58 protein-coding genes and 1 tRNA gene (1 of these 59 running past the window's edge) are annotated in these 55,331 nt (G+C 69.7%); 23 read left to right on the forward strand and 36 right to left on the reverse strand.

Features of this window, described 5'->3' with window-relative positions:
• Positions 1–1,322 (reverse strand): ABC-F family ATP-binding cassette domain-containing protein (locus B2W79_RS13485; RefSeq protein ID WP_292790220.1); only part of this gene is annotated, 1,322 nt, incomplete at its 3' end.
• 166 nt (positions 1,323–1,488) lie between these two features.
• On the opposite strand from B2W79_RS13485, the gene B2W79_RS13490 reads away from it, so the two are divergent.
• The 4 genes from B2W79_RS13490 to B2W79_RS13505 all read left to right on the forward strand — a co-directional run bounded on the left by B2W79_RS13490 (position 1,489) and on the right by B2W79_RS13505 (position 5,455).
• Positions 1,489–2,106, forward strand: a complete 618-nt coding sequence (locus B2W79_RS13490; RefSeq protein ID WP_292790221.1) for a DedA family protein — start codon at positions 1,489–1,491, stop codon at positions 2,104–2,106.
• Positions 2,107–2,111: 5 nt separating this feature from the next.
• Positions 2,112–3,380, forward strand: a complete 1,269-nt coding sequence (locus tag B2W79_RS13495; RefSeq protein ID WP_292790222.1) for a sensor histidine kinase — start codon at positions 2,112–2,114, stop codon at positions 3,378–3,380.
• The gene (locus tag B2W79_RS13500; RefSeq protein WP_292790223.1) at positions 3,377–4,048 is read left to right on the forward strand and encodes a response regulator; all 672 of its coding nucleotides are present in this window, start codon (positions 3,377–3,379) and stop codon (positions 4,046–4,048) included. Before B2W79_RS13495 ends, B2W79_RS13500 begins: the two co-directional genes overlap by 4 nt.
• Positions 4,049–4,144: 96 nt before the next feature.
• On the forward strand, positions 4,145–5,455 hold the full coding sequence (locus B2W79_RS13505; protein WP_292790224.1) for an acyltransferase family protein: 1,311 nt from the start codon (positions 4,145–4,147) through the stop codon (positions 5,453–5,455).
• 3 nt (positions 5,456–5,458) lie between these two features.
• Here the strand turns inward: B2W79_RS13505 and B2W79_RS13510 are convergent, their stop codons facing one another.
• Together B2W79_RS13510 and B2W79_RS13515 are read right to left on the reverse strand one after the other, a co-directional pair.
• The gene (locus tag B2W79_RS13510; protein WP_071329607.1) at positions 5,459–6,052 is read right to left on the reverse strand and encodes an energy-coupling factor transporter transmembrane component T; all 594 of its coding nucleotides are present in this window, start codon (positions 6,050–6,052) and stop codon (positions 5,459–5,461) included.
• Positions 6,049–6,762 (reverse strand): energy-coupling factor ABC transporter ATP-binding protein, encoded by a 714-nt coding sequence (locus B2W79_RS13515; protein WP_292790225.1) that lies wholly within the window; start codon positions 6,760–6,762, stop codon positions 6,049–6,051. Before B2W79_RS13515 ends, B2W79_RS13510 begins: the two co-directional genes overlap by 4 nt.
• A 50-nt stretch (positions 6,763–6,812) precedes the next feature.
• On the opposite strand from B2W79_RS13515, the gene B2W79_RS13520 reads away from it, so the two are divergent.
• The gene (locus B2W79_RS13520; protein WP_071329476.1) at positions 6,813–7,397 is read left to right on the forward strand and encodes a TetR family transcriptional regulator; all 585 of its coding nucleotides are present in this window, start codon (positions 6,813–6,815) and stop codon (positions 7,395–7,397) included.
• Here B2W79_RS13520 and B2W79_RS13525 read toward each other — a convergent pair.
• The 7 genes from B2W79_RS13525 to sufB form a co-directional block, all read right to left on the reverse strand.
• Entirely contained in the window at positions 7,360–8,730 is a 1,371-nt protein-coding gene (locus B2W79_RS13525; RefSeq protein WP_292790226.1) for an MFS transporter, read from the reverse strand. The two genes, B2W79_RS13520 and B2W79_RS13525, sit on opposite strands and share 38 nt — an antisense overlap.
• Positions 8,727–9,881 (reverse strand): MalY/PatB family protein, encoded by a 1,155-nt coding sequence (locus B2W79_RS13530; RefSeq protein WP_292790227.1) that lies wholly within the window; start codon positions 9,879–9,881, stop codon positions 8,727–8,729. Before B2W79_RS13530 ends, B2W79_RS13525 begins: the two co-directional genes overlap by 4 nt.
• Positions 9,882–9,974: 93 nt before the next feature.
• A complete protein-coding gene (locus B2W79_RS13535) occupies positions 9,975–10,304 on the reverse strand; it encodes a metal-sulfur cluster assembly factor (protein ID WP_017202280.1) in 330 nt (109 codons plus the stop codon).
• Between the two features lie 9 nt (positions 10,305–10,313).
• Positions 10,314–11,084, reverse strand: coding sequence for a Fe-S cluster assembly ATPase SufC (sufC, locus tag B2W79_RS13540; protein WP_025103648.1), 771 nt, complete (start codon positions 11,082–11,084; stop codon positions 10,314–10,316).
• Positions 11,085–11,087: 3 nt separating this feature from the next.
• Entirely contained in the window at positions 11,088–11,414 is a 327-nt protein-coding gene (locus B2W79_RS13545; protein WP_071329480.1) for a non-heme iron oxygenase ferredoxin subunit, read from the reverse strand.
• Positions 11,411–12,616, reverse strand: a complete 1,206-nt coding sequence (sufD, locus tag B2W79_RS13550; protein ID WP_292790228.1) for a Fe-S cluster assembly protein SufD — start codon at positions 12,614–12,616, stop codon at positions 11,411–11,413. Before sufD ends, B2W79_RS13545 begins: the two co-directional genes overlap by 4 nt.
• A complete protein-coding gene (gene sufB / locus B2W79_RS13555; RefSeq protein WP_025103651.1) occupies positions 12,617–14,035 on the reverse strand; it encodes a Fe-S cluster assembly protein SufB in 1,419 nt (472 codons plus the stop codon). It lies immediately after the preceding gene.
• 232 nt (positions 14,036–14,267) lie between these two features.
• Here sufB and B2W79_RS13560 point away from each other — a divergent pair, with 232 nt between their 5' ends.
• Positions 14,268–15,389, forward strand: coding sequence for a COX15/CtaA family protein (locus B2W79_RS13560; protein ID WP_292790229.1), 1,122 nt, complete (start codon positions 14,268–14,270; stop codon positions 15,387–15,389).
• A gap of 54 nt (positions 15,390–15,443) precedes the next feature.
• On the opposite strand, the gene B2W79_RS13565 is transcribed toward B2W79_RS13560, so the two are convergent.
• The 4 genes from B2W79_RS13565 to B2W79_RS13580 form a co-directional block, all read right to left on the reverse strand.
• A complete protein-coding gene (locus B2W79_RS13565) occupies positions 15,444–15,809 on the reverse strand; it encodes a hypothetical protein (protein ID WP_292790230.1) in 366 nt (121 codons plus the stop codon).
• 50 nt (positions 15,810–15,859) lie between these two features.
• Positions 15,860–16,150: a hypothetical protein gene (locus tag B2W79_RS13570; protein WP_292790231.1), complete on the reverse strand. Its 291-nt coding sequence runs from the start codon at positions 16,148–16,150 to the stop codon at positions 15,860–15,862.
• Positions 16,147–16,851 (reverse strand): hypothetical protein, encoded by a 705-nt coding sequence (locus B2W79_RS13575; protein WP_292790232.1) that lies wholly within the window; start codon positions 16,849–16,851, stop codon positions 16,147–16,149. The genes B2W79_RS13570 and B2W79_RS13575 overlap by 4 nt, the downstream gene beginning before the upstream one ends.
• 109 nt (positions 16,852–16,960) lie before the next feature.
• The gene (locus B2W79_RS13580; protein ID WP_292790233.1) at positions 16,961–17,257 is read right to left on the reverse strand and encodes a hypothetical protein; all 297 of its coding nucleotides are present in this window, start codon (positions 17,255–17,257) and stop codon (positions 16,961–16,963) included.
• 237 nt (positions 17,258–17,494) lie between these two features.
• Here B2W79_RS13580 and B2W79_RS13585 point away from each other — a divergent pair, with 237 nt between their 5' ends.
• Positions 17,495–17,980: a hypothetical protein gene (locus B2W79_RS13585; RefSeq protein ID WP_025103653.1), complete on the forward strand. Its 486-nt coding sequence runs from the start codon at positions 17,495–17,497 to the stop codon at positions 17,978–17,980.
• Here B2W79_RS13585 and B2W79_RS13590 read toward each other — a convergent pair.
• A complete protein-coding gene (locus tag B2W79_RS13590; RefSeq protein ID WP_029989291.1) occupies positions 17,926–18,831 on the reverse strand; it encodes a heme o synthase in 906 nt (301 codons plus the stop codon). The two genes, B2W79_RS13585 and B2W79_RS13590, sit on opposite strands and share 55 nt — an antisense overlap.
• Before the next feature lie 250 nt (positions 18,832–19,081).
• Here B2W79_RS13590 and tkt point away from each other — a divergent pair, with 250 nt between their 5' ends.
• The 6 genes from tkt to pgl are packed head-to-tail and all read left to right on the forward strand — an operon-like array spanning position 19,082 to position 27,179.
• On the forward strand, positions 19,082–21,178 hold the full coding sequence (gene tkt / locus B2W79_RS13595; RefSeq protein WP_292790311.1) for a transketolase: 2,097 nt from the start codon (positions 19,082–19,084) through the stop codon (positions 21,176–21,178).
• Complete coding sequence (gene tal, locus B2W79_RS13600; protein WP_292790234.1) at positions 21,175–22,287, forward strand: transaldolase; 1,113 nt, start codon at positions 21,175–21,177, stop codon at positions 22,285–22,287. The genes tkt and tal overlap by 4 nt, the downstream gene beginning before the upstream one ends.
• Complete coding sequence (locus B2W79_RS13605; RefSeq protein ID WP_292790236.1) at positions 22,284–23,891, forward strand: glucose-6-phosphate isomerase; 1,608 nt, start codon at positions 22,284–22,286, stop codon at positions 23,889–23,891. Before tal ends, B2W79_RS13605 begins: the two co-directional genes overlap by 4 nt.
• A 20-nt stretch (positions 23,892–23,911) precedes the next feature.
• Positions 23,912–25,462 (forward strand): glucose-6-phosphate dehydrogenase, encoded by a 1,551-nt coding sequence (gene zwf / locus B2W79_RS13610; RefSeq protein ID WP_071329489.1) that lies wholly within the window; start codon positions 23,912–23,914, stop codon positions 25,460–25,462.
• A complete protein-coding gene (locus B2W79_RS13615) occupies positions 25,459–26,394 on the forward strand; it encodes a glucose-6-phosphate dehydrogenase assembly protein OpcA (RefSeq protein ID WP_060921903.1) in 936 nt (311 codons plus the stop codon). The genes zwf and B2W79_RS13615 overlap by 4 nt, the downstream gene beginning before the upstream one ends.
• 5 nt (positions 26,395–26,399) lie before the next feature.
• Positions 26,400–27,179 (forward strand): 6-phosphogluconolactonase, encoded by a 780-nt coding sequence (gene pgl, locus B2W79_RS13620; protein WP_071329609.1) that lies wholly within the window; start codon positions 26,400–26,402, stop codon positions 27,177–27,179.
• Here the strand turns inward: pgl and B2W79_RS13625 are convergent.
• Positions 27,173–28,213 carry a DMT family transporter gene (locus B2W79_RS13625; protein WP_292790313.1) on the reverse strand — a complete coding sequence of 347 codons (1,041 nt, stop codon included), beginning with the start codon at positions 28,211–28,213 and terminating at the stop codon, positions 27,173–27,175. The genes pgl and B2W79_RS13625 overlap by 7 nt on opposite strands.
• Before the next feature lie 61 nt (positions 28,214–28,274).
• On the opposite strand from B2W79_RS13625, the gene def reads away from it, so the two are divergent.
• Positions 28,275–28,841 (forward strand): peptide deformylase, encoded by a 567-nt coding sequence (def, locus tag B2W79_RS13630; protein WP_083391788.1) that lies wholly within the window; start codon positions 28,275–28,277, stop codon positions 28,839–28,841.
• 116 nt (positions 28,842–28,957) lie between these two features.
• Complete coding sequence (locus B2W79_RS13635) at positions 28,958–29,473, forward strand: hypothetical protein (RefSeq protein WP_071329492.1); 516 nt, start codon at positions 28,958–28,960, stop codon at positions 29,471–29,473.
• A gap of 64 nt (positions 29,474–29,537) precedes the next feature.
• Here B2W79_RS13635 and B2W79_RS13640 read toward each other — a convergent pair whose 3' ends face one another.
• Entirely contained in the window at positions 29,538–30,950 is a 1,413-nt protein-coding gene (locus B2W79_RS13640) for a PucR family transcriptional regulator (RefSeq protein WP_292790240.1), read from the reverse strand.
• A gap of 114 nt (positions 30,951–31,064) precedes the next feature.
• On the opposite strand from B2W79_RS13640, the gene B2W79_RS13645 reads away from it, so the two are divergent.
• Together B2W79_RS13645 and B2W79_RS13650 are read left to right on the forward strand one after the other, a co-directional pair.
• On the forward strand, positions 31,065–32,162 hold the full coding sequence (locus B2W79_RS13645) for a Zn-dependent alcohol dehydrogenase (protein ID WP_292790242.1): 1,098 nt from the start codon (positions 31,065–31,067) through the stop codon (positions 32,160–32,162).
• 44 nt (positions 32,163–32,206) lie between these two features.
• A complete protein-coding gene (locus tag B2W79_RS13650; RefSeq protein WP_292790244.1) occupies positions 32,207–33,643 on the forward strand; it encodes an APC family permease in 1,437 nt (478 codons plus the stop codon).
• Between the two features lie 118 nt (positions 33,644–33,761).
• Here the strand turns inward: B2W79_RS13650 and B2W79_RS13655 are convergent.
• From B2W79_RS13655 to dusB, 5 genes are all read right to left on the reverse strand, one after another.
• Positions 33,762–33,837, reverse strand: a tRNA-Asn gene (locus B2W79_RS13655).
• A gap of 97 nt (positions 33,838–33,934) precedes the next feature.
• The gene (locus B2W79_RS13660) at positions 33,935–34,708 is read right to left on the reverse strand and encodes an ATP-binding cassette domain-containing protein (protein WP_025103667.1); all 774 of its coding nucleotides are present in this window, start codon (positions 34,706–34,708) and stop codon (positions 33,935–33,937) included.
• A gap of 36 nt (positions 34,709–34,744) precedes the next feature.
• Positions 34,745–36,613, reverse strand: coding sequence for a DNA primase (gene dnaG, locus B2W79_RS13665; RefSeq protein ID WP_071329495.1), 1,869 nt, complete (start codon positions 36,611–36,613; stop codon positions 34,745–34,747).
• Positions 36,613–37,998, reverse strand: coding sequence for a deoxyguanosinetriphosphate triphosphohydrolase (locus B2W79_RS13670; protein WP_292790247.1), 1,386 nt, complete (start codon positions 37,996–37,998; stop codon positions 36,613–36,615). Before B2W79_RS13670 ends, dnaG begins: the two co-directional genes overlap by 1 nt.
• Positions 37,988–39,142 (reverse strand): tRNA dihydrouridine synthase DusB, encoded by a 1,155-nt coding sequence (gene dusB / locus B2W79_RS13675; RefSeq protein WP_071329497.1) that lies wholly within the window; start codon positions 39,140–39,142, stop codon positions 37,988–37,990. Before dusB ends, B2W79_RS13670 begins: the two co-directional genes overlap by 11 nt.
• 59 nt (positions 39,143–39,201) lie before the next feature.
• On the opposite strand from dusB, the gene B2W79_RS13680 reads away from it, so the two are divergent.
• A complete protein-coding gene (locus tag B2W79_RS13680; protein WP_071329498.1) occupies positions 39,202–39,696 on the forward strand; it encodes a glutathione peroxidase in 495 nt (164 codons plus the stop codon).
• Between the two features lie 143 nt (positions 39,697–39,839).
• Positions 39,840–41,036, forward strand: coding sequence for a metallophosphoesterase family protein (locus tag B2W79_RS13685; protein WP_071329499.1), 1,197 nt, complete (start codon positions 39,840–39,842; stop codon positions 41,034–41,036).
• 64 nt (positions 41,037–41,100) lie between these two features.
• Here B2W79_RS13685 and B2W79_RS13690 read toward each other — a convergent pair whose 3' ends face one another.
• On the reverse strand, positions 41,101–41,775 hold the full coding sequence (locus B2W79_RS13690; RefSeq protein ID WP_292790249.1) for a DsbA family oxidoreductase: 675 nt from the start codon (positions 41,773–41,775) through the stop codon (positions 41,101–41,103).
• 52 nt (positions 41,776–41,827) lie between these two features.
• On the opposite strand from B2W79_RS13690, the gene B2W79_RS13695 reads away from it, so the two are divergent.
• Positions 41,828–42,436: an AAA family ATPase gene (locus B2W79_RS13695; protein WP_292790251.1), complete on the forward strand. Its 609-nt coding sequence runs from the start codon at positions 41,828–41,830 to the stop codon at positions 42,434–42,436.
• Here the strand turns inward: B2W79_RS13695 and B2W79_RS13700 are convergent.
• Complete coding sequence (locus B2W79_RS13700) at positions 42,379–43,179, reverse strand: isoprenyl transferase (protein ID WP_071329502.1); 801 nt, start codon at positions 43,177–43,179, stop codon at positions 42,379–42,381. The genes B2W79_RS13695 and B2W79_RS13700 overlap by 58 nt on opposite strands.
• Positions 43,176–43,919 carry a DNA repair protein RecO gene (gene recO, locus B2W79_RS13705; protein ID WP_292790257.1) on the reverse strand — a complete coding sequence of 248 codons (744 nt, stop codon included), beginning with the start codon at positions 43,917–43,919 and terminating at the stop codon, positions 43,176–43,178. The genes B2W79_RS13700 and recO overlap by 4 nt, the downstream gene beginning before the upstream one ends.
• 34 nt (positions 43,920–43,953) lie before the next feature.
• Here recO and B2W79_RS13710 point away from each other — a divergent pair, with 34 nt between their 5' ends.
• Positions 43,954–44,646 (forward strand): trimeric intracellular cation channel family protein, encoded by a 693-nt coding sequence (locus B2W79_RS13710; protein WP_071329503.1) that lies wholly within the window; start codon positions 43,954–43,956, stop codon positions 44,644–44,646.
• A 66-nt stretch (positions 44,647–44,712) separates the two neighbouring features.
• On the opposite strand, the gene B2W79_RS13715 is transcribed toward B2W79_RS13710, so the two are convergent.
• Positions 44,713–45,426 (reverse strand): TetR/AcrR family transcriptional regulator C-terminal domain-containing protein, encoded by a 714-nt coding sequence (locus tag B2W79_RS13715; RefSeq protein ID WP_071329504.1) that lies wholly within the window; start codon positions 45,424–45,426, stop codon positions 44,713–44,715.
• A 66-nt stretch (positions 45,427–45,492) separates the two neighbouring features.
• Between B2W79_RS13715 and B2W79_RS13720 the strand changes: the two genes are divergently transcribed.
• Positions 45,493–45,873: a VOC family protein gene (locus B2W79_RS13720; protein ID WP_292790260.1), complete on the forward strand. Its 381-nt coding sequence runs from the start codon at positions 45,493–45,495 to the stop codon at positions 45,871–45,873.
• A gap of 73 nt (positions 45,874–45,946) precedes the next feature.
• On the opposite strand, the gene leuA is transcribed toward B2W79_RS13720, so the two are convergent.
• Positions 45,947–47,701: a 2-isopropylmalate synthase gene (gene leuA / locus B2W79_RS13725; RefSeq protein ID WP_292790261.1), complete on the reverse strand. Its 1,755-nt coding sequence runs from the start codon at positions 47,699–47,701 to the stop codon at positions 45,947–45,949.
• Between the two features lie 190 nt (positions 47,702–47,891).
• Here leuA and B2W79_RS13730 point away from each other — a divergent pair, with 190 nt between their 5' ends.
• Positions 47,892–48,542 (forward strand): hypothetical protein, encoded by a 651-nt coding sequence (locus B2W79_RS13730; protein WP_071329507.1) that lies wholly within the window; start codon positions 47,892–47,894, stop codon positions 48,540–48,542.
• Here the strand turns inward: B2W79_RS13730 and B2W79_RS13735 are convergent.
• The 9 genes in view from B2W79_RS13735 to B2W79_RS13775 are tightly spaced (at most 54 nt apart) and all read right to left on the reverse strand, a layout consistent with a single transcriptional unit that may run on beyond the window.
• A complete protein-coding gene (locus B2W79_RS13735; protein ID WP_292790263.1) occupies positions 48,539–49,480 on the reverse strand; it encodes a quinone oxidoreductase family protein in 942 nt (313 codons plus the stop codon). The genes B2W79_RS13730 and B2W79_RS13735 overlap by 4 nt on opposite strands.
• A 17-nt stretch (positions 49,481–49,497) precedes the next feature.
• Entirely contained in the window at positions 49,498–49,974 is a 477-nt protein-coding gene (locus B2W79_RS13740; protein WP_292790265.1) for a hypothetical protein, read from the reverse strand.
• The gene (locus B2W79_RS13745) at positions 49,971–50,951 is read right to left on the reverse strand and encodes a hypothetical protein (protein ID WP_292790267.1); all 981 of its coding nucleotides are present in this window, start codon (positions 50,949–50,951) and stop codon (positions 49,971–49,973) included. Before B2W79_RS13745 ends, B2W79_RS13740 begins: the two co-directional genes overlap by 4 nt.
• Entirely contained in the window at positions 50,951–51,472 is a 522-nt protein-coding gene (locus tag B2W79_RS13750) for an RNA polymerase sigma factor (RefSeq protein WP_292790269.1), read from the reverse strand. The genes B2W79_RS13745 and B2W79_RS13750 overlap by 1 nt, the downstream gene beginning before the upstream one ends.
• A gap of 54 nt (positions 51,473–51,526) precedes the next feature.
• The gene (gene era, locus B2W79_RS13755) at positions 51,527–52,423 is read right to left on the reverse strand and encodes a GTPase Era (protein ID WP_071329511.1); all 897 of its coding nucleotides are present in this window, start codon (positions 52,421–52,423) and stop codon (positions 51,527–51,529) included.
• Positions 52,416–53,708 (reverse strand): hemolysin family protein, encoded by a 1,293-nt coding sequence (locus tag B2W79_RS13760; RefSeq protein ID WP_071329512.1) that lies wholly within the window; start codon positions 53,706–53,708, stop codon positions 52,416–52,418. Before B2W79_RS13760 ends, era begins: the two co-directional genes overlap by 8 nt.
• A complete protein-coding gene (gene ybeY / locus B2W79_RS13765) occupies positions 53,705–54,166 on the reverse strand; it encodes an rRNA maturation RNase YbeY (protein ID WP_025103688.1) in 462 nt (153 codons plus the stop codon). Before ybeY ends, B2W79_RS13760 begins: the two co-directional genes overlap by 4 nt.
• Entirely contained in the window at positions 54,163–55,188 is a 1,026-nt protein-coding gene (locus B2W79_RS13770) for a PhoH family protein (protein WP_292790315.1), read from the reverse strand. Before B2W79_RS13770 ends, ybeY begins: the two co-directional genes overlap by 4 nt.
• Positions 55,189–55,234: 46 nt before the next feature.
• Positions 55,235–55,331, reverse strand: the end of a protein-coding gene (locus B2W79_RS13775; protein WP_071329514.1) for an HIT domain-containing protein. Its footprint extends 251 nt past the window's final position; 97 of the gene's 348 nt are visible here — the last part of the coding sequence; its start codon lies beyond the right edge, outside the window — the gene reads right to left on this strand; it ends in the stop codon at positions 55,235–55,237.

Consider the following 55,331-nt stretch of genomic DNA (forward strand, 5'->3'; position numbering starts at 1 on the left):
CCCGCCGGCTTGAGGACGTCGTCGCCGGTGAACAGGAAGGAGCCGAGGACCTTGCGGGCCTCCGTCTCCGTGATGTGCGGAGCGGCCGACACCATGTTCTCCAGGACCGAACGGCTGACGTCGAGGTTCTCGTGCTCCTGCGCGTAGTACCCGACCTTGAGGCCATGCCCGGGCTCGAGCTGACCGGTGTCCGGCTTGTCAACACCCGCGAGCATGCGCAGCAGCGTCGTCTTGCCCGCACCGTTCAGGCCGAGCACGACGACCTTGGAGCCGCGGTCGATCGCGAGGTCGACGTCGGTGAAGATCTCCAGCGAGCCGTACGACTTCGACAGCCCGGAGGCCATGAGCGGGGTCTTGCCGCAGGGGGCGGGCTTCGGGAACCGCAGCTTCGCGACGCGGTCCTCTTGACGCACGTCCTCCAGACCGGAGAGGAGCTTCTCGGCACGCGCGAGCATCTGGTGCGCTGCGGCCGCCTTCGACGCCTTCGCCCCGAAGCGCGCTGCCTGCTGCTGCAGGGTCGTCGCCTTCTTCTCGGCGTTGGCCCGCTCCTTCTTGCGACGCTCCTCGTCCGCGGCGCGCTGCCGCAGATAGTTCTTCCAGTTCATGTTGTAGATGTCGATGACCTGGCGGTTGGCATCGAGGTAGAACACCCGGTTGACGGTCTCGCCCACGAGCTCGACATCGTGGCTGATGACGATCAGCCCGCCCTTGTAGTTCTTGAGGAACTCGCGCAGCCACACCACGCTGTCCGCGTCGAGGTGGTTGGTCGGCTCGTCGAGGATCATCGTCTGCGCGTCGGAGAAGAGGATGCGCGCGAGCTCGATGCGACGACGCTGGCCTCCGGAGAGGGTCGACAGCGGCTGGTCGAGGATGCGATCCGGCAGCGAGAGATTGTGCGCGATCGAGGCTGCCTCGGCCTCGGCCGCGTAGCCACCCTGCGCCTCGAACTTCTCGGTGAGCGCCCCGTAGCGCTTCATCGCCTTGGCAGCGACCGCGGGGTCGTCGGACCCCATCGCGAGCGAGGCCTCCGTCATGCCGAGGTTGAGCTGGCCGAGGCCGCGGGCATCGAGGATCCGGGTACGGGCGAGGTCTTCCGGATTGCCCGAACGCGGGTCCTGCGGCAGGTAGCCGAGTTCTCCGGACCGGGTGACGGTGCCACCCGAGGGCAGCACGTCGCCGGCGAGCACCTTGGTGAGCGTGGTCTTGCCCGCACCGTTGCGTCCGACGAGGCCGATCTTGTCGCCGTCGGACACACGGAACGAGACGTTCTCCATCAGCAGGCGCGCGCCAACGCGGATCTCGAGGTCGTGCACGGCAAGCACAGCGGACGTCCGTTCGTTCGGGAGGAGGTGATGGCCGAGCGGCCAGCCAACCAGTATATGCCGCCCTGCCTGTGGCGACGCCCGGCACGGATATCCCTCTCCAGGGTGACCGAGGCGATACCGCGGAGTGATGCCCCTCTGCCTACCCCCTGCTTACGGTGCCGGGGTGGACATCCTCAACGACCTCATCCTGCAGGCGATCGCCTCCCCCTGGCTGTACGCCGTGCTGTTCGCGGTGACCGTGATCGACGGGTTCTTCCCGCCGGTCCCGAGCGAGACGGTCCTCGTCGCCGCGGCGGCGGTGGCCGCGTCCACCGGTGACGGCAACATCGTGCTGCTGGGTGCGGTCGCCGCCCTGGGCGCCGCGATCGGCGACAACATCGCGTTCCTCATCGGCCGCCGGCTGGGCACGACCAGGTTCGCCTGGATGCGGCGCCCCCGCGTCGCCGCGGCGTTCGCCTACGCGCAGCGTGCGCTCGACCGTCGCAGTGCCACACTGATCCTTGGCGCCCGCTATATCCCGATCGGACGCGTCGCGGTGAACATGTCCGCCGGAGCGCTCGGGTTCCCGTGGCGGCGGTTCCTCCCGCTGAGCCTCATCGCCGGTGTGAGCTGGAGCGTGTTCAGTCTCGCGATCGGGCTCCTCGCCGGCGCCTGGCTGCACGACCAGCCCGTGCTCAGCGCCGCCATCGGCGTCGTCATCGCCCTGATCGTCGGCGTCGTCATCGATCGGATCGCCGCGCTCCGCCGCCGCCGTACGCCGGTCGCGCACCTGGCAGGATGAGACGCATGGCACGCCGCCGAGAGCGCACCCCGCGCCCGTCACGGATCAGCCGTCGCACCGGCGCCCTCGTGGCGCTGACCGCGGCGGTCGTCGTGCTGTACGCGCTGCTGGTCCCGCTCCAGACGGTGCTTTCCGGCACGCCGCTGCCGCTGTCCTTCCTGCTCGGCGCCGCCGTGTGCGGCGCTCCCCTCCTGATCCCCTCCCGTCCGCGGACGGCGATCGTCGTCTTCACCGCCGGCGCCTTCCTGCTGCCTCTGCTCGTCGAGCCGGCGCGCGCGATCCAGTCGCCCTGGCCGTGGTCGGTACCGGCCCTGCTCGCGTTCGTCCTCTTCGTGGGCGTGATGTCCTTCGTGCAGGGAGCCCGACTCGGCGCCCTGACTCTCGTGATCGGTGCGCTCACCTCGCTGACGGCGCCCCTGCTGCGTCCGGACATGGTCGCCACGCCGGCGAGCTCCGGCAGCGCGACAGCCAACCTCATCGTGACGACGTCGGTCGCCGCCGCGATGTTCCTCATCGCCGTCCTCGTCGCCGGCCGCGTGCGGGTGGCGGCCGAGCTGACCAGGGAGAAGGAGCACAGCGCGCTGGAGGAATCCCGGCGTGCTCTCGTGGAGGAGCGCACCCGGATCGCCAGGGAGCTGCACGACGTCGTGGCGCACAGCATGTCGGTGATCCAGGTGCAGGCGTCGACCGCGCGCTACCGGATCGCAGGCCTCGATGCCGACGCCGCCGCCGAGTTCGACGACATCGCCGCCACCGCCCGGACCTCGCTCACCGAGATGCGGCGCATGCTGGGGGTGCTCCGCACGGAGGACCAGCATGCCGAGCTCGCACCGCAGCAGGGGCTGGACGACGTCCCCGCCCTCGTCGACACGATCCGCCGGGCCGGCGTGGAGGTCGGCCTCGTGCTCGAAGGGATCGAAGCCGCGTCCGCGGCTGGACCGGGCGTGCAGATCGCCGCCTTCCGCATCGTGCAGGAGGCCCTGAGCAACGCCGTCCGCCATGCCCCGGGTGCCCGTGTCACGGTCCGCCTCTATGCCGACGCCGACAGCCTGCACATCCGGGTGCGCAACGCCGCACCGGCACAGCCGACCGAGAGCCCCTCCGGCGGCTACGGCCTCCGGGGAATGCGCGAGCGCGCCGAAGTGCTCGGCGGAAACCTCGCCGCCGGGCCGTCCGACGACGGCGGCTGGACCGTCGAGGCCACCCTACCGCTGTCCGCGACAGCCGCACCGCCCGCCCCGACCGCCTCGGCGGAAGACAAGGAGAACCCGTGACCATCAGCGTGCTCATCGCCGACGACCAGGCGATGGTCCGCGCCGGTTTCGCCGCCCTGCTGGACGCGCACGAGGGGATCCGCGTGGTGGGCCAGGCGGCCGACGGCGCGGAGGTCGTGACACTCGCCGCGCGGCTCGATCCCGACGTCATCCTCATGGACGTCCGCATGCCGGAGCTCGACGGCATCGAGGCCACCCGCCGCATCCTCGGCCCGTCATACCCGGCCGCGCACGTGCCGCGGATCCTCATGCTCACCACGTTCGACATCGACGACTACGTCTACGACGCCCTCGCCGCCGGGGCCAGCGGCTTCCTCCTCAAAGACGCCCTGCCGGAGGAACTCGTCCATGCCGTCCGCGTGGTGGCAGGGGGCGATGCACTCCTCGCCCCCAGCGTGACCCGGCGCATGATCGAGCAGTTCGCCGGACGGCGGCCGGCGTCGCGCCGGTCTGCGACGGCCCTCGCCGATCTCACCGACCGCGAACGGGAGGTCCTCGTCCTCATCGGCAAGGGCCGGTCGAACACCGAGATCGCCGGTGACCTGTTCATCGCGGAGCAGACCGTGAAGACCCACGTCGGCAAGGTGCTCGCGAAGCTCGGCCTCCGGGACCGCGTGCACGCCGTCATCCTCGCCTACGACACCGGCCTGGTCGAGCCGTCGGCCTGAGTCACCCCTGCGTAGGGGGCAGGACGGCACCACGGAGTGATGTCCCGCCCACCACCGCCTCCATAACCTCCGAGGACACCGTTCCCAGGAGGACTCATGGTCATCGCCGCGGCTCCACGCCTCAGCACCCCCACCCCCGCTTCATCCGATCACGCGGGTCACCGCGACACCGGCATCGACGTCGTGCGCGCGCTCTGCGTGCTCGGCGTCGTCCTGCTGCACGCTGTCATGGTCGGGGTCACCGTGTCGGAGACCGGGCCGGTGTTCGAGAACGCGAGCGACGGCACGAGCTGGATCGCGCCGCTGAGCTGGCTGCTGCAGGTGATGCCGCTCTTCTTCGTGATCGGAGGGTTCTCGGGGCTCCTCGCATACCGCCGCCTCCGCGCCCGCGGCGGGAGCGCGGCCGCCTTCGTGGCCGGTCGGGTGCACCGGCTCCTGCGCCCGGCCCTGTTCGCGGTGGGCGCGGTCGGGGTCGCGCTCGCGGTGCTCACCGTCCTCGGTGTCGCGCCGAATCTCATCGCCGTCGCGGGCTTCCGATACGGGCAGCCTCTGTGGTTCCTCGGGGTCTTCTTGCTGTGTCAGGCGCTGCTCCCCGCGTTCGTCGCCCTGCACGAGCGCGCGCCCCTGCGCACGATAGCCTTCCTCGCCGGTGCGGCCGTGGCGGTCGATCTCCTGCGGGCCACGACCGGGAACGACGCCGTGGGGTTCCTCAACCTCGCCTTCGTGTGGTTGACGATGCAGCAGCTCGGATTCCTCCTCGCCGACGGCCGCGTGGACGCCCTGCGTCGCCGCGCCCGCGTCGTGATCGGCGCCGGCTCCCTCGCTCTCCTCATCGCCCTCTTCCTCGTCGGGGTCTACTCCCCCGACCTCATCGCCAACATCAACCCGCCGACGTCCGCCCTGCTGCTGGTCGGGCTGATCCACACGACCCTGTTCTCCCTCCACCGCGCGCGCATCGGGCGCTTCAGTCGTCGCATCCCGGTGGCCGCGTTCACCGCCTTCGTCACCCGGCGGACGATGACGATCTACCTCTGGCACATGCCGGTGCTCCTGGCGATGGCCGGAGCGACGGCCCTGGTCGCCCTGCTCGGCGGCGTGGCCCTTCCCGCCCTCGACAGTGCGGAGTGGTGGGCCGCCCGCCCGCTGTGGCTCCTGTCGGCTGTCGTCCTCACCGCGGTGGTCGCGGTGCGCGTCGACCGATTCGAGAACCACCCCTCGCCGGAGGCGACGGCGTCGCACCGCCGCCTGGCGCTGGGAACGCTGCTGGGTCTCGGCGGAGTGATGCTGCTCCTGGTGCTCGGCACGACGGTCGCCACCGCTGCGCTCGCCGTCCTGCTGCTGGTCGCCGCGCTGCGCCTGGCGGGACGCCCCGGCAGTGCCGTCCCCGGCACCGCCGTCGTGGCGTGACCGTCAGCCGACCCCGCGGGCGGCGAGGGCGTCGCCGACCTGATCCGCGTGGCGCAGCGTCAGCACGAGCAGCGGCACGACGCCGCGCACACCCAGGCGCACTCCTCGCGCGCGCTCCGCGTCCCGTACCCGCTGCGCGAATCCGGCGACGACGGGCACCATGGTCACCGTCAGAGACACCGCCATCGACACCGCCTCGGGATCGATCCCGACACGGCGCACGGGACGCAGGAGGCGCTGCAGCACGGCCAGGAGATCGGACATGCGCGTGGTCAGGGTGAGGAGCGCGGCGAGCAGCAGCAATGCAGCGACTCTCCCGGTGCTCACCCAGGCGGCGACGGGAGACACGAAGACGGCGAGGGCGACCGCGAGCACGACCAGGACCGCACGCAGCCGCCACAGCTCGGTCCCGGCGGCGGAGAGCGGCACACCGGCGATCGGGTAGAGCGCGATCACGGCCACGAGGCAGACGGCGATGCTGATCGGCCCCTGCGGCACCATCGTCAGCGCGAGCGCCGCGACGGCGAGCCCGGCGAGCTTCGGGCCGGCCGGCACCCGGTGCAGCAGTCCCGCACCGACCGGGGACGGCAGGATCATGCGCACAGCCGCCGGTAGCGCGCGACGACCGCGTCGGGATCCCCCTGATCGATGACGCGTCCGCCGTCGAAGAGGATGGCCGTGTCACAGCGGGCGGCGAGCTCGAGATCGTGGGTGACGACGAGCACCTGCGCTTCCTGCGACAGGAGGAGGTCTCCGATCCGTCGCGCGTTGCGCAGGTCGAGAAGCGTCGTCGGCTCATCCGCCACGATCAGCCTCGGCTCGGCGAGGAGCACTGCGGCGAGGGCGAGCATCTGCTTCTGTCCTCCCGAGAGCGAGGACGCCGGGACGTCGGCGTGGCCTCCGAGTCCGTGCCGGTCCAGCGTCTCCAACACCCGGCGGGCGATCTCGTCACGGGGTCGCCCTCGCAGAGACAGCGCGAGATCCTCGGCCGGGGTCGGCATCAGGATCTGGGCATCCGGATCGGTGAAGACGAAGCCCACCCGGCGGCGGACGGCGGTCCGCTCCCGGAGCGCGTCGAGGCCGTGGACGGTGACCGTTCCCGTGGTCGGCGTCATGAGGCCGTTCAGCAGCCGGGCGAACGTCGACTTCCCCGAGCCGTTCGCTCCGATCACGGCGATGCGCGGTGCGGTGAGCTCCAGCGTCACGTCGTCGAGGAGCACACGGTCGTCGATGGTCACGCTTACAGCGTCGAGACGCAGCGTTCCCGGCTCCGCGATCGTGGTCGCCTCCCGCTCCCGCCAGCGCATCCATCCTCCTGAACAGCGTTCACCTGAACGCCGTTCACTATAGTGGGGGCATGAGTCCCGAGACGAATCCCGCCCGTCACGATCGGGAGAGCGTCGCACGGACCGCCCTCGCCCTTCTCGACGAGGTGGGGTTGGCCGATCTCTCCATGCGCCGCATCGCGGCCCGGCTCGACGTACAGCCGAGCGCCCTCTACTGGCACGTGGCGAACAAGCAGGAGCTCCTCGCCGACCTCGCCGATCGGATCACCGCGACCGTCCCGGACGGAGCGGAAGGAGTGCTCGCGACCGCCCGTGCGCTCCGCGACGCCCTCTTCGCCTACCGGGATGGCGCCGAGCTCGTCCTCAGCACGTACGCGCTCCAGCTCGGCTCTGCACATGCACGCAACGCCCTGGTCGCCGCGCTCCGCACCGAGGGGGCGGCCGATGCCGAGGACCGCGGGGCGGCGCTCCTGCACTTCGTGCTCGGCCACGCCACCCTCGTCCAGCAGCGGATGCATGCCGACAGCCACGGCGCTCTCCCGACATCCGGCGAGGTCGACGTCACCGCGGGCCTGGACCGCGTGTTCGACCTGGGCGTCGTCGCGCTGGCCGGCGAGCTCAGCGCGCCCGTGACTCCGCGGCGTGCCCGAGCCTGAGCCCGGGGATCGCCGCGAGCAGCACCAGCACGGTGCCGAGCACGAAGACGACCGCGAACGCGTCAGCGCCGCCGCCGAGCGAGGCCACGGCCAGCCCGGCGAGGGCGATCGCCACCGCCGAGCCCGTAGCGTCCGAGATCGAGAGCGCCGACGAGTTGAACCCCTGGTTCGTCTCATCCGAGTAGGCGAGGGTCAGCACGGTGAGCCGCGGGTACAGCAGCCCCATGCCGCCCCCGGCGAACGCCCAGCCGATGATCACGAACACCGGGGAGACGTCGAACGCCGCCGCAGCCAGCACGCAGAGCATCGCCACCAGCAGTGCCCCCAGGCTGAGGGCCGTGATGCGGTGATTGCCCAGCCGCTCGCCGTAGCGACCCTGCGCGGCGGAGGCTCCGGCCCAGGCGAAGGCTGCCAGCATCAGCGCGATCCCGGCCCAGGTGGCGGAGAAGTCGAACTTCCGCATCAGCAGGTACGGGATGTAGGCCTCGGCGGCGAAGAACGCCCCGGCTGCGATCCCGCGCATGAGCACGACGCTGGGGAGCCCGGCGCCCGCGCGCAGCGTCCGCCGCGGCAGGAGTGGCAGCACCGCCACGCCGATCGCGAGCATGGCGCCCAGAGCCACCGGCCAGCCCATCCCCGGCTCCAGCTCGGCGGACAGTCCGATGGCCACCGCGAGCATCGCCACGACGACGGCGAGCGAGAGGCGCGAGAGCAGCGCACGACGGTCCTGCGGCTCGCCGCGTCCGAGATCGACACCCCGCAGTCGGATCGCGATCATCACGAACGCGATCGCGGTCAGAACCGCCACGCCCAGGAACGCCCACCGCCAATCGAGGTACTCCGCCACCGCTCCCGCGAGGAAGGGCCCGATCATCGACGGGACCACCCAGGCCGCGGCGAACGCCGCGAACACCCGCCCGTGCAGGTGCGGCGGATACAGCCGCGCGACCACGACGTACAGGGCGACCGTCTGGCCACCCGCGCCCAGCCCCTGCACCAGCCGACCGATCAGGAACTGGGGCATCGTCGTCGCGAACCCGGAGATCAGCAGACCCAGGATGAAGAGGGTGACCGCGGCGTACAGCGCGCCGCGCGGACCACGCGCATCCGACCAGGCTCCGGTGGCGACCATCCCGATCACGCTGGTCGCGAGCGTGCCCGCGAAGGCGACGGCATACAGCGACTGGCCGTCCAGGGCATCGCTCACGATCGGCATGACCGTCGTCACCGCGAGGGCCTCGATCGCGGCGAGGAAGATCAGGGCGACAGCACCCAGGGTCACCCAGACCCGGCTGCGGTCCCAGATCGTGGCGGTGGGCTCCGCCGTCGTCATCGCTCGACGAGCGCGGCGATGCGCTCGATCGCCTCGGTGAGGATCTCGGGGCTGGTGCCGAAGTTGAGCCGCACGTGCCCGGCCCCTTCCTCCCCGAAGGCCGGGCCGAAGTGCAGCGCGACCTTCGCCTCGCGGAGGATCTTCCGAGCGGGGTTGTCGCCCCAGCCGAGGGCGGAGAGGTCGATCCACGCGAGGTATCCCGCGTCCGGAAGACGGTAGCGGGCGGCGGGCAGGTGGCGCGCGAGGAGGTCCTCCAGCAGCACGCGGTTCTCGTCGAGGGTGCGCAGGAGGCCGTCCAGCCACGCGTCGCTCTCCTCGGAGAACGCGGCGACGGCCGCGAGCAGACCGAACTGCCCCGTCCGCCACTCCACCTCGACCGGCAGGTCGCGCACGACCGCGGACGTCTCCTCCGCGGCGGTGACCATGAGCGCGCACTTCAGTCCCGCGAGGTTGAAGGCCTTGCTCGCGCTCACGACGGCGTAGCCGACCCGGGCAGCCGCGTCGCTCGCGGCGAGGAAGGGCGTGAATCCCGTGCCCGGCTGGGCGAGCGGCGCATGGATCTCGTCCGAGACGACGGTCGCGCCGAACTCCTCGGCCAGTTCCGCCAACGCGGACAGCGCCTCTCGATCGTGCACGGTGCCGGTGGGGTTGTGCGGGTTGCAGAGGAGCATGGCCGTCGCACCGTCCTCGAACGCGGCGCGGATCCCGTCGAGGTCGAGCTCCCACCGCGCCCCTGTGTCGCGCAGCGGGACGCGCTGCACCTCGGCACCGGCCTCGGCGACGAGGTCGTAGAAAGGCGGGTAGACCGGAGGCGTCACGACGACGCGCTCCCCCGGCTGCGTGACGCGGCGGAGGACCTCGACGATGCCCATGCTCACGTCCGCCGTGCTGCGCATCCGCGCCGGGTCGGGACGCCAGCCGAAGCGGCGCTCCGCGAAGCCCGCATACGCCTCCGCCAGCGGTGTCCGCGAGGCGATGTATCCGGTGTCTCCCAGATCCAGCGCCCGCTGCAGTGCGGCGGTGATCGCCGGGGCGAGCGGGAAGTCCGTCTCCGCGACGAAGAGGGGCAGCACGTCTTCGGGATACTCCCGCCACTTCTCGCTGGTCCGCTCGCGCAGCTCCGACAGCGACAGAGCCTTCACCGACAGCATTCGTCCTCCGATTCTCTCCGCGCCGATGCGGAGACGTCGAAGCGGGCGTGCCCGGCACGCCCGCTTCGTCTGGTGGTCAGGTGACCGGAACGCTCAGATCGCGAACCCGAGCGCACGCATCATGTCGCGCCCGTCGTCCGTGATCCGCTCGGGTCCCCACGGCGGCATCCACACCCAGTTGATGCGGAAGCGGTCCACGACGTTGTCCAGGGCCTGCGCCGTCTGGTCTTCGAGGACGTCCGTGAGCGGGCAGCCCGCACTGGTCAGCGTCATGTGGATGACGAGAGCGTCGTTCTCGTCATCCCAGGCGAGGTCGTAGATGAGTCCGAGGTCGACGACGTTGATCCCGAGCTCAGGATCCATCACGTCCTTGAGAGCCTCGGTGACCGCGTCGTACTTCTCGTCCGTCAGGGTCGCTGTCATGCGATCAGCCTACGCCTCGATGGGAGCGGAGGGGTCGAGGAACCGGTCGTAGCCCTCGTTCTCCAGACGGTCGGCGAGCTCGGGGCCGCCCTCCTCGACGATCTTGCCCGCGACGACCACGTGCACGTAGTCGGGACGGATGTAGCGGAGGATCCGGGTGTAGTGCGTGATGAGCAGCACACCGAGACCGGTGGACTCCTTCGCACGGTTGACACCCTCGGAGACGATCTTCAGCGCGTCCACGTCGAGGCCGGAGTCGGTCTCGTCGAGCACGGCGAACTTCGGCTTGAGCACCTCGAGCTGGAGGATCTCGTGGCGCTTCTTCTCGCCGCCCGAGAAGCCCTCGTTGACGTTGCGCTGCGCGAACTTCGGGTCCATGCGGAGGTTGGCCATGGACTCCTTGACGTCCTTGGTCCACTGCCGGATCGAGGGCGCCTCGCCGTCGAGCGCGGTCTTCGCGGTGCGCAGGAAGTTCGTCACCGTCACGCCGGGGATCTCGACCGGGTACTGCATGGCGAGGAACAGACCGGCGCGGGCGCGCTCGTCGACGCTCATCGCCAGGACGTCCTCACCGTCGAACGTGATGGAGCCGGAGGTGACCGTGTACTTCGGGTGGCCGGCGATCGTGTAGGCCAGGGTGGACTTGCCGGAGCCGTTGGGGCCCATGATGGCGTGGGTCTCACCGGTGTTCATGGTGAGGGTGATTCCGTTGAGGATCGGGGTGGTCCCCGCCTCGGTCTCGACCGTCACATGCAGGTCGCGGATCTCGAGAACAGACATTCTTCAGACTTCCTTCGTCACAGCGGGATCGATGAGCACGTCGTCGCCGTCGATCTCGACGACGTAGACCGGGACGGGCTCATATGCGGGGAGATTCTGGGGCTTGCCGGTGATCAGGGAGAACGCGGAGCCATGGGCCCAGCACTCCACCGTGTCACCTTCCACGAAGCCCTCGGACAGCGAGATGTCGCCGTGGGTGCAGGTGTCGCCGATGGCGTGGATGACGCCCTCGCCGTCCTTGATGACCGTGATCGGCACGCCGTCCGGCTCGACGCGAAGCGGCGTGTCCTGCTCCAGCTCGGAGACGCCGCAGACGCGCTGCGCGCTCACGCGTCCACCTCGGCGAGCTCGGCCTCGATGGCGGCCAGCAGCTCCGACTCCAGGTCGGGGATGCCGAGGCGCAGCACGATGTCGGTGAGGAAGCCGAGCACCACCAGCCGACGGGCCTCGTCCTCCGGGATGCCGCGGGCCTGGAGATAGAAGAGCTGCTCGTCGTCGAAGCGGCCGGTGGCACTCGCGTGCCCGGCCCCGACGATGTCGCCCGTCTCGATCTCGAGGTTCGGGATGGAGTCGGCGCGTGCGCCCTCCGTGAGCACCAGGTTGCGGTTGGCCTCGTAGGAGTCGGTGCCGGTGGCGTCCGCCCCGATCAGCACGTCGCCGATCCACACGCTGTGGGCGCTCTCGCCCTGCAGCGCGCCCTTGTAGAGCACGTCGCCGGTCGTGTGCGGGCCCTTGTGGTGCAGGTACACCTGGCTCTCCAGGTGCTGACCGGAGTCGGCGTAGGACAGCCCGTAGAGGTAGCCCTCCGAGCCGGCACCGGCGAGCTCGACGCTCGGGTTCACGCGCACCACGCCGCCGCCGAAGCTGACGACGAAGTGCTTGAGGGTGGCGTCGGCCGCGACCCGCGCCTGGTGGGCGGCCGCGTGCACGGCGTCGTCGTCCCACTGCTGCACGGAGACGACGGTGAGCTTCGCCCCGTCACGGACGATGATCTCGACGTTCTGGGCGTACTGCGCCGAGCCCTTGTGCTGCAGCGCCACCGTGGCGGCGCTGTGCTCGAGGGCCTCGATCACGATGTGGGCGTCCGCCCGACGGTCGGCGCCGGTGCCCGTGAGCGACAGGAAGATCGGCGCGGCGACCTCCTCCTCGCGCGGGATGCGGATGTGCAGGGCCTCGGAGGCGCCCTGCCACGCGACGGCGGCGGTGATGTCCTCGGCGAGGAAGACCTCGCCGCGCGGAGCGGTTCCCGCCGCGAGCGGCGCGGCGACGTACTGCTCGCCGGACGTGAAGGAGTACTGCACGCCCTCGTCGCCCTCGGCCGTGCGGAACAGCGGCGTGAGCGCGGCCACCGGCGTGTGCTTCCAGTTCACCTCGCGACCGGTCGGCGTGCCGAAGTCGTCCGGGTCGAACGAGTGCGGACGCTCGGAGCGGGTCTGCACCGGGACGAATCCGGCGTCCGCCACCTGGGCGGCCGGGTCGATGTGCGCGTTCGTGTGCTGCGCCTCGCTGGGCGCTGTCGTCGAGGCCGCCATTTAGCCGACCGATCCTTCCATGCCCATCTCGATGAGCTTGTTCAGTTCCATCGCGTACTCCATCGGGAGCTCGCGCGCGATCGGCTCGATGAAGCCGCGCACGATCATCGCCATCGCCTCGTCCTCGGGCATGCCGCGAGACTGCAGGTAGAAGAGCTGCTCCTCGCTGACCTTGGAGACCGTGGCCTCATGGCCGAGCTGCACGTCGTCGACACGGATGTCGATCGCCGGGTAGGTGTCGGAACGGGACTTCGTGTCCACGAGGAGGGCGTCGCAGCGGACGGTGTTCGCCGAGTGATGGGCGGCAGCGTCGACACGCACCTCGCCGCGGTAGCCGGCACGGCCACCCCCGCGGGCGATCGACTTCGAGACGATCGACGACTGCGTGTACGGCGCCATGTGGATCATCTTCGCGCCGGCGTCCTGGTGCTGGCCGGGGCCGGCGAAGGCGACGGAGAGGGTCTCACCCTTGGCGTGCTCACCCATCAGGTAGATCGACGGGTACTTCATCGTCACCTTGGAGCCGATGTTGCCGTCGACCCATTCCATGGTCGCGCCCTCGTGCGCCACGGCGCGCTTGGTGACCAGGTTGTAGACGTTGTTCGACCAGTTCTGGATCGTCGTATAGCGCACGCGGGCGTTCTTCTTCACGATGATCTCGACGACGGCCGAGTGCAGGGAGTCCGACTTGTAGATCGGGGCCGTGCAGCCTTCGATGTAGTGGACGTAGCTGTCCTCGTCGGCGATGATCAGGGTCCGCTCGAACTGGCCCATGTTCTCGGTGTTGATGCGGAAATAGGCCTGCAGCGGGATCTCGACGTGCACGCCCTTGGGGACGTAGACGAACGAGCCGCCCGACCAGACGGCGGTGTTCAGCGCGGCGAACTTGTTGTCGCCGGCGGGGATGACCGTGCCGAAGTACTCCTCGAAGAACTCGGGGTGCTCGCGCAGGGCGGTGTCGGTGTCCATGAAGATGACGCCCTGGGCCTCCAGGTCCTCGCGGATCTGGTGGTAGACGACCTCGGACTCGTACTGCGCAGCCACACCGGCGACCAGGCGCTGACGCTCGGCCTCGGGGATGCCCAGGCGCTCGTACGTCTCGCGGATCTCCTCGGGGAGGTCTTCCCAGCTCTGCGCCTGCTTCTCGGTGGAGCGGACGAAGTACTTGATGTTGTCGAAGTCGATGTCGCTGAGGTCGGCGCCCCAGGTCGGCATCGGCTTGCGGCCGAAGAGCTGATAGCCCTTGAGACGGGTCTTCAGCATCCACTCCGGCTCGTTCTTGAGGGCCGAGATCCCGCGGACGACCTCTTCCGAGATCCCGCGTTTCGCGACGGCACCCGCGGCATCCTCATCGTGCCAGCCGAATTCGTACACCCCCAGACCATCGAGCTCCGGGCGGTCGATCAGCACATCCGACATGCAACACTCTCCTCACAGGTCCCAAACGGTGTCATCCGCCCCGACACACCTGATCCCCGTCGAGTCTGCGGGAGCGGGTGCCGTTGGTGGGGCCCTCATCACGGGCGCTTCCATCGCGCCTAAACTGTTGACGATGCTTCAGCGCTGTCAGCGCTCATCGCAACAATCCGATTCTACAGGTTCCGCCTGACGGACGGGCCGTGCGCCACGTCTTCGACGGGCCGGAGGACTTATGCCCGAGACGACCATCCCCGCCCCCTCGACGAACAGGGCGACCGCCTCCCCCCGCTCCGCGGTGTGGGGTCGTGCGCTCACCGTCTTCGCGTGGCTGTCGTTCCTCAGCGAGACGATCATCATCGGCACCGGCGGCGCCGTGCGGCTGACCGGATCCGGCCTCGGCTGCACCGAGTGGCCGCTGTGCACGCCCGAGTCGCTCGTCCCGATCGTCGAGGTGCAGGGCATCCACGGGATGATCGAGTTCGGCAACCGGCTGATGACCGGCGTCGTCGGGATCATCGCGATCGCCGTCGTCCTGCTCGTCCTGCACACCATCAGCGGCCGCCGGGCTCTCATCGACGCCCTGTGGTTCGCGGTCGGCGGTCTCGCCGGCGCGGCCGTCGCCTTCGTCCTGGTCTCGCTCACCGACTTCCCGGCGTTCCCCGTCGCCTCCGCCGTGCTCCTGATCGCGGTGATCGCGGCGGCGGTCCACTCGGTGCGCACGACGCCCGCCCGGCGGGACCTCGTCCTCCTCGCCTGGCTCGTGCTGATCGGCGTCGTCGCACAGGCCCTGGTCGGCGGCATCACCGTGCTCACCGGCCTGAACCCCTTCATCGTCGGGTTCCACTACACGTCGTCGCTCCTGCTCGTCTGCATCACCGCCGCGTTCCTCGTGCGGCTGGCGACTCCGGAAGGACCGCGAGAGCGGGCCGTCCCCACCTGGTTCGCGATCGTGACGCACGTCACCGGCCTCGCCCTGGCCGTGACCATCCTGTTCGGCGTGCTGACGACCGGATCCGGCCCGCACTCGGGCGACGCCGACGTGCTGCGCCGCGGCTTCGACGCCACGATCCTCGCCCATGTCCACTCCTGGCCGGGATACATCCTGGCCGCCCTCGTGCTCTTCCTGACGGTATCCGCCTGGGTCTTGCGCCTCGAGCCTCGCCGGTGGCTGCTCGTGCTCGTCATCGCGATCCTCGTGCAGGTGGCCGTCGGCGTCTGGCAGGCGCGGGAGGGGCTGCCGCCGGTGCTCGTGGGCATCCACATGGTCCTGGCATCGCTGTCGGCCGCGACCTACACGGTCGTCGTGCTGCACCTCAAGCGCACCGCGTCCGTCGTACCCACCGGCGGTTCATGATCCGCGACGACGACCGGGGCGCGGAACGGGGCGACGGCTTTCGTCGATTGCGCGCTACTCCGAAGCTTCATCCACGAGCCGGAACTCGATATCGAGGACATCATCCGGGTCATGGAAACGGATTGTGCCTGATCGGAACGGAACGTCGAAACTGGCGCGGCTGGCGTCCCAGTCGCCTTGCGATGCTTCCAGGAAGACGAGCGTGAGTTCGGCTTCGTCCGGAAAAACCCGCCAGGTGCCCGTGGCATTGAAGTCGTTGTCAGCGTCCCTGTCCTCGAGGGGGTTGAAGGACGCGTCAGTGATCGTGAAGGTGCCGTCAGAACGGATCGACAACACACCGTGGTCGTTGTCGACAGCGCCCCACTCGCCGACCGGTGAGGTGAGTTGCGGACCCGCGCACCCAGCGAGGACCAGTGCCACAGCTACGGTGACACTCGCGACCGGGAGGCTCTGACGACGGCATCGAGTGTTCACGGGTACACCGTTTCGGTCCAGACGATGGTTTGGTGATGCGTGGACCATAGCCCCTCTCTCGCATTTGCTTCCGACATCGCCTCAAACACCCCAGGGATGTGAGCACCCCCAGTGAGGGGAACACGGGTAGCAGAATCAATGGACGTGTCGTTGTTGATCACAAACGTCACCTCAACCCCGCGATCCGATCGCGGTTCCCCAGCCCGGACTTCGAGGTCAAAAGAGCCCAGGAAGGTTTCGGGCAGGTTCTGCCCACCGAGCACCACATCCGGGATCGCACCGGTCATCGTGCTAAACATAATGTTGACCCCGTCGGCGCCCAGCACCAACGGCTGATCACTGATCGATCGATCGTAAGAACGCGGAGCCAACGACGTGAGCTTTCCGCTTCGCAGCTCGTCGAGTACTTGCTCCCGGGTTGCGGTGATGTGGTACTGCGCATGAGGGTCTGCACGAAGATGTCGTTGTCGGTGAGGACGGCACCGCGTTCATCACCCGTCCGAAAATGCTCGAACAGATCCATCACCCGGTCATTCGTCGCGTCTCTTCGGGTTCCAGGAACCGGATCGGTGGTGCAATCCAGATCACCCCACCCGAGTGAGGCCGCCGTCGCAAGCGAAACCGCGAGGTCACTATCAGCCGCTTGACGGTCGACTGCGAGTTTTTTCAACGCTGTCGCGGCGGTGCTGGCCGCTGCGCGGGCTTCTTGTTCGGCGGCGAACCGGTCCCCGGGCTCGCCGCCGAAGGACGCATCGTTCATCACTCCGCTCAGGGCCGCCTGTGATGCTGCGAGTTCTTCTTTCAGAGGCTCGGCGAGTCGGGAGATTTCCACCACGGCATCTCGGTACGTGATGATCGATTTCCTCGCGGTTGTCATCGCATCAGTGGAGTCGTCAAGGCGGCTGTGGAATTCCTCGAGGCGTGTACGGAACGCGTCCGCAGCGCGGCCGCTCCACGCATCGTCAAGATCACGCAGAATCGTCGACACCACATCCTGTGCGTTGGCCAGTCCACAAGCTGAGCATCAGCCCAAGCAATGGCGGTGGCGAACGCGGCCGTGTCACCGGCCCCGGGATCGCGGTCCGTCCAATGCACTGTCATCGCTCCAACGCCCCGATGGACGTCGCGAGTGAGTCGAGATGGGCATGCTCCCCCGCCACAAAATCAGCCAACGCCCCATCCAGCCCACCAGCGAGCCGCCTACAGGCGAGCGAGAGAAAGCCGAGCGCATCCGACCACCCGCCAGCAAACACCTCTGCCGCAGACGCGACGAGATCACTCCCAGCGATCGAGAGATCAAGGCCCGACTCGTCCCCCGGTCCCACCTTGAAGTCGTGCAGCAACGTAGACGTCGCCTCTACAGCCACGAAATCGACGTGAATACGCCTGTCCATACAATCCCCCCGGATCATCGATTCGCCCAGCGAGCTTAGCGCCCGGTCCTCTGTAGGCGTGGCCGCACCGGGATAACACAGCTACAGCTCCCCCACAGCGACCCACCTGTTCAAGAGAGAGGTCGTGGCAGCAGTCGATGGCCCGTCGCTCGTGAACTGATCGTCGCTCTCTGCCGCACAGACGATCCATAGCGCGCGCACCGGGCGCTCATCACCGCATCGACCATCGTGGTCGACATGAACAAGACACTCACCCGCAGCGCCGGGTTCTGGCTCCTCATCGTCGTCTCCCTCGCCGCGGTCGGGGTCGGCGGCTGGATGATCGCCGGACAGGTCGGCACGATGACCACGACCCTGATGGACGGCACCGCCACCGGTGTCGAGGTGTACGTCGGTCAGTCGCTCGTCGTCGTCGGCGCGGTCGTCCTCGGTGCGGGCCTGGTGGGCCTGCTCCTGTCGCTCGGCCTCGTCGCCGCGCGCACGCTGGTTGCCACCCCCGTCACCGCCGCGCCGGTCGTCGAGCACGAGGCGCCGAGCATCCAGGACGAGACGATCGAGACGGTCTCAGTCCCGCGCGACGAGCCCGCTCTCCGGACCGCCGATGCCGAATTCGCAGAGCCGCAGGTCGATGCGGAGCCTCAGGCTGACGAGCCCCAGGCCGACGAGGATCAGAAGGGCAGCAGCGGGTCGATCGCCACGGCGACGAACAGCAGCGTCAGGTAAGTGATCGAGGCGTGGAAGACTCGCATCGGCCGCGCCTCGGTCCCCCGCACCGCCTGGTTGTACAGGCGGTGCGACTCATAGATGAACCAGCCGCCGAACACCAGGGCGGAGACGGTGTAGACGAGGCCCATGCCGGCGATCGGCACGAGCAGCAGCGAGCAGGCGACCGTGGCCCACGCGTACAGGATGACCTGCAGGCCGACCTGCGACGCGTTGCGGGTGACGCCGAGCATGGGCACGTCGACATCGTCGTAGTCGTCCTTGTACTTCATGGACAGCGGCCAGTAGTGCGGCGGCGTCCAGAGGAAGACGAGCAGGAAGAGGATGAAGGCCGGCCAGTCGAGAGAACCGGTGACGGCGGACCAGCCGATGAGGACCGGGAAGCACCCCGCGATGCCGCCCCAGATGATGTTCTGCTCGGTGCGGCGCTTGAGGATCATCGTGTAGATCACGACGTAGAAGAAGATCGCGGAGGCCGACAGGATCGCCGTGAGCGGGTTCGTGGTGAACCAGAGCCACACGGTCGACACGATCGCGAGCGTCCACGAGAAGATCAGGGCGCCGCGCGGGCTGACCTCGCCGGTCACGAGCGGCCGGTTCTCCGTGCGGTGCATGTGCGCGTCGATGTCGCGGTCGAGGTACATGTTGAACGCGCCGGCCGAACCGGCGCTCATCGACCCGCCGATGACCGTCGCGAGGACCAGCCAGAGATCGGGCAGTCCGCCCTGCGCGAGGAACATGACCGGAACGGTCGAGACGAGGAGGAGTTCGAGGACCCGGGGCTTCGTCAGAGTGACGTAGGCGCTCACCGTGCGACCGATGGACGACTTCCGTACGGTCTGATCAGACATCGTCGAGATCTCGATCGCCTCCTCCGCGCGCGTTACCGGACAACCTCTCCAGTGTATGACACGCCGTGACGCGTTCCGCGCCTTCCGACCCCCGGCCGCGGAGACCGTCCCCGCTATGCTGAGAGCACTCGCGCGCCCGGTGCTGCGCACAAAACCCGCCCGTCTCCCGGACGATGCGGGATGCGCCAGGGAAGTTGCGGATGCGCCAGGGAATACCGGCGCCCTCGAAACTGTCGGAAAGGGCATGAACGTGTCGGAATTGCAGTGGGACGAGATCGATCGACGCGCGGTGGACACCGCCCGGATCCTGGCGGCCGATGCGGTCGAGAAGGTCGGCAACGGTCATCCCGGCACGGCGATGAGTCTGGCTCCCGCCGCCTATCTGCTCTACCAGCGGGTGCTGCGGCATGACCCGACCGACACCGACTGGCTCGGCCGCGACCGCTTCATCCTGTCCGTCGGCCACTCGTCGCTGACGCAGTACGTGCAGCTCTACCTGGGCGGGTTCGGGCTCGAGCTCGACGACCTCAAGGCGCTCCGCACCTGGGGGTCGAAGACCCCCGGTCACCCCGAGTACGGCCACACCAAGGGCGTCGAGATCACCACGGGCCCACTGGGCCAGGGCCTCGCCTCGGCAGTCGGCTTCGCGTACGCCGCCCGGTACGAGCGCGGCCTCTTCGACCCCGAGGCCGCAGCGGGCACGAGCCCGTTCGACCACTTCGTCTACGTGATCGCGGGCGACGGCGATCTGCAGGAGGGCGTCACCAGCGAGGCCTCCTCGCTCGCCGGCCACCAGCAGCTCGGCAACCTCATCGCGATCTACGACTCCAACCAGATCTCCATCGAGGACGACACGAACGTCGCCTTCACCGAGGACGTCGCGGCTCGGTACGAGGCCTACGGCTGGCACGTGCAGACGGTGGATTGGAAGAAGACCGGCGAGTACGTGGAGGATGTCGCCGAGCTCCACGCCGCGATCGAGGCGGCCAAGGGCGAGACCGACAAGCCGTCGCTCATCATCCTCAAGACCACCATCGGCTGGCCTGCTCCCGGCAAGCAGAACACCGGGAAGATCCACGGATCGGCGCTCGGAGCCGACGAGCTCGCCGCCACCAAGAAGGTCCTCGGGTTCGACCCGGAGCAGACCTTCGTCGTCGCCGACGAGGTGCTGGAGCGCACGCGCGGCCTCGCGGAGCGCGCCGCCGAGGCCCGCGCCGCCTGGCAGGAGTCGTTCGATGCCTGGGCGGCCGCCAACCCCGAGCGCAAGGCCCTGCTCGACCGCGTCGAGGCCCACGAGCTCCCCGCCGACATCGCCGACGCACTCCCCGTCTTCGAGGCCGGCAAGGACGTCTCGACCCGCGCCGCGTCCGGCCAGGTCATCAACGCGCTGGCCGCGCAGCTCCCCGAGCTCTGGGGCGGCTCCGCCGACCTCGCCGAGTCGAACCTCACGACGATCAAGGACGCGCCGTCGTTCATCCCGGCTGAGTGGTCGACCCACGAGTGGTCGGGCACCCCGTACGGCCGGGTGCTGCACTTCGGCATCCGTGAGCACGCCATGGGTGCGATCGTCAACGGCATCGTGCTGCACGGGCCCACGCGCGCCTTCGGGGGCACGTTCCTCATCTTCAGCGACTACATGCGTCCGGCCGTGCGCCTGGCCGCGCTGATGAATGTGCCGAGCGTCTTCGTCTGGACGCACGACTCCGTCGCCCTCGGCGAGGACGGCCCGACGCACCAGCCGATCGAGCAGCTCGCGACGCTGCGCGCGATCCCGAACCTGGCCGTCGTCCGTCCCGCGGACGCCAACGAGACGGCCGCCGTGTGGCTCGAGATCCTCCGGCGCCACGAGGGCCCGGCCGGCATCGCACTGACCCGCCAGAACATCCCGGTGTTCCCGCGCGGCGAGGGCGAGGCCTCGGGCGACACCTTCGCCTCCGCCGCCCAGGCCGCCAAGGGCGCCTACGTCCTCGCCGAGGCGCCGAACGGCACGCCGGACGTCATCATCGTGGCGACCGGCTCCGAGGTGCAGCTCGCGGTGAACGCCCGCGAGGTGCTCGCCGGCGAGGGCGTGAACGCCCGCGTCGTCTCCGCCCCCTCGCTGGAGTGGTTCGCGGAGCAGGACGAGGCCTACCGCGAGAGCGTGCTGCCAGCGTCCGTCACCGCCCGCGTCTCGGTCGAGGCCGGTTCCGTGCTCACGTGGCGCGGCATCGTCGGCGACCGCGGACGATCGGTCGGCATCGACCACTTCGGCGCCTCCGCCGACTACAAGACCCTCTTCGAGAAGTTCGGCATCACCACCGAGGCCGTCGTCGCGGCCGCCCGCGAGACCATCAAGGAGAACGCATGAGCACCCCCACCGCCCAGCTCGCCGCCGCCGGCGTCAGCATCTGGCTCGACGACCTCTCGCGCACCCGCATCTCCTCCGGCAACCTCGCCGAGCTGATCGCGACGCGCAACGTCGTGGGCGTCACCACCAACCCGACCATCTTCGCGAACGCGATCACGGATAAGAACGACACGTCCTACGACGCGCAGGTCACCGAGCTCGCCGCGTCCGGAGCCTCGGCCGAGGACGCGGTGTTCGCCGCGACGACCCAGGACGTCCGTGCCGCGCTCGACGTCTTCCGCCCGGTGTGGGAGGAGTCCGGCCACGTCGACGGTCGCGTCTCGATCGAGGTCTCCCCCGACCTCGCCCACGACACCGACGGCACCGTGGCGCAGGCCAAGGAGCTGTGGGACCGGATCGACCGGCCCAACCTCCTCGTGAAGATCCCGGCGACCAAGGCCGGCCTCCCAGCCATCACCGAGGCGATCGCGAACGGCATCAGCGTCAACGTGACCCTCATCTTCAGCCTGGAGCGCTACGCCGAGGTCATCGAGGCGTACCTCACGGGCCTCGAGCGGGCCAAGGACGCGGGCATCGATCTGTCCACCATCCACTCCGTGGCCTCGTTCTTCGTCTCCCGGGTCGACACCGAGACGGACAAGCGCCTGACCGCGATCGGAACGGACGCCGCCGCCGCGCTGAAGAGCAAGGCGGGGCTCGCAAACGCCCGACTCGCCTACGAGCTCTTCGAGAAGACGTTCGCCGAGAAGCGCGCGCAGGATCTCCTCACCGCCGGCGCCAACGTCCAGCGCCCGCTGTGGGCCTCGACCGGCGTCAAGGACCCGAACCTCCCCGACACGCTGTACGTGACGGAACTGGTCGCCGACGGCGTCGTCAACACGATGCCGGAGAAGACCCTCGAGGCGACGTTCGACCACGCCGTCGTCACGGGAGACACCATCACCGGCGGCTACGAGGAGGCCCGCGAGGTCTTCGCCGGGCTCGCCGAGGTGGGCGTCGACTTCGACGCCGTGACCGAGGTGCTCGAGGAGGAGGGGGTCGCGAAGTTCATCGACTCCTGGCACGATCTGCTCGCACAGGTCACCGAGGCTCTGGAGGCCCAGCGATGACCTTCGCCATCCACGCATCGGGCGCGGCGCGCGTCGCCATCGAGGAGACCGTGCCCGCCCTGGTCCACGACCTCGTCGCCTCCCGCATCACCGGCGGCGACGCTACGCTCTGGGGTCCGGCCGCCGAGGCCGAGGCGTCGGTCCGCCTCGGCTGGGTCGAGGCCGTCTCGGTCTCCCGCCCGCTGGTCGCCGAGATCGTCGCGCTGCGCGAGGAGTTCGCAGCGAAGGGCGTCACGCGCGTGGTGCTGGCCGGAATGGGCGGCTCGTCGCTCGCTCCCGAGGTCATCGCGCAGACGTCCGGCGTCCCGCTCACGATCCTCGACTCCACCGCCCCGGGACAGGTGCTCGCCGCGCTCGACGAGGGTCTCGCCGAGACGGTCCTCGTCGTGTCCTCGAAGTCGGGCTCCACGGTCGAGACCGACTCGCAGCGCCGCACCTTCGAGGCCGCCTTCCGCGACCTCGGCATCGACCCCACCGAGCGGATCGTCGTGGTCACCGATCCCGGTTCGCCGCTCGACGCCTCCGCACGCGAGGCCGGCTACCGGGTCTTCAACGCCGACCCGAACGTGGGCGGCCGCTACTCGGCACTGACCGCCTTCGGCCTCGTCCCGTCGGGACTCTCCGGCGTCGACATCGACGAGCTCCTGGACGAGGCCGAGGCCTCGCTGCTCGAGGTGGCCGTGGACTCCGCCGACAACCCCGCACTCCGTCTCGGGGCCGCGATCGCCGCCACCAGCCCCCGCCGCGACAAGCTGGGTCTGATCACCGACGGCACGCACATCAAGGGGCTGCCGGACTGGATCGAGCAGCTGATCGCCGAGTCCACAGGCAAGGAGGGCACGGGCATCCTCCCGGTCGTCCTGCTCCCGGTCTCGCCGGAGCTCGACCCGGTCCCCGCCGACCTCCAGATCGTGCGTCTCGTCGACGACGCCAACGAGTTCCACCTGCACGAGCGGCACGAGGGCGAGATCCTCGTCAGCGGCACACTCGGCGCGCAGTTCATCGTCTGGGAGTACGCGACGGCCATCGCCGGGCACCTCCTCGGCATCAACCCGTTCGACCAGCCCGACGTCGAGTCGGCCAAGGTCGCCGCCCGGGGCCTGCTCGACGCCCGACCGGAGCCGACAGCTCCCGCATTCGTCGAGAACGGCGTCGAGGTCCGGGTCTCCGACCCCGCCCTCGCCGTGTCTGGCACCGTCGAAGGCGTGCTGGACGCCCTCTGGGCCCAGCTCCCCGCCGACGGCTACGTGTCGATCCAGGCGTACGTCAACCGCCTCGAGGTGCCGCAGCTCCAGGGCCTGCGCGAGCTCGTCGCCGCCGACTCCGGGCGCCCGACCACGTTCGGCTGGGGACCGCGCTTCCTGCACTCCACGGGTCAGTACCACAAGGGCGGCCCCGCTCAGGGCGTGTTCCTGCAGATCCTGGAGCGCACGGACGTGGACCTCGAGATCCCCGACCGGCCGTTCACGTTCGGACAGCTCATCCAGGCGCAGGCGGCCGGCGACGCGGGCGTGCTCGCGGAGCACGGACGACCCGTCGTCTCGCTGACGATCACCGAGTCCTCGGACGACGTGCTCGCCCTCTTCGAAGCCGCACAGAAGTAACCGCAGGAGAGCCCCCACCGATGTCTGTACCCATCTCGCGCGGGCACAACCCGCTGCGCGACCCCGACGATCGTCGTCTCAACAGGATCGCGGGGCCCAGCGCCCTCGTGATCTTCGGCGTGACGGGTGATCTGTCCCGCAAGAAGCTCATGCCGGCGGTCTACGATCTCGCGAACCGGGGGCTCCTGCCCCCGGGCTTCGCGCTCGTGGGCTTCGCCCGCCGCGACTGGGAGGACCAGGACTTCGCCCAGGTCGTCTACGACGCCGTGAAGCAGCATGCCCGCACGCCGTTCCGCGAGGAGACCTGGACGCAGCTGCTCCAGGGCATCCGGTTCGTCTCCGGCGAGTTCGACAACCCCGACTCCTTCCGCAAGCTGCGGGAGACCGTCGAGAAGCTCGACGTGGAACGCGGCACCATGGGCAACCACGCCTATTACCTCTCGATCCCGCCTAAGGACTTCCCGCTCGTCGCGAAGCAGCTCAAGGAATCGGGGCTCGTGGGCGAGGACGCGGACGACGACGAGCGCTGGCGGCGCGTCGTCATCGAGAAGCCGTTCGGGCACGACCTCGAGTCGGCGCGCGCTCTCAACGCGGCCCTCGAGGTGGCGTTCCCCGCCGACTCGATCTTCCGCATCGACCACTACCTCGGCAAGGAGACGGTGCAGAACATCCTCGCGCTGCGCTTCGCCAACGAGCTGTACGAGCCGATCTGGAACCGCAACTACGTCGATCACGTGCAGATCACGATGGCCGAGGACATCGGCGTCGGCGGTCGTGCGGGGTACTACGACGGGATCGGCGCCGCCCGCGACGTCATCCAGAACCACCTGCTCCAGCTCCTCGCGCTCACGGCGATGGAGGAGCCCATCAGCCTCTCCGCCGAGCATCTGCGGGCCGAGAAGGAGAAGGTCCTCGCCGCGGTGCACGTGCCGGAGGATCTCTCCCTCGCCACCGCGCGCGGGCAGTACGCCGGAGGCTGGCAGGGCGGCGAGAAGGTCACCGGCTTCCTCGACGAGGAGGGGATGAACCCCGAGTCGACGACGGAGACCTACGCGGCCATCAAGCTGGAGATCGACACCCGACGCTGGGCCGGCGTGCCGTTCTACCTGCGGACGGGCAAGCGCCTCGGCCGTCGGGTGACGGAGATCGCCGTGGTGTTCAACCGCGCGCCGCAGCACCTGTTCGGCCGCGGCAACGCCTCGGAGCTCGGGCAGAACGCCCTGGTGATCCGCGTCCAGCCCGACGAGGGCGTGACGATCCGCTTCGGCTCGAAGGTGCCGGGCAACGGCACGAACGTCCGCGACGTGACGATGGACTTCGGCTACGGCCACGCGTTCACGGAGGCGAGCCCGGAGGCGTACGAGCGTCTGATCCTCGACGTCCTCCTGGGCGATCCGCCGCTGTTCCCGCGGCACGAGGAGGTCGAGCTCTCCTGGAAGATCCTCGACCCGGTGGAGAAGTACTGGGCCGCCCAGGGCGGTCCGGTGGAGCAGTACGCGCCCGGCTCGTGGGGACCGGCCTCGGCCGACGACCTGCTGGCCCGCGACGGACGAGTCTGGAGACGCCCGTGATCATCGACCTTCCCGACACGACCGTCAGCCAGGTCGCCAAGCAGCTCGTCAAGGTGCGCGAGGAGGGCGGCGCCGTCGCCCTCGGCCGTGTCCTCACCCTGGTCATCGCCGCCCGCAAGGGCGTCGCGGAGGCCGCGATCGACGCGGCGAACGATGCGTCGCGCGAGCACCCGATGCGCGTGATCGTGCTGACGACCGGCGACGGTGAGTCCCGCCTCGACGCGCAGATCCGCGTGGGAGGAGACGCCGGGGCCAGCGAGGTCGTCGTGCTGCACGCGCACGGCGCCGCCGCGAGCAACGAGGAGAGCCTGCTCACCGGGCTGCTCCTCCCGGACGCCCCGGTGGTGGCGTGGTGGCCGGACGAGGCCCCCACCTCTCCCGCGACCTCGCCGCTCGGCCGCATCGCCCAGCGCCGGATCACCGACGCCGCCACGTCTCCGGACGTCCGCGACCGGCTCGCCCTCCTCGGGCGCACGCACGCCCCCGGCGACACCGACCTCGCCTGGACGCGCCTCACGCACTGGCGCGAGCAGCTCGCCGCGGTGCTGGACCAGCCGCCGTACGAGACCATCACCGCCGTCGAGGTCCGTGGCGGGAGTGCCTCGCCCTCCACGGCGCTGCTCGCCGCCTGGCTGCAGATGGCCCTGGACGTCCCGGTGCGGTGGTCGTACGAGGACCCGGAGCACTGGCAGGAGGGCATCAAGTCGGTGCGCCTCACCCGGGAGTCCGGCGACATCCTCCTCGAGCGCCCGTCGCCCGGCGTCGCCGTGCTCACCCAGCCGAACCAGCCCGACCACGACCTTCACCTGCCGCGGCGGACGCTGCGCGAGTGCCTCGCGGAGGAGCTGCGCAGGCTCGACCCCGACGTCCTGTACGGTCGAGTGATCACGGAGGGCTGGGAGAAGCTCGGTCCGCCCGAGACAGGAGAGTGACCTCGATGCCGGGATCGTCCGCAGAGAAGCGGGTCGTGGTCGAGGCCACCCCCGCCGCCCTCGCCCTCCGGGTCGCCGATCGCTTCCTCACCCGTGTCCGCGCGCGGACACGCAACGGCCGTCTGGCTCACGTCGCCCTCACGGGCGGGTCGATGGGCGGTGCGGTCCTGCGCGCCGTCCGGGAGAACCCGCGATCCGCCGAGATCGACTGGTCCCTCGTCCACTTCTGGTGGGGCGACGAGCGATATGTGCCGCGGAACGACCCGGACCGCAACGCCCTCCAGTCCCGGGAGGCACTGCTCGACCACCTCGACGTCCCCGCGGAGAACGTGCACGAGGTCGCTGCCTCGGACAGCGGTCTCGACCTCGATGAGGCCGCCGCCGCATACGCCGCCGAGCTCGCCCGCTTCGGCACCGAGGACCACCCGTGGCCCTCTTTCGCCGTGTGCTTCCTCGGCGTCGGCCCCGACGGCCACATCGCGTCGCTCTTCCCGGACCGGGAAGAGGTCACCGTGACCGATGCGGCGGCACTCCCCGTGCGGGACTCCCCCAAGCCCCCGCCCGAGCGCGTGACCCTGACGCGTCCCGTGCTCAACGCATCTAAGCGGGTGTGGCTGGTTCTGACGGGTGCCGACAAGGCATCGGCGCTCGGCCTCGCTCTCGCCGGCGCCAGCTACACGAGCGTTCCGGCCGCCGGGGCGAAGGGCCGGAAGCGGACGGTGTTCTTCGTCGACGAGGCAGCGGCGTCCGAGGTCTCCCCCGACCTCATCGACCAGGCCTACTGAGCGTCCGGGCCGCGTGTCTCACGCGGGTCAGGCTGCTCCGGCGCGCCCGATGCCGGAGCAGCCGGCGGGGTGGCGGGATCGCTTCCCCGGGTGATGCCGAGCTCCTGGCTCTCGCTGAGCACCTGCGGGTGGAATCGCGCGAGCCCGACGACGCCCCAGACGGCGATGCTGCCGGCGACGCCGAAGATGATGAAGACCCACCACGGAGCCGCCGCGGCCTCACCGAGCACGAGCATGCCGATGAGCACGGCCACCATGGGGTCGACCACCGTCAGACCGGCGATGACGAGGTCCGGCGGACCGGAGCTGTAGGCGGTCTGCACGAAGTACGCGCCGACGGCACCCGCCGAGAGCAACGCGAGCAGGCAGACCGCGGTGATCCACTCGAACTGGCCCGCCTCGATGCGCTTGATGATGACCTTCGCGAGGGTGGCGACGAAACCGTAGAGGATGCCGGCGCCGATGATGTAGAACAGCGCCCGCATCCGGTGCCGGAGGATGAGCCAGCACGCCCCGAGCACGATGATCACGACGAGCAGGATCGCGAGGATGACGAACAGCTCGCGGTCCGTGACCTCCTTCTCCGTGGCGTAGATCGCGGCGAAGAACACGAACAGGAAGATGCCGCCGACACAGGCGATGATCGCGGTGAGCGACTGCCGCGAGGGGGCGTGGCCTGAGATGCGGGCGTTGAGCAGCGTCGTGATGACCAGCGCGATGGCGCCGAGCGGCTGCACCACGATGAGGGGCGCCTTGACGAGGGCGGCGAGCTGGCAGACGATCGCGAGGCCCAGCATGAGCGTCCCGATCACCCAGGACGGGCGGGTGAACAGGCGCTTGAGCTGATCGAAGCTGAGGCCGGCGGCGCCGTCGGAGCCGCTGAGCCGCTCGACCTTCTCCACGCCCCGATGCTGGTACTGCGCGCCGAGCGACATGAACACCGCACCGGCGAGAGCCAGAGGGATTCCCAGGAGCAGGCCGGGGTTCTGGAACGCGCCGACCAACTGGTCGCCGACGTCCTCGACCGTCCCCATCCACACCCCTGCGCTCACAGTACGACCCTACCCGGAGAGTGCCGCCGACTAGGGTTGTGACGTGGCTGTCCTTCCGATTCGCATCATGGGCGATCCCGTCCTGCACTCCCCCGCCTCCCCCGTCGAGGCGATCACCGACGAGATCCGCGCCCTCGTCGCCGACATGTTCGAGACCATGGACGCGGCACCCGGCGTCGGCCTCGCCGCTCCCCAGGTGGGGGTGCCGCTGCGGATCTACACGTACTCCTATGTCGACGACGACGACCAGCCGTGGCGCGGTGTGCTCATCAATCCCGAACTGTGGATGACGCCGATGGAGCCGGGCGCGCCCGACCCCGAGCTGGAGTCCGAGGGCTGCCTGTCGTTCCCCGGCGAGCGGTTCCCGCTGCGTCGGTCCGACCGGGTGCGGGTGACCGCGACGGACCTGGACGGTGACCCGGTCGCGCTGGAGGTGGACGGGTGGCGCGCTCGGATCATGCAGCACGAGTTCGATCATCTGGACGGCGTGCTCTACATCGACCGCCTCTCGGACTCCGACTGGAAAACGACGCAGAAGATCGCGCGCAAGCGCGGCTGGGGGCGTCCGGGGGCCAGCTGGCTCCCCGGCGTGGACGACCTCGAGGGCTGATCGCATTCAGCCCACGCACAGCATCCTTCAAGTTGCGTCATAGACTCCGGGCACTATAGCGTGTTCGCGGCGGGGATATTCAGCATGCCCCGCGTCACGCTCTGAAGGGGAAATCCATGATGAAGTCGCGCACCCGTCGCGCACTCGTGCTCACCGGTTCGGCCGTCGCCGTCTCGCTCGCCCTCACCGGCTGCAGCGCGATCAACAGCATCCTCGGCGGCGGTCGCGCCGACGCCGACCGCGACGAGGAGACCGGCCAGGTCACCGAGAGCGCGAACATCGACGTCTTCTCGGTGAAGCTCGGCGACTGCATGCTCGAGACCGGCTCCGGGATGCTCACCGACGCGAACGTCGTGCCGTGCTCCGAGCCCCACGACGAAGAGGTCTTCTACGAGATCAAGATGGACGACGGCGACTACTCGGAGGATGCCATCAGCGCCGCCTCCGAAGGCTGCATCGGCGACGCGTACACGTCCTTCGTCGGCGTCTCCTACCAGGAATCCGCCCTGGACGTGACCACGCTCACCCCCAGCAAGGACTCGTGGGAGCAGGCCAACGACCGCGTGATCCAGTGCATCATCATCGACCCGGCCGGACAGGTCGAGGGATCGCTCAAGGGCGCCGCGCGCTGATCAGACCGCGTCTTCACGAAGGGCTCCGCCGCGAGGCGGGGCCCTTCGTCGTCCGTGCCACGGCTCAGCCGTCAGCGGCGCGGAGGGCGAGCCACGCCGCGACGCGATCGTCCGGATCGGACAGCGAGAGACCCGTGAGGTCCTCTATCCGTCGGACGCGGGTCGTCAGCGTCTGGCGGTGGATGCGCAGCCGCGCCGCGCTCTCGCTCCACGCCCCGTTGCTCGCGAGGAACACCCGGAGCGTGTCGAGGAGCTCGGCCGGCCGCTCGGCCGCGCGCAGCGGGTCGAGCAGACGCGCGAGGCGCGTGGTCTGATCCGTATCCAGGGCCCCGAGCACGAACGACACCGTCGGGATGGCCTCGTAGCGGACCACGCGTTCACCCCCGGTGCGCGCGGCTTCGCAGGCGTGCCGCGCCTCGTCGATGCTGCGCGCGAGAGCATCGGTGCTTGCCGGTCGGCCGAGGCCGAGATAGAGGGTCGACGCGAAGGTCCTGGCGCGATGCGCGATCTGGTCGGCATGGTCCTCGCGCACGACGCCCTGGACGATTCCCCGCTGCGACGTGAAGACGTGCTCCGCGCCCAGCTCGTCGAGCCAGAGGCCGAGCAGATGCTCGACATCGACACCGCTGGTACGGGAGGCGAGGGCGAACCCCACCAGCACGCGCTCGTGCACGCCCCAGCGGCGGAGCAGGCGAGTGGCCTCCTCCCCTCCCTCGCGCACGGTCTCGAACATCATCGAGCGGCCCAGGCGCTCCAGCTGGCTGCTGTCGCGGGTGCGCATCAGGAGATCGAGCAGCGCCGCGGCCTGCGAGCTCAGTTCCCTACCGCGGCCGGAGCTGTCGTTGCGCGGAGCGGTCACGAGCTGCGCGGTGATGTCCTGGCCAGGACCGACCGGGTGCACCTGCAGGGCACGATGCCGCACCCGCACCGGGCGGCCGACGGCGACGGCGATCGCATCGTCGATGTGCAGGCTCCCGGCACCGGCCGTGGTGATGACGTCGCCGTGCCGATCCAGGAGTACCGCCCACCCGTCGATGCGGTGCGCCAGTTCCGCGATGACGCCGGTGATGCCGCTGCGTCGCGCCGCCAGGGTGAGCACCCGCATCGCCGAGGTGATGGCGCGAGCCTCCGCCGCCTGATCGACGGCAAGGAGCGAGGTCAGCATCGGGACGAGCAGCGGCGGCGGCAGGGGGACCCCGACGATGGCCGTGATCTCCGCGTCCCGCAGGGTTTCGCGAAGACGGGGGCTGTCGGCGCTGGTGACCACCACGGTCTCCCGCAGCGCGGCCCGGCGGTCGCCGTCGACGCCGAGGAGCGCGGCCTCCTCGGCCACGACGAGCGTCGCATGGAGCGGATCCACCGGCGGACCGAAATCGTCGAGGGGAAGGACCGCGTTGACGGGCCGCGCACCGGGAACGGCGCCGGGCAGCAGCTCCGCGCGGAGATAGCGGGCCACGGAGGCGACGTCACGAGCCACCCTCCGATCATACAGATTGTCGAAGGACGGCCATTCGATTCACTCTTCTGTCGGATGCCGAGGCCTTCCGCTCTCTCCTAGCATCGTGCGCATCCCCACTTCCCGAAGGATGTCATGAAAGCTGTTGTCTTCCGCGACCCCCAGTCGCCCATCGAGTTCGTCGACGTCGACCTCGCCCCGCCCCGCGCCGGTGAGGTGCGCGTGCGCATCGCCGCCGCCGGCGTCTGCCACTCCGACCTGCACGTCAAGCGCGGCGAGTGGGATGCCGCCGCTCCCCTGGTCATGGGCCACGAGGGCTCCGGTGTCGTCACCGAACTCGGCGAAGGCGTCACCACCCTCGCCGTCGGCGACCACGTCGTGCTGAGCTGGGTGCCGCCGTGCGGCGAGTGCCGCTACTGCCGCGCCGGTCACGAGGCCCGCTGTCAGAAGGTCGCGACCGTGGTCGCTCCCCTCGGCGTGCTCTTCGACGGCACGTCCCGGCTGAGCCGCGACGGCGAGCAGCTGCACCACTACCTGGGTGTCTCGTCCTTCGCGGAGGAGGTCGTCGTCCCCGCGTCCGGAGCAGTGAAGGTCCGTGACGACGCACCCCTCGACGTCATCGCCGTCGTCGGCTGCGCGGTCGCGACCGGCGTCGGCGCCGTCCTGAACACCGCCGCCGTGGAACCGGGGTCGACCGTCGCCGTCATCGGCTGCGGCGGCGTGGGGCTCAACGTCGTCCAGGGCGCCCGACTCGCTGGCGCCGAGCGCATCGTCGCGATCGACGTGCGGCCGGAGAAGACGCAGATGGCCCTGCAGTTCGGGGCCACAGACCGCATCGACGCCTCCCAGGGCGATGCCGTGGCCCAGCTGCGCGAGCTCATCCCGGACGGCGTCGACTACGCCTTCGACGCGATCGGCCGCACCTCCACGACCGAGCAGTCCATCCAGATTCTCGGGCTCGGTGGCGCCGCCGTCATCGTCGGGCTGCCACCCACGGGAGCACGTGCCTCGTTCGAGCCGCTCGTCCTCGCCGAGGCCGACCAGCGCATCCTCGGCTCGAACTACGGCTCGGTGCGACCGTCGATCGACGTCCCCGCGCTCGTGGACCGCTACATGGACGGACAGCTCAAGATCGACCCGCTGATCTCCGGTCGCCGCCCGCTCTCCGAGGCCGCCGCCGCCCTGGACGACCTCGACGGCGGCTCGGCACTGCGCACCCTCCTCATCCCCTGACCGCCGCGCGCGGCCCATCTCTGAAACCCGAAACCAGGAGAACTATGTCAGACACCGTCGTCGCCCCGCCTGGCGCCCCGCAGGATGCCGGTCTCCGCACCGGCGTCATGAGCGGACCCGAGCTCGCCGCCCAGGCCATCGCCAACATCGCTCCCAGCGCCGTCATCGCCTTCACGGCCGCCGCCATCTTCCTCGGCGCCGGGAACGGCACCATCTACGCCTTCGCACTGGCCATCATCGTGATCCTGTGCGTCGGCTACTGCGTGGTGGTGTTCGCCCGCAAGCACGCCTCCGCGGGCTCGCTGTACACCTATGTGTCGAAGGGCCTCGGCCCGTTCGGCGCCTTCCTCGCCGGCGTGACACTGCTGATCGGCTGCTTCGGCATCGCAGCAGCCTCCCTCAGCGGCTCGGTCAGCTACATGGGACAGTTCCTGAGCATGCTCGGCCTGCCCGCCCAGGGGCTCGGGTGGGACATCGGCCTGGCGATCGTGCTCGGTGGGATGGCGACGCTGTTCACCATCCGCGGGATCCGGCTCTCCGCCCGGGTCTCGCTCGTCCTCGAGCTGCTCTCCGTGGGCATCATCCTCGTGCTGCTCATCGCGGCGCTCGCGTGGGCGGGCCCCTCGGCCTGGGACCCCGCGCAGGTGCTCGCGACCGGCTCGTCGTTCCAGGGCATCGCGTCCGGCATGGTCCTGGGCATCCTGGGCTTCGTCGGCTTCTCCTCTGCAGACGCCCTCGGCCGCGAGGCCAAGGAGCCGTACAAGGCGATCCCCCGCGCCATCATGTGGAGCGCCCTCGGCGTGGGCGTCCTCTACGTCTTCGCCGCCTACACGCAGATCGCGGTCCTCGGCGACGACCTCGCCACCGCCGCGAGCCCGCTGGAGAGCATGTCCGCCCTCATCGGCATGCCGGGCTGGTTCGCGGCCGTGCTCACGTTCGGCGTCTCGGCGTCGTTCTTCGCGGTCGTCGTCGCCCCGCTCAACGTGATCGGCCGCATCGTCTACGTGATGGGCAAGGAAGGCGTCGTCGCGGAGCGCTTCGGCCGCACGCACGAGCAGCACCTCACGCCGCACCGCGTGCTCATCCTCGCCGGCGCCGCGGCGATCACGGTCGACATCGTGTTGCTGGTGGCGGGAGCGGCGACGGGCGACATCCTGGTCTGGGTCAACACCTGGGGCACCTACGGCTACATGGTCGCCTACGCCCTCGTCGCCATCGCCTGCGTGGTCTACACGCAGCGGGCGAAGATGCGGAACGGCCTCGTGAAGGTGTGCGCCACGGTCGCGGTCGTGACGATGGCGTACGTCTTCTTCGCGAACGTGTGGCCCGTTCCTTCCTTCCCCTACAACGTGATCCCGTACGTGTTCCTCGTGACCGTCGCTCTCGCGCTCGCCCGGTACGCCTACCTCGCCCGTCGTCGCCCTGACGTCATCGCCCGGATCGGCAACACCGAGACGAGCGCCATGGAGGGCGTCGGCTGAACCGTCCTCCCCGACAGGAAGAGCCCCTCCGCGTGGAGGGGCTCTTCTTGTGTCCCGGGGCGCAGACGAGCGGTCCGGGAACGAGAGAAGCCCCCTCCGTGGAGGGGGCTTCTCTCGTTGGCTCCCCGGCTTGGACTCGAACCAAGAACCTGCCGGTTAACAGCCGGCTGCTCTGCCAATTGAGCTACCGAGGAATGTGCACCGCGGTGCGGGCAACTCGTCAAGCTTAGCAAACTCGGGACGCTGTTCGTGACACCGGGTCGCCTTCCGTGACCCTCGGGCGTGTCGCGCTCAGCGGCGGGAATCCGACTCCGCGTTCGGCACCCAGAGCAGGTCCTTGCCGACGCCACGCGCGACGACGTGGCCCCCGCGCAGCATGAGCGTCTCGGCGTTCAGCTCCCGGATGAAGTCCGCGTCGTTGGTGACGAGGAGAGCCGCCATCCCCTCCTCCTTGCGGCGCCGGGTGATGGCGTCGAAGACGACCGGTCGCACCTCCAGATCGAGGTTCGCGAGAATCTCGTCGGCGATGAGCACCCGCGGCTCCAGCACGAAGGAACGGGCGATCGCGACCCGCTGGCGCATGCCCGCGCTGAGCTCGTAGGGGAACTTCGCCGCGGTCCCGAGCGGCAGGTGGAGCTCATCCAGGAGCGTCGCCACCCGGATGGAGAGCGCGCGGGTGTTGACGCGCTTCTCCCGGATGAGGATCGGCTCGGCGATGACCTCGTTGACCGTCAGCTGCGGCGGCAGATCCGCCCCGGCGCCCTGCGGCACGAAGCCGGTGCGATAGGTGAGGATGCGATGCTTGCGGCCCGGACGACGGATGTCGATGCCGCACACCTGCGCCCGCCCGCCGACGACGCGCACCGAGGGATCCGTGGAACCTGCAAGCGCGGCGACGAGGGTCGACTTGCCCGAGCCGGTCGGTCCCGCGACGCAGATGAGCCCGCCGGGGGCGAGGGAGAACGTCACGCCGTCGACCGCGCGATTGGGCGTGCCGTGACCGATCCGGTCGATGACCAGATCGGAGCACTCGATCGCGTTCGAGGATTCGGGCGTACGGGGCATATCTCCATCCTGCCGTCTCGTCCGGGACCGTTCCGGTTACGACTCGGCGAAGAACCGCTGGCGCTCCACGTCGATGTCCCGCAGCCGCACCCGCAGCGCGCGCCCGCCGTCGGAGTCCGCGGGGACGCGCTGGACCGCGCCCAGCAGCTCCTGCTTCTCGTGCTCGAGCTGGCGCACGACCAGCCGTCGGGCGAGATCCGTCGCGGACGCCACCGCGCCGGCCTCATCCCGCGCCGGGAACGGCGTCATCAACAGCTCGCCCGCGAGCGAGCGGTACGGCTCGCGCACGCTGTTCACCGCGTCCGTCACCCATCCGGCGCGGCTGCGGTCGGGGGCCGCGGCGACCGCCTCGCGCACCGCATCGAGGCCGGGCGTGCGGAACGGCTCCGCCAGGGCGCGGGTCAGCAACGCGGCATCGATCTGATGACCGTACTGGAGGGCGCCCATGAGCGCGTCGCGCTCCACGGCGACGTCGGGCGAACGGGGCAGGCTGGCGAGCGTCACGGCCGCGACGACCGGTCCGCCCGTGGCGGGATCGACCCGCGGCGAGGCCTCCCGACGCGGCTGAGGAGCGGCGGCCTGCGCACCGCGCGCGGCGCGCTCGACCTCCCCGTGCACCTCGGTCGGGTCCATGCCGAGACGGCGTGCCAGCACCCGCTCGTAGCCGGGGCGCAGGAGGCGATCGCGGATCTCCGCGACGATCGGGGCCGCGGCGCGGAGGGCGCCGACCCGACCCTCGACCGTGGCGAGGTCGAATCCGGCGAGCTTGCGGTCGATCGCGAACTCGAACATCGGCTGCTTCGCGTCCATGAGACCGCGCACCGCCGCGTCACCGCGCTGCAGCCGGAGGTCGCACGGATCGAGGCCGTCCGGTGCGACCGCGACGAATGTCTGCGCGTTGAACCTGTCGTCCTCGGTGAACGCGCGCAGGGCGGCCTTCTGCCCCGCCTCGTCGCCGTCGAAGGTGAACACCACCTCCCCGGACGCGTTGTCGTCGCCCATGACCCGGCGGAGGACCTTGATGTGCTCGGCGCCGAAGGCCGTGCCACAGGTCGCGACCGCGGTCGTCAAGCCCGCGAGGTGGCAGGCCATCACGTCGGTGTAGCCCTCGACGACCACGACCCGGCGGGGGTCGCCGCGAGCGATGTCCCGCTTGGCGAGGTCGAGCCCGTAGAGCACCTGCGCCTTCTTGTAGATCGGGGTCTCGGGGGTGTTGAGGTACTTGGGGCCCTGGTCGTCGTCGAAGAGCTTGCGGGCGCCGAAGCCGATCGTCTGCCCCGACACGTCGCGGATCGGCCAGACGAGGCGGCCGCGGAACCGGTCGTACACACCGCGCTGTCCCGTGGAGACGAGTCCTGCGGTGCTCAGCTCCTCGCGCGTGAAGCCCTGGGCGGTCAGCGCCTTGAGCATGCCGTCCCATCCCCGAGGGGCGAAGCCGACGCCGAAGTGCGCAGCCGCCCCGGCGTCGAAGCCGCGCTCCCCGAGGAACCGGCGGGCCGCCTCCGCATCCGGCGACAGCAGCTGGGACCGGAAGAACTCCGCGGCCGCCGTGTTCGCTGCGTACAGGCGGCTGCGACCACTGGTCTCCGGCGCCGGGCCGCCGTCCTCGTAATGCAGGGTGTAGCCGATGCGGCCCGCGAGCCGCTCGACCGCCTCCGTGAAGCTCACGTGGTCCATCGCGCGGAGGAAGGAGTACACGTCGCCCGACTCCCCGCAGCCGAAGCAGTGGTAGTAGCCGACCTGCTGACGCACGTGGAAGCTGGGGCTCTTCTCGTCGTGGAACGGGCACAGTCCCTTGAGGGACCCCACCCCCGCGGACTTGAGGGCGACGCGCTCCCCCACGATGTCCGCGATGTTGGTGCGGGCTTTGACCTCGTCGACGTCGGCCTGCCGGATGCGGGGCATCAGCGGGCGCCTTCTGCGACGGGCCGCCTCTCGACAGGCGTGCGCGCGCCGGGGCGCGCGTGACGCGGCGTCCAGATGCCGACCTCCGCCGGGTCGATCTCGCCGACCAGCCGGTTGTGCCAGTCGATCGCACTCTGATCGGTCAGGCTCGCGATCTGGTCCACGACCACGCGCGCCCGCTCCGCGTCGCCCTCGGCGGCGACGAAGTCGGCTGCGAACGCGGGCTCCAGCACGTCGGCGCCGGCCGACCACAGGGTGTCCGTCGACCACAGGGCGTCGGCCAGCCGCTTGAGGACCCTCCGCTGCTCCTTGTAGACACCCTTCCTGGCATCGATCGTGACGATCGCCTGCCCCATGATCCCCTTGAGAACCGCGATCTCGACCTCGACGACGCGGGGCACGATCACGTGCGCGTTGTAGCGGACCAGGCGCGTGCCTCCGAAGGCCTCGCGCGTGGCCGAGACAGCCGCGCGGGCGAACCGGCCGATGAGGTCGCTGGTGAGGTTCTTGAGCCGGGCGAGGTCCTGTCGGGAGCGGTCGAAGGACGCGAGCCACATCGGCTGCGAGGCGAGCCGGTAGAGGGCATCGGCGAGCTCGTCACGCGTGAAGTCGTAGCCGACCCACTGCTGGATCCGACTGAGCAGGGCTTCGTGGGCCGCGGGGTCGGCGAGCTGAGCGACGTCGACGTACCCGTTGACGATCGCGTCCTCGAAGTCATGCACCGAGTAGGCGATGTCGTCGGAGAGATCCATGATCTCCGCCTCGATGCAGCGCAGCCGCCCTGGCGCTCCCTCCCGCATCCAACGGAACACCGCCTCGTCCTCCGGGTACACGCCGAACTTGAGCCGGCCCCCGGGGTCGGGGACGGGACTGTCGACGGTCCACGGATACTTGCAGGTCGCGTCGAGACTCGCGCGCGTGAGGTTCAGGCCGACGGAGGCGCCGTCGGCGTCGAGCACCTTCGCCTCGAGCCGGGTGAGGATGCGCAGCGACTGGGCGTTGCCCTCGAAGCCGCCGATGGCCTCGGCCCACTCGTTCAGGGCCCGCTCCCCGTTGTGGCCGAACGGCGGGTGGCCGAGATCGTGGCTCAAGCACGCGGTGTCCACCACGTCCGCAGAGACGCCGAGAGCGGCCGCGAGCTCTCGGCCGACCTGCGCGACCTCGAGCGAGTGGGTCAGGCGATTGCGGGCAAAGTCGGCCGTACTGGCGGGGCTGAGCACCTGCGTCTTCGCGGCGAGCCGCCGCAGAGCCGCGGAGTGCAGCACCCGGGCGCGGTCGCGGGCGAAGTCGTCTCGCTCGGAACGATGGGTCTCCGCGATGAAGCGCTCCGCGTCGCGCGGGTCGTAGCCGTCGGCGCGCGCGCCGACCCGGGGGTCATCCGCCACTGTTCTCGATCTCCGCTCCACGCATCATCTCCGACGCCGACGAGGCGAGCTCGCGCGACTCCAGCCACTTCTCCGGAAGGGCGGTCTTCTTCGGGTGTCCCGCGCGTCCGCGCTGCCCTTCGGCGTCCGCTCCCGGATACGGCGCCGCGCGATCCAGCCGGCCGAGGAGGTCGTCGATCTCCTGCAGGCTCGAAGCCGTCGCGAGGCCGGTGCGGATGTCTCCGCCCACCGGATAGCCCTTGAAGTACCAGGAGACGTGCTTGCGGATGTCGCGGCAGCCGCGGTCCTCGTCCTCGAAGAACTCGACGAGCAGCTCCGCGTGACGGCGGAACGCATCGGCGACGAAGCCCAGGGTCGCGTCGACCGTCTTGCCCTCTCCCCCGAACGCGAGGGCGAGCTGCCCGAACAGCCACGGCCGTCCCAGACACCCGCGGCCGACGACCACGCCGTCGCAATCGGTCTCCGCCATCATCCGCACGGCGTCGTCCGCCGACCAGATGTCGCCGTTGCCGAGCACGGGGATGCTGGTCACGGCCTGCTTGAGCTCGCCGATCGCGCTCCAGTCGGCGTGACCGGAGTAGAACTCGCTCGCGGTCCTGGCGTGCAGAGCCACGGCGGCGGCTCCAGCGTCCTCGGCGGCCCGCCCGGCGTCGAGGAACGTGAGGTGGTCGCGGTCGATGCCCTTGCGCATCTTCACCGTCAACGGGATGTCGCCGGCGGCCTTGACGGCCTGATCGACGATGTCCGAGAAGAGCTTCGACTTCCACGGCAGCGCCGCTCCGCCGCCCTTGCGCGTCACCTTCGGAACCGGGCAGCCGAAGTTGAGGTCGATGTGATCCGCGTGGTCTTCCGCGACGATGATGCGGACGGCCTCGGCGATGGTCTTCGGATCGACGCCGTAGAGCTGGATGGACCGCGGTGTCTCCGACTCGTGGTGCCGGATCAGTCGCATGGTCGTCTCGTTGCGCTCGACCAGCGCACGCGAGGTGATCATCTCGCTGACATAGAGGCCGGCCCCGTACTCCCGGCACAGGCGTCGGAAGGCCGTGTTCGTGATCCCGGCCATCGGCGCGAGGACGACCGGCACGTCGAGGTCGATCGGGCCGATGCGGAGGGGGCGGGCGGGGGCGGTGGCGAGAGTCATGGCGTGTCCATTCTCCCAGACCCGGAGCCGGTGGGGATGCGGCGACCTAAGCTGTGCATATGACCGATCGCGCGCTCCGTTCCATCCCCTTCACAGACGCCCAGGGGCAGGAGAAGACACTGGACGATCTCGGCGCCGACGTGGTGCTCGTGGTGAACGTCGCCTCGAAGTGCGGACTTACCCCGCAGTACGAGCAGCTGGAGGAGCTGCAGCGCCGGTTCGGCGACCGCGGCTTCACCGTGGTCGGCTTCCCCTGCAACCAGTTCTTCGGCCAGGAGCCCGGGTCGGTCGACGAGATCCTCGAGTTTTGCTCCACGACGTACGGCGTCTCCTTCCCGGTGAACGACAAGATCAAGGTCAACGGCAAGAACGCCGCCGAGCTCTACAAGGCTCTCAAGGAGACACCGGACGCGGGCGGCAAGGCCGGCCGCGTCGAGTGGAACTTCGAGAAGTTCCTCGTGCTGCCGGACGGCGACGTGCTCCGCTTCCGGCCGAAGCAGAAGCCCGACGCCCCAGAGATCGTCCAGGCGATCGAGGCCGCGCTCCCCCGCTGAGCATCGTTCACCTCTGCGTCACGCGCGCACCGCGTCCCGGCGCCGTACGCGGCCGCCCGCGTTCACCTTCCGGTCTCCCCGTCGACATGTGGCGTCCCTAGTCTCACCGCGGCGACACGCGCCGAAGACGAAGGAGACCACGCATGCCCGACCGACTGCCCCTCAGCCGGCGAACTGTCCTCACCGCGGGAGCGCTCGGTGCGCTCGGTACCGCCCTCCCCCTCGGCACCGGAGCCGCCGCAGCGACGATCGCCCCGGCGTCGCCGGGTGGCGGGCAGGCGCGGAGCCTGCGCTTCCGCGCGGACGGCACCTTCACGGTGGTGCAGTTCAATGACACGCAGGACGACGAGCTCACCGACCGTCGCACCGTCGAGCTGATGGAGAAGGTGCTCGACCAGGAGAAGCCGGACTTCGTGGTCATCAACGGCGACGTGATCACGGGCGGCTGCGAGACGCGGCTGGCAGTGAAGCAGGCCATCAACAACGTCGTCATGCCGATGGAGTCCCGTCGCATCCCGTGGGCGGTCACCTACGGCAACCACGACGAGGACTCGCTGCCGCAGTCCGGTGTCGACGAAGCCGGGATGCTGAAGATCTACCGGTCGTACGAGTACAACGTGAACGCCGAGAACACCCGCGGCGTGACGGGTACGAGCAACACGATCGTGACGATCGGCTCCGCCGCCAAGAAGAACCGGGAGGCGTTCGCCCTCTGGCTGATGGACTCGGGCCGCTACGCGCCGGACGCCATCGACGGCCAGGACTTCGCCGGTTACCCGGCCTGGGACTGGCTGCGCATGGACCAGGTCGCCTGGTACCGCGACCAGTCGCAACGGCTGGAGCAGCGCAGAGGGCGCAAGGTACCCGGCCTCATGTTCCTCCACATCGCGCTGTGGGAGCACCGCTTCATGTGGTGGGGCGGTGTGGACACCCGAACGGCGGCCGACGCCGCTCGCGGCAAGGCCCGCCACGGCATCGTCGGCGAACGCAACGAGGACGAATGCCCCGGGCCGTTCAACTCGGGGATGTTCAACGCGATCCTCGAACGCGGCGACGTGAAGGGTGTGTTCGTCGGGCACGACCACGTCAACGATTACATGGGCGACTACTACGGCGTGATGCTGGGCTATGCCCCGGGGACCGGCTTCGGCGCCTACGGTCTGGCCGGCGCCGAGCGCAATCGCCTCCGGGGCGGCCGGGTGTTCGAGCTGACGGAGGCCGGCGAGGAGGTCACGATCGCCACGCGCGTCGTCTATGCGCGGGACCTCGGCATCGACCTGACGGCGAACGATCAGCCGATGGAGCCGCTCCCCCTCGGGCCGCGCCAGCAGCGCCTCTGAGCCCGGGCAGCAGAACGGCGGGGACCTCCGACCCGGGGTCCCCGCCGTCGTCTGTCGGTGCGGGTCAGGCCTCGACGGCCGTGCTGCGCTGCGCCCAGAGGTCGCGGATCACGTTCTCGAACGCCGCCGGCGGCTGCGCGCCGCTGATGCCGTACTGGCCGTCGACCACGAAGAACGGCACCCCCTGGATCCCGTAGGCGCGAGCCTGCGCCTGGTCCTGACGGACGTCGGCGAGGTACTGCTCGCTCTCAAGTGCGGCGCGGGCGCGATCGGCATCGAGGCCCACCTCGGCGGCGAGGGCGACGAGGTCGTCGATGCGTCCGACGTGCTTGCCCTCGGTGAAGTAGGCGGACATGAGCCGCTCCTCCATCTCGTGCTGGCGGCCCTCGGCCTTCGCGAAGTGCAGCAGCTCGTGCGCCTTCACCGTGTTCGTGTGCTGCAGCAGGTCGAACCGGTACTGCAGGCCCGCGTTCGCGGCGACGTTCGTGACGTTGGCGAGCATCTGCTCGACCTGCGTGCGCGGCATGCCCTTGTGGCCGGAGAGGAAATCGACCTCATCGCCGTCGAAGTCGACCGGGGTGTCCGGGGAGAGCTCGAACGAGTGGAAGGTGACCGTGACCTGCGGAGCGTCCTCGTCGGCGGAGACCGCTTCCAGACCCTTCTCGAGGTTGCGCTTGCCGATGTAGCACCAGGGGCAGGCGATGTCGGACCAGATGTCGATGGAGATGGGTTCAGTCACACCGGGGACAACCGCTCGGGCGTCCGACGTATTCCGTCAGTAGAATCCTCGGATGCTCTCCGCCGACGATCCGCTGCCCTTCCGGCCCGCACGGGTGCTCGTCGCGGGGGTCACCGGCTCGGGGAAGACGACCCTGTCCCGCCGGCTCGCCGCTCTCTGGGACCTCCGCCACGTGGAGATCGACGGACTGTTCCACGGGCCGGACTGGACCCCGCGGGCGGAGTTCCTCGACGACGTGCGCGCCTTCGCCGCGGAGGAGCGCTGGGTGACCGAGTGGCAGTACACGAGCAAGGGCACCGACGAGATCCTGACCCCGAGAGCGCAGCTCGCGCTCTGGCTCGACTACCCGTACCGCGTGGTGCGGTCGCGTCTGCTCCGGCGCACCCTCAGCCGCAGCATCCTCCGCACCCGGATGTGGAACGGCAACGTCGAGAAGCCGATCTGGCGGATGCTGGGGGCCCCGCCGGAGGAGAGCATCCTGGCCTGGCAGACGGCGACGCTGCACAAGTGGTCCGAACGTTTTCCCGCGGTGCAGGAGCGCTTCCCCCACCTCACGATCGTGCGACTCACGCATCCGCGCGAGACGGAGCGCTGGCTGCGGGCTCAGGCCGAGGTCGGGGTGTCCACCGCGCCGCCGAAGCGCCGGTCCCGGGAGAGGTAGACCCCGATCGCGCGCCAGAGCTCCTCGCGCGAGAAGTCGGGCCACAGGGTGTCGAGGAACACCATCTCGGCGTAGGCCGACTGCCACAGCAGGAAGTTGGAGGTGCGCTGCTCCCCCGAGCTGCGCAGGAACAGGTCCACGTCCGGCATGTCCGGGACGTAGAGGTGACGACGGATCGTCTTCTCGCTGATCGCGTTCGGCTTCACCCGCCCGGCCGCGACATCGGCCGCGATGGCCCGCATCGCGTCGACGAGCTCGACCCGGCCGCCGTAGTTGACGCACATGGTGAGGGTGAGCACGTCGTTGTCGCGGGTGAGCTGCTCGGCGTACTGCAGCTCCTTGATGACGCTCCCCCACAGACGCGGCTTGCGGCCCGCCCACCGCACGCGCACACCCCACTCGTTGAGCTGATCGCGACGGCGGTGCAGCACATCGCGGTTGTACCCCATGAGGAAGCGGACCTCCTCGGGCGACCGGGCCCAGTTCTCGGTGGAGAACGCATAGACGGAGAGGTGCTTCACGCCGGCCTGGATGGCGCCGGCGACGACGTCGAGCAGCACCTCCTCCCCGGCCTTGTGGCCCTCGATACGGTTGAGGCCGCGGCGGTTCGCCCAGCGGCCGTTGCCGTCCATGACGATGGCGACGTGCTCCGGGACGGCCGGGAACGCGGGCGGGTACACGCCGGTCCAGTCGAGCGGCCGGTACGGCACGGCGTCCTTGTGCGTGTAGGGCTTCGGGCTCACCGTGCTCCTTCTCCGGGGGTGGACGACACGTGCGCGAGCGAGCGGATGCCCCGCTCCAGGTGCCACTGGGCGTACGCCGCGACGAGACCCGAGGCGGCGGCGGCGTCGGCGTGCGGGGCCGCGTCGATGAGGTCCCAGTCGCCACGGATCAGCGCACGCAGCAGTGTGAGTGTCTTCTCGGCGATCCGCGGGCTGCCGGCGGGCGCGTCGGCGTGACACACGAGTCCGCCCAGCTGCGCGACGAAGACGGAGTGCGGCCCCGGAGCCCCGCAGCGCGCGCAGTCCTCGAGGGACGGCGCCCACCCGGAGAGGGACATGACCCGCAGCAGGTACGAATCGAGGATGCTGCGCGGGGCGTGCTCGCCGCGGGACAGCGCCCGCAGCCCTCCGACGAGCAGGAGGTACTGCTCCGGGGTGGCCTCGGCGTCGCTGAGGCGGTCGGCGGTCTCGACCATGGCGTTCGCGGCGGTGAACCGATCGTAGTGCGCGGCGATATCCGTGCCGTAGGCCCCGAGCGACTCCGCCTGCTGCACGATGTCGAGCGAGCGGCCTTCGTAGAGCTGCACGTCGGCGACCATGAACGGCTCGAGGCGGGAGCCGAACTTCGACGAGGTGCGACGCACGCCCTTGGCGACCGCGCGCACCTTGCCGTGCCGCCGGGACAGCATCGTGACGATGCGATCCGCCTCACCCAGCTTGTGGGTGCGCAGGATCACCGCTTCGTCTCGGTAGGTGGGCACCCTTCGATTATCCTCCGTGCGCGACAATGGACGCGTGACCGAACCGCTCTTCACCATTCCGCTGTGGGCGGACCTCCTCGGCGTCGGCCTCGGCGGAGTGCAGGGCGCGATGTTCGCCGCCGGATTCCAGGGCCAGCGCCGGCTCGACTGGCTGGGCGTCGCGATCATCGGGATCATGATCGGCATGGGCGGCGGTCTCATCCGCGACATCCTGCTCGGACAGACACCGGCCACCCTGCAGAACCAGTGGTACCTGGTCACCGCAGCCGGTGCGGCCCTGCTCGGCATGCTGCTGGCCGGACTCTTCACGCGGCTCAACACCGCGATCGTGGTGCTCGACGCCGTCGTGATCGGGATGTTCGGCGCTTTCGGCACGAGCAAGGCCCTCGCCTTCGGCATCCCCGAGGTTCCCGCGGTCTTCATCGGAGTCTGCGCCGCGGTCGGCGGGAGCGTGCTCCGCGACATGCTGATGGGCCTGCCGACGGCGATCATGCACGTCGGCTCCCTGTATGCCGTGGCTGCGGCCGCCGGCTGCACGTTCATCGTCGTCGCGAACGCCGTCGGGATGCCCATCCCCCTCGCAGCCGTCATCGGCATCGTCGTGACCGCCGTGATCCGGATCCTCGCAGTGACGTTCGACGTCTCGCTGCCGGAGCAGCGCCGTCTCTACCGCCGCAAGGTCGCCGCGGAGACCGGTGCGATCCCGATCGTGAAGCCCCGGGACTGACTTCGAATCGCGCGATTGGCTCCATCCGGCGGCCGAATACGACCAATCGCGCGATTCGAAAGAGGGTCAGGTGGCGGCGAGCCCGTCGATCACGCGCGCGAGACCGAACTCCCACGCCGTTCGCGCGTCGTAGGGCCCACCCATGGCTTCCCCGGCAGCCTGGCCCACCGATCGAGCGAGCGGCATCTCGTCGCCCAGGTAGGTCGCCAGGCGCGGTGCCGCCTCCGCCCACGATGCCGCGAACGACTCCGCACCCTCCTCATCGCGCATGCGTGCTGCCGCGGAGAGGGTGAAATCCAGCACGAAGGTCAGCGCCGCGTCGCGCTCCACAGCACCGAGACCGAGGCCGTCGAAGGCGTGGAGCTCCCGGTCGTACTTGGCGATGGTGCCAGGGCCGAGCGCGACCCGCGGATCGTGGATGTCGATGAGCCACGGGTGGGTCCGGAGGAGACGCAGGTTGTCCTCGGCGATCGCCCGGACCGCCGCACGCCACCCGGAGTCCTGCACAGGCGCGACGAGCATCCTGGTGTGCATCGCGTCCGCCATCAGGACGAGCAGGTCGGCGCGGCTGTTGACGTGGGTGTAGATCGACATCGGCGTCAGGTCGAGGCTCTGCGCGAGAGACCGGATCGTCACCGCGCCGAGCCCGTCGGCGTCAGCCAACGCGACGGCGCGGTCGACGACGTCATCGGCCGAGTGTCGCGCCTTCGGCCCGCGCTGCGACGCCGGCGGAGCAACGGGGCTGTGCCGCCAGAGCAGATCGACGAGGTTCTTGGCCATCGGGAATAGCCTAGACCGCTCGCGCCTTAACCCTATACGCTGTACAGACTTTCAGAATGGAGAACCGTGAACATCACGCAGACCGCCCTCTCGCTCAACGTCCCCGACGTCGCCGCCTCCGCCGCTTTCGCCATGACCCACTTCGGGTTCGAGGAGGCGATGTCCGCGGAGGGCTTCGTCTCGTTGCAGCATCCAGGGCCGGTCCCCAACGTCATCTTCCTCAAGACGGGACTGTCGACGTTCCGCCCGGAAGAGATCGCCGGATCCGCCGGTCAGGGCACCCTGATCGTCTTCGTCGTCGACGAGATCGAGGAGGAGTTCGCGCGCATCGCCGCTGCGGGCGCTCGCGTGGTGACCGCTCCCGAGACCGAGCCCTGGGGTGAGCGGTACTGCCAGTTCGCCGACCCCAACGGCCTCATCTGGCAGCTGGTGCAATGGATGGACTGATCCCCCACTTCGAATCGCGCGATTGGTCGCATCGGGCGGCCGAATACGACAAATCGCGCGATTCGAAAGAGGGTCAGACGGCGGCCAGCTCCTGCTGACGGCTGCGGATCGAACGGTTCACACCGGACACGATCGCCTTGAGCGATGCGGTCGAGATGTCGCCGTCGATGCCGACGCCCCACAGGCGCTGGTCGCCCACCTGCAGCTCGACGTACGCGGCGGCCTGCGCGTCGCCACCGGCGCTGAGAGCGTGCTCGACGTAGTCGTAGACCGTGATGTCGAAGCCCTGGCCCCGGAGTACCTCCACGAACGCGGCGACCGGACCGTTGCCGTTGCCCGACACGGAGACCTCCTGGTCGTCGTCCCGCAGCACGACGTCGAGCACGACGTCACCGGACATGTCGCTCCGGGTCTGCGTGGCGAGCAGCTCGAACCGGCCCCACTTCGCCTCGGTGTCGACGGCCGGCAGGTACTCGTCGGTGAAGATCGACCAGATCTGCTCGCTGGTGACCTCGCCACCCTCGGCATCCGTCTTGGCCTGCACGACCCCGGAGAACTCGATCTGGAGCTTGCGCGGCAGGTCGATCGCGTGGTCGGACTTGAGCAGGTACGCGACGCCGCCCTTGCCCGACTGGGAGTTCACGCGGATGACGGCCTCGTAGGAGCGACCGAGGTCCTTCGGGTCGACGGGCAGATACGGCACGGCCCATTCGATCTCGTCGACCGTCACGCCCTGTGCCTCGGCCTTGGCGGCCATGGCCTCGAAACCCTTCTTGATGGCGTCCTGGTGCGAGCCGCTGAACGCCGTGAAGACGAGGTCCCCGGCCCACGGGCTGCGCTCGGGCACAGGCAGCTGGTTGCAGTACTCGACCGTGCGCTTGACCTGGTCGATGTCGCTGAAGTCGATCTGCGGGTCGATGCCCTGCGTGAACATGTTGATGCCCAGCGCGACGAGATCGACGTTGCCCGTGCGCTCCCCGTTGCCGAACAGGCACCCTTCGATGCGGTCGGCTCCGGCCATGTACCCCAGCTCGGCCGCGGCGATCGCGGTCCCGCGGTCGTTGTGCGGGTGCAGCGACAGGATCACGTTCTCCCGGTGGGCGAGGTTGCGGCTCATCCACTCGATCGAGTCGGCGTAGACGTTCGGCGTCGCCATCTCGACCGTGGCTGGGAGGTTGATGATGACCTTGCGGTCGGGGGTCGGCTCGAAGACCTCGATGACCTGGTTGCAGACGTCGACCGCGAACTCCAGCTCGGTGCCGGTGTAGCTCTCCGGGGAGTACTCGTAGTACACCTGCGTGTCCGGGATCGTCTTCTCGAACCGACGGCACAGCCGAGCGCCCTCGAGCGCGATGTCGATGATGCCCTGCTTGTCGGTGCGGAACACGACCTCGCGCTGCAGCACGCTCGTGGAGTTGTACAGGTGCACGATGGCCTGCTTGGCACCGGCGATGGCCTCGTAGGTGCGCGCGATCAGATGCTCGCGTGCCTGCGTCAGGACCTGGATCGTGACGTCATCCGGGATGAGGTTCTCCTCGATCAGCTGACGCACGAAGTCGAAGTCGGTCTGACTTGCCGAGGGGAAGCCGACCTCGATCTCCTTGTACCCCATGCTCACGAGCAGCTCGAACATGACGCGCTTGCGCTCGGGGGACATCGGGTCGATCAGGGCCTGGTTGCCGTCGCGGAGGTCGACCGCACACCAGCGCGGGGCCTCGGTGATGCGGGCGTCGGGCCAGGTGCGATCGGGCAGGTGGACGGTGATCTGCTCGTGGAAGGGCCGGTACTTGTGGATCGGCATTGCGGACGGGCGCTGAGTGTTCTGCATGATGGGCTACTTCTCTTCGTCGAAATGGACGGGCCAACACAAGCGCCGCGACGAGGAAGGCCCTAGTGTCAGGACTCGTCGCGGCAGCTAAGAAGAAGCAGACCGCCGAAAGGCATGTGGTCATGCTAGCAGGGAAGCCGCAGCCGTTTCGACGTCTGAGACGATGCGTGCCCGCGCGACACTGGTCGGTATGAGCATCCTCCGCGACCGCCCTGTCACCGCCGTCGGCGTCGCGACGGCAGTGCTGGTGCTGCTGGCTGGCTGTGCCACTGCGCCGGGAGCGTCCGCTCCGCCGACAAGCACGACCGTCCCCTCGGACATGCTCCTGGAGGAGGCGGAACCCGCACCACCGAAGGGGCGCGTCGTCGCCACAGGAACCGTGCTCGACGAGTCCGGGGACGTGCGGCTGTGTCTCGACGCGATCCGCGAGTCGTATCCGCCGCAGTGCGACGGCGTCCCGCTCGACGACTGGAGCTGGGATGGCCTGGACGGCCGCGAGGCGTCCGGCGAGACGCGGTGGGGGGCCTACGCGGTGACCGGCACCTGGGACGGCGAGCGATTCACGGTGACCGATCCCCCGTCGCTCCTCGCCCTCTACGATCCGATGGTTCCGGAGGATCCGACGGCCGGCGTCGACGGCACGAGCTCGGCGGACGAGCTGAATCGGGTGCAGAACGACATCGCCGGACGCCTCGGCGCGGACGCGCTCGCCCTGTCGACGGACCGCGGCTACGTGTGGCTCCAGGTCGTCTGGGACGACGGGACGCTGCAGGACGCGGTCGATGCCGAGTACGGCGAGGACGTGGTCGTCGTCACGTCTGCGCTCCGCGAGATCGACTAGGCGTCGGTGACCAGGGCGAGCTTGCCGCCCGGGTGACCGGTGGCGAGGAGCCGATGGGCCTCGGGCGCCTCGGCGAGCGGGAACGTGCGTGCGAGCGGCACCACCAGGTCACCGTTCTGCGCCAGGGCGATGAGCTCGCTGCGCACCTCGTCGCGGAACCGGGCGCTGTCGGGCATCGACCCCGCGATCGCGAGGAACCCGTCGGCCGACGCTCGCGCGAAGTTCGCGATCGTGACGATCCGGCGGCGATCGGACACCAGGGCGACGGACACGTCGACGGCCTCGTCCGTGCCCACCGCGTCCAGAGCCGCCGCGATCGGCCCGTCGGCCAGCGCGCGCACCCGATCAGCGAGTCCGGAGCCGTAGGCCACCGGGATCCCACCGAAACGGCGGACCTCGCCGAAGCGTTTGGGGCTGGCGGTGCCGATGACCCGGACCTCCCGGAGCCGCGCCTGCTGAAGCACGCTGACACCCACCGCGCCGGACGCCCCATGCAGCAGGACCGTCTCCCCCGGCGTCGCCCCGGTGACGGCGAGCATCTCCGCGGCCGTCGTGCCGACGAGCAGGAGGTTGGCCGCTTCCGGGTGGGTGAGCGTGGACGGCTTCGCGAACACCTTCGCCGCGGGCACCGTGACCTCGGTCGCGTAACCGCCCCGCACGCGGAACGCCACGACCTCATCGCCGACCTCGGCCTCACCGGAACCGATGCGGGTCGCGGGGCCGATCGCCGCGAGCTCACCCGAGACCTCGTAGCCGATGGGCACCGGGAACTCGATCCCCGGCCGGGCGGCGGCGACATGCTTCGCGTCGGCCGGATTCACCCCCGCGGCCCGGACCCGGATCGTGACCTCGCCCTCGCGCGGCGCCGCGGGCTCATACTCCTCGAACTCCCACGAATCGGGAGATCCCGCCGCCTCCGCCACCCAGTGCCTCGCCATGGTCAGCCGTCCTGCCGTCAGAGGAAGCAGCGGATGTTGGTCGCCGAGCCGGAGACGTTGCTCCACGCATTGGCGGAGACCGTCGCCAGGACTGTGCTCCCGTTCCGGACCTGCATGTAACCGGAGGTGCGGGCGTTCGCCGCCGACTTCGTCGCGAAGGAGGACGGGATCGCGATGGTCGTACAGCTTCCCCAGCTCAGCATGGCGCCGACGCGATTGAGCTCCCGGTACGCGCAGATGCGACCGGTCGCACAGTTCCCGACCGCTCGCGCCATCGTGCGGACGGTCGCCATGTTCGAGGTGTACTCCATGTCGAGCTTCGGCCATACGGCGCTGCCGGCGTCGATCACCACGCCACCGGGCACCTCGTCGAGGATGCGCACCATCAGCGGGTCGAGCGGCGGCTCCTCAGCCGTGGCCGCGACGACAGGGCCGCCTGCTCCGGTCAGGACCAGGGCCAGTCCGACCACGACGGCGATGCGCTGCCGCGTCATCGCAGCATCTCCTCGTCGATGTCCCACATCCGGTAGTCGACGATCGCCCCCGCGGGGAACACCCCGTCGTCCTTGAGCACAGTCCGTTCGAGACCCACGATGCGGCCGGTGTCGAGCGATACGAGCACGTCGTCACGGACGACGCCGTCGGCAGAGACCACACGGATACCGGAGACCGGGCGGCCGAGACGATCGTTCGTCGTCCCCAGAGCCTCCGCGCCCCCGGATTCCTCGATCAAGGCCAGCAGCTCGGCGTGCTGCGCGTTCGTGAGCGTCCACTGCCCGAAGACGGAGGTGATCGCCGTCACCACCTCGAACGCGGTCGGCTGCTCAGGCATGTCGAAGGCGACCAGCAATGCCCGGACGTCCTCAGCGGAATCGCCCGGGACAGCGACGACGGGAGTGACGAACTCACCCGGAGCGAGGACGACACGGGATGCCACCTCGCCCGTGCTCTTCACCTCGGCCTGCCCGTTCGCCACCGCATCCGTCGGCGCGTACGGCTCACCGTTGATGGCGACGGCCTCTCCCGAGAGGTCCTCCTCCCAGGTGAAGGTCGCGAACTGCGGCACGACCTCGGCCCGTTCGGTGTCGACCTCGACGTTGTACGACCAGAAGGCCGTGCGTGTCGAGCGCTCCGGTTCCGCTGGTGGACTGAAGACCGCGAGATCCGCCTCCGCCGCGGCCACCGTGTCACCCAGCGAACCGGCATCCTCGAACACGAGCGGAGACGGCGCTCCCGCCACGGCGGCTCCCTGCGGGAGGAGGACACCGATCGCCACAGCGGCGGACGCGGCGACAGCCGTCAGCCCTGCCGCCCAGCCGATCGTCCGTGCTCGCCGGCGTCGCGGGGCACCCGCGGACCGGATGATGCGGTCGCGCGCGGCGATGGCGCGCGCGTCCGGAGGAGCATCTCGCGGGGTGCGCGCGGGATCGGCCTCCACGAGCACACGCTCAAGCAGGGCATTGTCAGACATCACGCACTCCCCGTCCCCTCCAGTCCCAGCGTGGCGCGCAGCCGTTCTTCGGCCCGCGCCAGCGTCTTCCGCACCCGGGACTCGGAAGCACGCAGCAGTTCCGCAATCTCCCCCACCGCGAGTCCATCCCAGTACGTGAGCATGATGATACGCCGTTGCCCCGGCGTGAGGACACCCAAAGCTCTGAGCACCTCGCTGCGCCCGAACCCGCCAAGGCTCTCCGGGTCGCCGGAGAGCCCCGAATGCACCGCGTCGATCGCCCCGTGCACGACGGAGGAGCGACGAGCCCGCGCGCGGAGGTGACGGTCGGTCTGACGGAGCAGCCAGACCTTCCCCGGCGGACGGGTGGGGCGCAGCCGCGACCACGCGTCGAGGAAGACCTCCGACACGATCTCGCTGACCTCGTCGTCATCCGGGACGACGCCCTCGATGTGATGGCGCACCGCCGCCCAGTGCTCATCGAACACTCGTGTGAAGACCTCGTTCCGCAGCGAGCTCGGGTCTTCGCCGCGGCCGATCATGTCGGTGGGGTCGGCGGTCGGCCCGCCGCCTCCGACGTCCTGCAGTCCGGCATGTCAGAACCCGAGCCGCCCGAGCTGCTTGGGGTCGCGCTGCCACTCCTTCGCGACCTTGACGTGGAGCCCGAGGAACACGCGGGTCCCGAGAAGGTCCTCGATGCCGGCGCGGGCGCGCGCTCCCACGTCGCGGAGACGCTTGCCCTTGTGGCCGATGATGATCGCCTTCTGGCTGTCCCGCTCGACGACGATCGAGGCATGAACGTCGGTGAGGTCGCTGTCCTCGCGCGGGGCGATGTCGTCGACGACGACGGCGATCGAGTGCGGGAGCTCGTCGCGCACGCCGTCGAGGGCGGCCTCGCGGATGATCTCGGCGATGCGGTCCTCGGTCGACTCGTCCGTGGTGACGCCCTCGGGGTACAGCGCGGGCCCCTCCGGCATGAGCTGCAGGATCTCGTCCGCGAGCACCTCGAGCTGGTCGTGCGTCAGCGCCGACAGCGGGATCACCGCGGCCCAGTCCTCCCGGAGGGAGTCCACCTCCATCAGCCGCTCGGTGATCTCGTCGCGCCCCGCGGCATCGGTCTTCGTGACGATCGCGATCTTCTGCGCGCGCGGGTAGCCGTCGAGCGACGCGGCGATGCGCCGATCGCCCGGACCGACCTTCTCGGTCGCGGGCACGCAGAAGCCGATCACGTCGACGTCTCCCAGGACCTGCTCCACGAGGTCGTTCAGCCGCTCGCCCAGGAGCGTGCGCGGCTTGTGTATGCCGGGGGTGTCCACGATGACGAGCTGTCCGTCGGGGCGGTTGAGGATGCCGCGGATCGCCCGGCGGGTGGTCTGCGGCTTCTCGCTCGTGATGGCGATCTTGTCGCCCACCAGCGCATTCGTCAGGGTGGACTTTCCGACGTTCGGTCGGCCGACGAAGGTCACGAACCCGCTCCGGGTGTCCTCAGTCATCGCGTCGCTCTCCTTCTTCCTGCGCCTCGTCGGCTTCTGCCGCCCTCTCGACGAACACCGTCGCGATCCCTCGGCCGCGCCCTCGCGAGGCGCCACCCGTGAGGACCAGGCCGTCCACGACCGCGGTCGCGCCGGGCTGCGGGACCTGTCCGAGCGCCTTCCCGAGCAGCCCGCCGATCGAGTCGACGTCTTCATCCTCGAGCTCGAGGCCGAACAGATCGCCCACATCCTCCAGCGACAGCCGCGAGCTGACGCGGTAGCGTCCGGCACCGAGATCCACGAACTCCGCGGATACCTGATCGTACTCGTCCGAGATCTCCCCGACGAGCTCCTCGATCAGGTCCTCCAGCGTCACGAGCCCCGAGATGCCGCCGTGCTCGTCGATCACCAGGCACACATGCACGGCATCGCGCTTCATCTGCTGCAGCAGGGTCTCGGCGCGCATCGACTCGGGGACGAACGTGGCCGGTCGTGCGATCGGGCGGATGGACGCCGCACGCCAGGCACTGTCGTCGCGGTACGCGAACTGCACGAGATCCTTGAGGTACAGCACCCCGACGACGTCGTCGGCCTCGTCGTCGACCACGGGCATGCGGGACACGCCGCGATGCAGGAAGAGCGACATGGCCTCGTCGGTCGTCGCCTCCGCACCCACGGTGACCATCTCCGTGCGCGGCACCATCACCGCGCGGACGAACTGGTCCGTGAAGTCGAACACCGAGTGGATGAGGTCGCGGTCGTCCTCCTCGATGAGGTCGTTGGACGCGGCCTCGTCGACCATGCTCAGCAGCTGATCCTCGCTGGAGAATGAGCTGCGTCCGGTACCCGGCGTCACCCGGTTTCCGAGGACGACGAGTCCCTGGGCGATCGGCCCGAGGATGATGCGCAGCCCGCGGACGACGTTCGCGCTGCCCCGGATCATGCTCTCGGCATGCTGATGCCCGAACGTGCGCGGACTCGCCCCGACGAGGACGAAGGTGATGCCGGTCATCAGGATGGCCGCGGCGAGCATGGCCCACCAGATGCTCTCGAACATGATCGTGAACGCGACCGTCACCAGCACGGCGGCCGTCACCTCCGCGAGGACGCGGATGAAGGCGACGGCGTTGACGTGCGCGTCGAGATCGGCGGCGATCCGTTCCAGCGCCTTCGCGCGGCGGCCCTCCGTGGCCATGTCGGCCAGACCGGCGCGGGAGGTGACGCTGTACGCCGCGTCGATCGCGGCCATGAGGCCACCGAACGCCACCAGCAGGACGGCGGCGACGAGCAGCAGCAGCTCCGTCATCGCCGACGACGCTCGGACGCGGCGAAGCCCTGGATGAGCTGCTTCTGCAGCCCGAACATCTCCCGCTCCTCGTCCGGCTCGGCGTGGTCGAACCCGAGCAGGTGCAGCAGTCCGTGCGTCGTGAGCAGGATGAGCTCGTCCATGAGGGTGTGGCCGGCGGCCTGGGCCTGTGTCTCCGCGACCTGCGGGCAGAGGACGATGTCGCCGAGCAGCCCTGGGGGCGTCGGCCGGTCCTCGGTGCCGGGGCGGAGCTCGTCCATGGGGAAGCTCAGGACGTCGGTCGGGCCCGGCTCATCCATCCACTGCACGTGCAGCGCCTCCATGGCACCCTCGTCGACGAGCACGATGGCCACCTCGGCGTCCGCGCTGACGTGCAACTGCGCAAGGTTGAAGTCGGTCAGCCGCTGCAGCACGGTCTCGTCGACGTCGATCGCCGACTCGTTGTTGATCTCGATCATGAGAGCCCTCGTTTCGGCATGCGGTCGCGTGGTCCTGGTCGCTGGGCGCCGCGGCGCTCGGCACGATTGGCGAACTCGTGCGCCTGCTCGCGCTCAGCCCGCTGCGCCACGCGCCGCTCGTCGTACTCGCTGTAGGCGTCCACGATGCGCCCCACCAGGGAGTGCCGGACCACGTCGTCACTGGTGAGACGGGAGAAGTGGATGTCGTCGATGCCGTCGAGCACCCGGGTGACCAGACGGAGGCCGGAAGCGCCCTGCGGGAGGTCGACCTGCGTGATGTCGCCGGTCACGACCATCTTCGTGCCGAACCCGAGACGCGTGAGAAACATCTTCATCTGTTCGGGCGTGGTGTTCTGGGCCTCGTCGAGCACGACGAAGGAGTCGTTGAGCGTGCGCCCGCGCATGTAGGCGAGCGGGGCGACCTCGATGGTGCCGGTCGCCATCAGGCGCGGCACGATCTCCGGATCCATCATCTCGTTCAGTGCGTCGTAGAGCGGCCGCAGGTACGGGTCGATCTTGTCGGTGAGCGTTCCGGGGAGGAACCCGAGGCGCTCCCCTGCCTCGACCGCCGGACGGGTGAGGATGATGCGGGTGACCTCCTTGCGCTGCAGCGCCTGGACGGCCTTCGCCATCGCCAGGTAGGTCTTGCCCGTTCCGGCCGGACCGATGCCGAACACGATCGTGTTCTCCTCGATCGCGTCGACGTACTCCTTCTGACCGAGGGTCTTCGGCCGGATCACCTTGCCGCGCGTGGAGAGGATCGCCTCGCCCAGCACCTCACTGGGCCGCGGGCCGCCATCCTGACGCAGCATGCGCGCCGAGCTCGACACGTCGCTCGGGGCGAGGTCGTGCCCGGCCCTCGTCATCGTGAGGAGCTCGTCGACGAGGGTCTTTGCCTTGGCGACGGCCTCGCGCTCGCCCGTGAGCGTGATCTCGTTGCCGCGGACGAGCACCTGCACGTCGCGGTGCTCGCGCTCGAGCATCCGCAGCAGCCGGTCCTGCGGACCGAGCAGCTGCACCATCGCGACGCCGTCGGCGTAGAGCCGTTCGGTGACGTTTTCCTGATCGTCAGAAGCCAACGAGCTTGTTCTCCTCGAGGTTGCCGAGCACATGGGCGTGCACGTGGAACACGGACTGCGCGACGCTCGCGCCGTTGTTGAAGATG

The sequence above is a fragment of the Microbacterium sp. UBA7513 genome, assembly GCF_002478345.1.
Classification (GTDB): Bacteria; Actinomycetota; Actinomycetes; order Actinomycetales; family Microbacteriaceae; genus Microbacterium.

Bases quoted from the DNA above. Each gene is read 5' to 3' on its own strand.
- B2W79_RS13495 (WP_292790222.1), top strand. From the start codon at position 2,112: ATGGCACGCCGCCGAGAGCGCACCCCGCGCCCGTCACGGATCAGCCGT.
- B2W79_RS13505 (WP_292790224.1), top strand. From the start codon at position 4,145: ATGGTCATCGCCGCGGCTCCACGCCTCAGCACCCCCACCCCCGCTTCA.
- B2W79_RS13510 (WP_071329607.1), bottom strand. From the start codon at position 6,052: ATGATCCTGCCGTCCCCGGTCGGTGCGGGACTGCTGCACCGGGTGCCG.
- B2W79_RS13515 (WP_292790225.1), bottom strand. From the start codon at position 6,762: ATGCGCTGGCGGGAGCGGGAGGCGACCACGATCGCGGAGCCGGGAACG.
- B2W79_RS13520 (WP_071329476.1), top strand. From the start codon at position 6,813: ATGAGTCCCGAGACGAATCCCGCCCGTCACGATCGGGAGAGCGTCGCA.
- B2W79_RS13525 (WP_292790226.1), bottom strand. From the start codon at position 8,730: ATGACGACGGCGGAGCCCACCGCCACGATCTGGGACCGCAGCCGGGTC.
- B2W79_RS13530 (WP_292790227.1), bottom strand. From the start codon at position 9,881: ATGCTGTCGGTGAAGGCTCTGTCGCTGTCGGAGCTGCGCGAGCGGACC.
- B2W79_RS13535 (WP_017202280.1), bottom strand. From the start codon at position 10,304: ATGACAGCGACCCTGACGGACGAGAAGTACGACGCGGTCACCGAGGCT.
- sufC (WP_025103648.1), bottom strand. From the start codon at position 11,084: ATGTCTGTTCTCGAGATCCGCGACCTGCATGTGACGGTCGAGACCGAG.
- sufD (WP_292790228.1), bottom strand. From the start codon at position 12,616: ATGGCGGCCTCGACGACAGCGCCCAGCGAGGCGCAGCACACGAACGCG.
- sufB (WP_025103651.1), bottom strand. From the start codon at position 14,035: ATGTCGGATGTGCTGATCGACCGCCCGGAGCTCGATGGTCTGGGGGTG.
- B2W79_RS13560 (WP_292790229.1), top strand. From the start codon at position 14,268: ATGCCCGAGACGACCATCCCCGCCCCCTCGACGAACAGGGCGACCGCC.
- B2W79_RS13570 (WP_292790231.1), bottom strand. From the start codon at position 16,150: ATGACCGGTGCGATCCCGGATGTGGTGCTCGGTGGGCAGAACCTGCCC.
- B2W79_RS13580 (WP_292790233.1), bottom strand. From the start codon at position 17,257: ATGGACAGGCGTATTCACGTCGATTTCGTGGCTGTAGAGGCGACGTCT.
- B2W79_RS13585 (WP_025103653.1), top strand. From the start codon at position 17,495: ATGAACAAGACACTCACCCGCAGCGCCGGGTTCTGGCTCCTCATCGTC.
- B2W79_RS13590 (WP_029989291.1), bottom strand. From the start codon at position 18,831: ATGTCTGATCAGACCGTACGGAAGTCGTCCATCGGTCGCACGGTGAGC.
- tal (WP_292790234.1), top strand. From the start codon at position 21,175: ATGAGCACCCCCACCGCCCAGCTCGCCGCCGCCGGCGTCAGCATCTGG.
- B2W79_RS13605 (WP_292790236.1), top strand. From the start codon at position 22,284: ATGACCTTCGCCATCCACGCATCGGGCGCGGCGCGCGTCGCCATCGAG.
- zwf (WP_071329489.1), top strand. From the start codon at position 23,912: ATGTCTGTACCCATCTCGCGCGGGCACAACCCGCTGCGCGACCCCGAC.
- pgl (WP_071329609.1), top strand. From the start codon at position 26,400: ATGCCGGGATCGTCCGCAGAGAAGCGGGTCGTGGTCGAGGCCACCCCC.
- B2W79_RS13625 (WP_292790313.1), bottom strand. From the start codon at position 28,213: ATGGGGACGGTCGAGGACGTCGGCGACCAGTTGGTCGGCGCGTTCCAG.
- B2W79_RS13635 (WP_071329492.1), top strand. From the start codon at position 28,958: ATGATGAAGTCGCGCACCCGTCGCGCACTCGTGCTCACCGGTTCGGCC.
- B2W79_RS13645 (WP_292790242.1), top strand. From the start codon at position 31,065: ATGAAAGCTGTTGTCTTCCGCGACCCCCAGTCGCCCATCGAGTTCGTC.
- B2W79_RS13650 (WP_292790244.1), top strand. From the start codon at position 32,207: ATGTCAGACACCGTCGTCGCCCCGCCTGGCGCCCCGCAGGATGCCGGT.
- B2W79_RS13660 (WP_025103667.1), bottom strand. From the start codon at position 34,708: ATGCCCCGTACGCCCGAATCCTCGAACGCGATCGAGTGCTCCGATCTG.
- dnaG (WP_071329495.1), bottom strand. From the start codon at position 36,613: ATGCCCCGCATCCGGCAGGCCGACGTCGACGAGGTCAAAGCCCGCACC.
- dusB (WP_071329497.1), bottom strand. From the start codon at position 39,142: ATGACTCTCGCCACCGCCCCCGCCCGCCCCCTCCGCATCGGCCCGATC.
- B2W79_RS13680 (WP_071329498.1), top strand. From the start codon at position 39,202: ATGACCGATCGCGCGCTCCGTTCCATCCCCTTCACAGACGCCCAGGGG.
- B2W79_RS13685 (WP_071329499.1), top strand. From the start codon at position 39,840: ATGCCCGACCGACTGCCCCTCAGCCGGCGAACTGTCCTCACCGCGGGA.
- B2W79_RS13695 (WP_292790251.1), top strand. From the start codon at position 41,828: ATGCTCTCCGCCGACGATCCGCTGCCCTTCCGGCCCGCACGGGTGCTC.
- B2W79_RS13715 (WP_071329504.1), bottom strand. From the start codon at position 45,426: ATGGCCAAGAACCTCGTCGATCTGCTCTGGCGGCACAGCCCCGTTGCT.
- leuA (WP_292790261.1), bottom strand. From the start codon at position 47,701: ATGCAGAACACTCAGCGCCCGTCCGCAATGCCGATCCACAAGTACCGG.
- B2W79_RS13730 (WP_071329507.1), top strand. From the start codon at position 47,892: ATGAGCATCCTCCGCGACCGCCCTGTCACCGCCGTCGGCGTCGCGACG.
- B2W79_RS13735 (WP_292790263.1), bottom strand. From the start codon at position 49,480: ATGGCGAGGCACTGGGTGGCGGAGGCGGCGGGATCTCCCGATTCGTGG.
- B2W79_RS13740 (WP_292790265.1), bottom strand. From the start codon at position 49,974: ATGACGCGGCAGCGCATCGCCGTCGTGGTCGGACTGGCCCTGGTCCTG.
- B2W79_RS13745 (WP_292790267.1), bottom strand. From the start codon at position 50,951: ATGTCTGACAATGCCCTGCTTGAGCGTGTGCTCGTGGAGGCCGATCCC.
- B2W79_RS13750 (WP_292790269.1), bottom strand. From the start codon at position 51,472: ATGATCGGCCGCGGCGAAGACCCGAGCTCGCTGCGGAACGAGGTCTTC.
- era (WP_071329511.1), bottom strand. From the start codon at position 52,423: ATGACTGAGGACACCCGGAGCGGGTTCGTGACCTTCGTCGGCCGACCG.
- B2W79_RS13760 (WP_071329512.1), bottom strand. From the start codon at position 53,708: ATGACGGAGCTGCTGCTGCTCGTCGCCGCCGTCCTGCTGGTGGCGTTC.
- ybeY (WP_025103688.1), bottom strand. From the start codon at position 54,166: ATGATCGAGATCAACAACGAGTCGGCGATCGACGTCGACGAGACCGTG.
- B2W79_RS13770 (WP_292790315.1), bottom strand. From the start codon at position 55,188: ATGGTGCAGCTGCTCGGTCCGCAGGACCGGCTGCTGCGGATGCTCGAG.